The 53,188-nt window shown below is 67.6% G+C and carries 64 protein-coding genes and 2 pseudogenes (2 of these 66 running past the window's edge); 32 read left to right on the top strand and 34 right to left on the bottom strand.

Annotated elements, in window-relative coordinates; genetic code table 11:
* Both EEB18_RS07095 and EEB18_RS07090 read left to right on the top strand, forming a co-directional pair.
* Positions 1-40, top strand: the 3' portion of a protein-coding gene (locus tag EEB18_RS07095) for a hypothetical protein (RefSeq protein WP_187142453.1). It extends 485 nt beyond the left edge of the window; the window shows 40 of its 525 coding nt (coding positions 486-525); its start codon lies off the left edge, out of view; the stop codon is at positions 38-40.
* An 80-nt stretch (positions 41-120) separates the two neighbouring features.
* Positions 121-1,263 carry a phage major capsid protein gene (locus tag EEB18_RS07090; protein ID WP_187142452.1) on the top strand — a complete coding sequence of 381 codons (1,143 nt, stop codon included), beginning with the start codon at positions 121-123 and terminating at the stop codon, positions 1,261-1,263.
* Positions 1,264-1,322: 59 nt separating this feature from the next.
* Here EEB18_RS07090 and EEB18_RS07085 read toward each other — a convergent pair whose 3' ends face one another.
* A complete protein-coding gene (locus EEB18_RS07085; RefSeq protein WP_187142451.1) occupies positions 1,323-1,943 on the bottom strand; it encodes a hypothetical protein in 621 nt (206 codons plus the stop codon).
* Between the two features lie 86 nt (positions 1,944-2,029).
* On the opposite strand from EEB18_RS07085, the gene EEB18_RS07080 reads away from it, so the two are divergent.
* The 5 genes from EEB18_RS07080 (at position 2,030) to EEB18_RS07060 (ending at position 5,021) form a co-directional block, all read left to right on the top strand.
* Positions 2,030-3,397 (top strand): tail fiber domain-containing protein, encoded by a 1,368-nt coding sequence (locus EEB18_RS07080; protein WP_187142450.1) that lies wholly within the window; start codon positions 2,030-2,032, stop codon positions 3,395-3,397.
* Complete coding sequence (locus EEB18_RS07075; protein WP_187669091.1) at positions 3,394-3,561, top strand: hypothetical protein; 168 nt, start codon at positions 3,394-3,396, stop codon at positions 3,559-3,561. The genes EEB18_RS07080 and EEB18_RS07075 overlap by 4 nt, the downstream gene beginning before the upstream one ends.
* Positions 3,562-3,763: 202 nt before the next feature.
* A complete protein-coding gene (locus tag EEB18_RS07070) occupies positions 3,764-4,042 on the top strand; it encodes a hypothetical protein (RefSeq protein WP_187142485.1) in 279 nt (92 codons plus the stop codon).
* A complete protein-coding gene (locus tag EEB18_RS07065; protein WP_187142486.1) occupies positions 4,042-4,590 on the top strand; it encodes a hypothetical protein in 549 nt (182 codons plus the stop codon). The genes EEB18_RS07070 and EEB18_RS07065 overlap by 1 nt, the downstream gene beginning before the upstream one ends.
* On the top strand, positions 4,587-5,021 hold the full coding sequence (locus tag EEB18_RS07060; protein WP_262408226.1) for a DUF3168 domain-containing protein: 435 nt from the start codon (positions 4,587-4,589) through the stop codon (positions 5,019-5,021). Before EEB18_RS07065 ends, EEB18_RS07060 begins: the two co-directional genes overlap by 4 nt.
* 81 nt (positions 5,022-5,102) lie before the next feature.
* Here the strand turns inward: EEB18_RS07060 and EEB18_RS07055 are convergent, their stop codons facing one another.
* On the bottom strand, positions 5,103-5,441 hold the full coding sequence (locus tag EEB18_RS07055) for a hypothetical protein (RefSeq protein WP_187142484.1): 339 nt from the start codon (positions 5,439-5,441) through the stop codon (positions 5,103-5,105).
* Between the two features lie 48 nt (positions 5,442-5,489).
* Between EEB18_RS07055 and EEB18_RS07050 the strand changes: the two genes are divergently transcribed.
* From EEB18_RS07050 to EEB18_RS07000, 11 genes and pseudogenes are all read left to right on the top strand, one after another.
* The gene (locus tag EEB18_RS07050) at positions 5,490-5,897 is read left to right on the top strand and encodes a phage tail tube protein (RefSeq protein ID WP_187142483.1); all 408 of its coding nucleotides are present in this window, start codon (positions 5,490-5,492) and stop codon (positions 5,895-5,897) included.
* Positions 5,894-6,211 (top strand): gene transfer agent family protein, encoded by a 318-nt coding sequence (locus EEB18_RS07045; protein ID WP_187142482.1) that lies wholly within the window; start codon positions 5,894-5,896, stop codon positions 6,209-6,211. Before EEB18_RS07050 ends, EEB18_RS07045 begins: the two co-directional genes overlap by 4 nt.
* Positions 6,208-6,411, top strand: a complete 204-nt coding sequence (locus tag EEB18_RS07040) for a phage tail assembly chaperone (protein ID WP_187142481.1) — start codon at positions 6,208-6,210, stop codon at positions 6,409-6,411. The genes EEB18_RS07045 and EEB18_RS07040 overlap by 4 nt, the downstream gene beginning before the upstream one ends.
* A pseudogene (locus EEB18_RS07035) lies at positions 6,404-6,975 on the top strand (tail tape measure protein). Before EEB18_RS07040 ends, EEB18_RS07035 begins: the two are co-directional and overlap by 8 nt.
* Positions 6,975-9,308: pseudogene (locus EEB18_RS07030) on the top strand (DUF2460 domain-containing protein). Before EEB18_RS07035 ends, EEB18_RS07030 begins: the two co-directional pseudogenes overlap by 1 nt.
* On the top strand, positions 9,305-10,132 hold the full coding sequence (locus EEB18_RS07025; RefSeq protein ID WP_187142474.1) for a DUF2163 domain-containing protein: 828 nt from the start codon (positions 9,305-9,307) through the stop codon (positions 10,130-10,132). Before EEB18_RS07030 ends, EEB18_RS07025 begins: the two are co-directional and overlap by 4 nt.
* Positions 10,125-10,418 carry a hypothetical protein gene (locus EEB18_RS07020; protein ID WP_316248986.1) on the top strand — a complete coding sequence of 98 codons (294 nt, stop codon included), beginning with the start codon at positions 10,125-10,127 and terminating at the stop codon, positions 10,416-10,418. Before EEB18_RS07025 ends, EEB18_RS07020 begins: the two co-directional genes overlap by 8 nt.
* 269 nt (positions 10,419-10,687) lie before the next feature.
* Complete coding sequence (locus tag EEB18_RS07015) at positions 10,688-12,958, top strand: phage tail protein (RefSeq protein ID WP_262408225.1); 2,271 nt, start codon at positions 10,688-10,690, stop codon at positions 12,956-12,958.
* 12 nt (positions 12,959-12,970) lie between these two features.
* A complete protein-coding gene (locus EEB18_RS07010) occupies positions 12,971-13,417 on the top strand; it encodes a DUF2793 domain-containing protein (RefSeq protein ID WP_187142468.1) in 447 nt (148 codons plus the stop codon).
* A 135-nt stretch (positions 13,418-13,552) separates the two neighbouring features.
* Positions 13,553-14,674 carry an OmpA family protein gene (locus EEB18_RS07005; protein ID WP_187669089.1) on the top strand — a complete coding sequence of 374 codons (1,122 nt, stop codon included), beginning with the start codon at positions 13,553-13,555 and terminating at the stop codon, positions 14,672-14,674.
* A gap of 254 nt (positions 14,675-14,928) precedes the next feature.
* Positions 14,929-15,354: an ExbD/TolR family protein gene (locus EEB18_RS07000; RefSeq protein ID WP_187141128.1), complete on the top strand. Its 426-nt coding sequence runs from the start codon at positions 14,929-14,931 to the stop codon at positions 15,352-15,354.
* 23 nt (positions 15,355-15,377) lie between these two features.
* On the opposite strand, the gene EEB18_RS06995 is transcribed toward EEB18_RS07000, so the two are convergent.
* From EEB18_RS06995 to EEB18_RS06985, 3 genes are all read right to left on the bottom strand, one after another.
* Positions 15,378-15,914 carry a DUF1993 family protein gene (locus tag EEB18_RS06995; RefSeq protein WP_187141127.1) on the bottom strand — a complete coding sequence of 179 codons (537 nt, stop codon included), beginning with the start codon at positions 15,912-15,914 and terminating at the stop codon, positions 15,378-15,380.
* Positions 15,915-15,943: 29 nt separating this feature from the next.
* Positions 15,944-17,764, bottom strand: coding sequence for an ABC transporter transmembrane domain-containing protein (locus EEB18_RS06990; protein WP_187141126.1), 1,821 nt, complete (start codon positions 17,762-17,764; stop codon positions 15,944-15,946).
* 269 nt (positions 17,765-18,033) lie between these two features.
* A complete protein-coding gene (locus EEB18_RS06985) occupies positions 18,034-18,291 on the bottom strand; it encodes a YjhX family toxin (RefSeq protein WP_187141125.1) in 258 nt (85 codons plus the stop codon).
* Positions 18,292-18,561: 270 nt separating this feature from the next.
* On the opposite strand from EEB18_RS06985, the gene EEB18_RS06980 reads away from it, so the two are divergent.
* A complete protein-coding gene (locus EEB18_RS06980) occupies positions 18,562-19,782 on the top strand; it encodes a polyhydroxyalkanoate depolymerase (RefSeq protein WP_187141124.1) in 1,221 nt (406 codons plus the stop codon).
* Between the two features lie 152 nt (positions 19,783-19,934).
* Here EEB18_RS06980 and EEB18_RS06975 read toward each other — a convergent pair whose 3' ends face one another.
* From EEB18_RS06975 to EEB18_RS06965, 3 genes are all read right to left on the bottom strand, one after another.
* Positions 19,935-20,330: a YkvA family protein gene (locus tag EEB18_RS06975; RefSeq protein ID WP_187141123.1), complete on the bottom strand. Its 396-nt coding sequence runs from the start codon at positions 20,328-20,330 to the stop codon at positions 19,935-19,937.
* Between the two features lie 224 nt (positions 20,331-20,554).
* Entirely contained in the window at positions 20,555-21,019 is a 465-nt protein-coding gene (locus tag EEB18_RS06970; protein WP_187141122.1) for a pyridoxamine 5'-phosphate oxidase family protein, read from the bottom strand.
* 64 nt (positions 21,020-21,083) lie between these two features.
* The gene (locus tag EEB18_RS06965; RefSeq protein ID WP_056343756.1) at positions 21,084-21,479 is read right to left on the bottom strand and encodes a VOC family protein; all 396 of its coding nucleotides are present in this window, start codon (positions 21,477-21,479) and stop codon (positions 21,084-21,086) included.
* Positions 21,480-21,675: 196 nt separating this feature from the next.
* Between EEB18_RS06965 and soxR the strand changes: the two genes are divergently transcribed.
* Positions 21,676-22,143, top strand: a complete 468-nt coding sequence (soxR, locus tag EEB18_RS06960) for a redox-sensitive transcriptional activator SoxR (protein ID WP_187141121.1) — start codon at positions 21,676-21,678, stop codon at positions 22,141-22,143.
* A gap of 193 nt (positions 22,144-22,336) precedes the next feature.
* On the opposite strand, the gene EEB18_RS06955 is transcribed toward soxR, so the two are convergent.
* The 9 genes from EEB18_RS06955 to EEB18_RS06915 form a co-directional block, all read right to left on the bottom strand.
* The gene (locus EEB18_RS06955; RefSeq protein ID WP_187141120.1) at positions 22,337-22,792 is read right to left on the bottom strand and encodes a DUF3617 domain-containing protein; all 456 of its coding nucleotides are present in this window, start codon (positions 22,790-22,792) and stop codon (positions 22,337-22,339) included.
* A gap of 4 nt (positions 22,793-22,796) precedes the next feature.
* On the bottom strand, positions 22,797-23,087 hold the full coding sequence (locus EEB18_RS06950) for a putative quinol monooxygenase (RefSeq protein ID WP_056343749.1): 291 nt from the start codon (positions 23,085-23,087) through the stop codon (positions 22,797-22,799).
* 16 nt (positions 23,088-23,103) lie between these two features.
* A complete protein-coding gene (locus EEB18_RS06945) occupies positions 23,104-23,688 on the bottom strand; it encodes a carboxymuconolactone decarboxylase family protein (protein WP_187141119.1) in 585 nt (194 codons plus the stop codon).
* Between the two features lies 1 nt (position 23,689).
* The gene (locus tag EEB18_RS06940; RefSeq protein ID WP_056343742.1) at positions 23,690-24,871 is read right to left on the bottom strand and encodes an acetyl-CoA C-acyltransferase; all 1,182 of its coding nucleotides are present in this window, start codon (positions 24,869-24,871) and stop codon (positions 23,690-23,692) included.
* Between the two features lie 71 nt (positions 24,872-24,942).
* The gene (locus EEB18_RS06935; protein WP_056343740.1) at positions 24,943-25,401 is read right to left on the bottom strand and encodes a MaoC family dehydratase; all 459 of its coding nucleotides are present in this window, start codon (positions 25,399-25,401) and stop codon (positions 24,943-24,945) included.
* A gap of 94 nt (positions 25,402-25,495) precedes the next feature.
* Positions 25,496-26,692, bottom strand: coding sequence for a mechanosensitive ion channel family protein (locus EEB18_RS06930; RefSeq protein WP_187141118.1), 1,197 nt, complete (start codon positions 26,690-26,692; stop codon positions 25,496-25,498).
* Between the two features lie 31 nt (positions 26,693-26,723).
* Positions 26,724-27,731, bottom strand: a complete 1,008-nt coding sequence (locus EEB18_RS06925) for a DNA topoisomerase IB (protein WP_187141117.1) — start codon at positions 27,729-27,731, stop codon at positions 26,724-26,726.
* Between the two features lie 83 nt (positions 27,732-27,814).
* Positions 27,815-29,197 carry a putative O-glycosylation ligase, exosortase A system-associated gene (locus EEB18_RS06920; protein ID WP_187141116.1) on the bottom strand — a complete coding sequence of 461 codons (1,383 nt, stop codon included), beginning with the start codon at positions 29,195-29,197 and terminating at the stop codon, positions 27,815-27,817.
* Positions 29,190-29,339 carry a hypothetical protein gene (locus EEB18_RS06915; RefSeq protein WP_187141115.1) on the bottom strand — a complete coding sequence of 50 codons (150 nt, stop codon included), beginning with the start codon at positions 29,337-29,339 and terminating at the stop codon, positions 29,190-29,192. Before EEB18_RS06915 ends, EEB18_RS06920 begins: the two co-directional genes overlap by 8 nt.
* A gap of 65 nt (positions 29,340-29,404) precedes the next feature.
* On the opposite strand from EEB18_RS06915, the gene EEB18_RS06910 reads away from it, so the two are divergent.
* Entirely contained in the window at positions 29,405-30,628 is a 1,224-nt protein-coding gene (locus tag EEB18_RS06910; RefSeq protein ID WP_187141114.1) for a TIGR04063 family PEP-CTERM/XrtA system glycosyltransferase, read from the top strand.
* Positions 30,629-30,648: 20 nt separating this feature from the next.
* Positions 30,649-31,476, top strand: coding sequence for a hypothetical protein (locus tag EEB18_RS06905; RefSeq protein ID WP_187141113.1), 828 nt, complete (start codon positions 30,649-30,651; stop codon positions 31,474-31,476).
* Here the strand turns inward: EEB18_RS06905 and EEB18_RS06900 are convergent.
* Together EEB18_RS06900 and EEB18_RS06895 are read right to left on the bottom strand one after the other, a co-directional pair.
* Positions 31,473-31,799 (bottom strand): hypothetical protein, encoded by a 327-nt coding sequence (locus EEB18_RS06900; RefSeq protein ID WP_187141112.1) that lies wholly within the window; start codon positions 31,797-31,799, stop codon positions 31,473-31,475. The genes EEB18_RS06905 and EEB18_RS06900 overlap by 4 nt on opposite strands.
* Positions 31,796-32,053: a hypothetical protein gene (locus EEB18_RS06895; protein WP_187141132.1), complete on the bottom strand. Its 258-nt coding sequence runs from the start codon at positions 32,051-32,053 to the stop codon at positions 31,796-31,798. Before EEB18_RS06895 ends, EEB18_RS06900 begins: the two co-directional genes overlap by 4 nt.
* 126 nt (positions 32,054-32,179) lie before the next feature.
* Here EEB18_RS06895 and EEB18_RS06890 point away from each other — a divergent pair, with 126 nt between their 5' ends.
* Positions 32,180-32,848, top strand: coding sequence for a helix-turn-helix transcriptional regulator (locus EEB18_RS06890; RefSeq protein ID WP_187141111.1), 669 nt, complete (start codon positions 32,180-32,182; stop codon positions 32,846-32,848).
* Positions 32,849-32,876: 28 nt separating this feature from the next.
* On the opposite strand, the gene EEB18_RS06885 is transcribed toward EEB18_RS06890, so the two are convergent.
* Entirely contained in the window at positions 32,877-33,182 is a 306-nt protein-coding gene (locus EEB18_RS06885) for a hypothetical protein (protein ID WP_156377561.1), read from the bottom strand.
* 181 nt (positions 33,183-33,363) lie between these two features.
* On the opposite strand from EEB18_RS06885, the gene EEB18_RS06880 reads away from it, so the two are divergent.
* Both EEB18_RS06880 and aqpZ read left to right on the top strand, forming a co-directional pair.
* Positions 33,364-34,650: a methyl-accepting chemotaxis protein gene (locus EEB18_RS06880; protein ID WP_187141110.1), complete on the top strand. Its 1,287-nt coding sequence runs from the start codon at positions 33,364-33,366 to the stop codon at positions 34,648-34,650.
* Positions 34,651-34,748: 98 nt separating this feature from the next.
* The gene (gene aqpZ, locus EEB18_RS06875) at positions 34,749-35,474 is read left to right on the top strand and encodes an aquaporin Z (protein WP_187141109.1); all 726 of its coding nucleotides are present in this window, start codon (positions 34,749-34,751) and stop codon (positions 35,472-35,474) included.
* A 37-nt stretch (positions 35,475-35,511) separates the two neighbouring features.
* Here the strand turns inward: aqpZ and galU are convergent, their stop codons facing one another.
* From galU to EEB18_RS06845, 6 genes are all read right to left on the bottom strand, one after another.
* The gene (gene galU / locus EEB18_RS06870) at positions 35,512-36,375 is read right to left on the bottom strand and encodes a UTP--glucose-1-phosphate uridylyltransferase GalU (RefSeq protein ID WP_056343707.1); all 864 of its coding nucleotides are present in this window, start codon (positions 36,373-36,375) and stop codon (positions 35,512-35,514) included.
* Positions 36,376-36,418: 43 nt separating this feature from the next.
* On the bottom strand, positions 36,419-36,937 hold the full coding sequence (locus EEB18_RS06865) for an OmpA family protein (protein ID WP_187141108.1): 519 nt from the start codon (positions 36,935-36,937) through the stop codon (positions 36,419-36,421).
* Positions 36,938-36,944: 7 nt separating this feature from the next.
* Positions 36,945-38,150 (bottom strand): diguanylate cyclase domain-containing protein, encoded by a 1,206-nt coding sequence (locus tag EEB18_RS06860; RefSeq protein ID WP_187141107.1) that lies wholly within the window; start codon positions 38,148-38,150, stop codon positions 36,945-36,947.
* Complete coding sequence (locus EEB18_RS06855) at positions 38,147-38,692, bottom strand: YfiR family protein (protein ID WP_187141106.1); 546 nt, start codon at positions 38,690-38,692, stop codon at positions 38,147-38,149. Before EEB18_RS06855 ends, EEB18_RS06860 begins: the two co-directional genes overlap by 4 nt.
* 137 nt (positions 38,693-38,829) lie before the next feature.
* A complete protein-coding gene (gene msrA / locus EEB18_RS06850; protein ID WP_187141105.1) occupies positions 38,830-39,366 on the bottom strand; it encodes a peptide-methionine (S)-S-oxide reductase MsrA in 537 nt (178 codons plus the stop codon).
* A gap of 32 nt (positions 39,367-39,398) precedes the next feature.
* A complete protein-coding gene (locus EEB18_RS06845; protein ID WP_187141104.1) occupies positions 39,399-40,322 on the bottom strand; it encodes a M48 family metalloprotease in 924 nt (307 codons plus the stop codon).
* Between the two features lie 87 nt (positions 40,323-40,409).
* On the opposite strand from EEB18_RS06845, the gene EEB18_RS06840 reads away from it, so the two are divergent.
* From EEB18_RS06840 to EEB18_RS06820, 5 genes are all read left to right on the top strand, one after another.
* Complete coding sequence (locus EEB18_RS06840) at positions 40,410-41,453, top strand: COX15/CtaA family protein (RefSeq protein WP_187141103.1); 1,044 nt, start codon at positions 40,410-40,412, stop codon at positions 41,451-41,453.
* Entirely contained in the window at positions 41,450-42,256 is an 807-nt protein-coding gene (locus EEB18_RS06835; RefSeq protein ID WP_187141102.1) for a hypothetical protein, read from the top strand. Before EEB18_RS06840 ends, EEB18_RS06835 begins: the two co-directional genes overlap by 4 nt.
* Before the next feature lie 178 nt (positions 42,257-42,434).
* Positions 42,435-42,914, top strand: a complete 480-nt coding sequence (gene rplM, locus EEB18_RS06830; RefSeq protein ID WP_056346996.1) for a 50S ribosomal protein L13 — start codon at positions 42,435-42,437, stop codon at positions 42,912-42,914.
* Positions 42,914-43,411: a 30S ribosomal protein S9 gene (rpsI, locus tag EEB18_RS06825; RefSeq protein ID WP_056343681.1), complete on the top strand. Its 498-nt coding sequence runs from the start codon at positions 42,914-42,916 to the stop codon at positions 43,409-43,411. Before rplM ends, rpsI begins: the two co-directional genes overlap by 1 nt.
* A gap of 216 nt (positions 43,412-43,627) precedes the next feature.
* Positions 43,628-44,182, top strand: coding sequence for a PepSY domain-containing protein (locus tag EEB18_RS06820; RefSeq protein WP_187141101.1), 555 nt, complete (start codon positions 43,628-43,630; stop codon positions 44,180-44,182).
* Here EEB18_RS06820 and EEB18_RS06815 read toward each other — a convergent pair.
* From EEB18_RS06815 to EEB18_RS06795, 5 genes are all read right to left on the bottom strand, one after another.
* On the bottom strand, positions 44,175-45,188 hold the full coding sequence (locus EEB18_RS06815; protein ID WP_187141100.1) for a sterol desaturase family protein: 1,014 nt from the start codon (positions 45,186-45,188) through the stop codon (positions 44,175-44,177). The two genes, EEB18_RS06820 and EEB18_RS06815, sit on opposite strands and share 8 nt — an antisense overlap.
* 54 nt (positions 45,189-45,242) lie before the next feature.
* Complete coding sequence (locus EEB18_RS06810) at positions 45,243-46,286, bottom strand: phosphotransferase family protein (protein WP_187141099.1); 1,044 nt, start codon at positions 46,284-46,286, stop codon at positions 45,243-45,245.
* Positions 46,283-47,374 (bottom strand): hypothetical protein, encoded by a 1,092-nt coding sequence (locus EEB18_RS06805; protein ID WP_187141098.1) that lies wholly within the window; start codon positions 47,372-47,374, stop codon positions 46,283-46,285. The genes EEB18_RS06810 and EEB18_RS06805 overlap by 4 nt, the downstream gene beginning before the upstream one ends.
* 476 nt (positions 47,375-47,850) lie before the next feature.
* The gene (locus EEB18_RS06800; protein ID WP_187141097.1) at positions 47,851-48,699 is read right to left on the bottom strand and encodes a metallophosphoesterase family protein; all 849 of its coding nucleotides are present in this window, start codon (positions 48,697-48,699) and stop codon (positions 47,851-47,853) included.
* A complete protein-coding gene (locus tag EEB18_RS06795) occupies positions 48,696-49,526 on the bottom strand; it encodes a diacylglycerol/lipid kinase family protein (protein ID WP_187141096.1) in 831 nt (276 codons plus the stop codon). The genes EEB18_RS06800 and EEB18_RS06795 overlap by 4 nt, the downstream gene beginning before the upstream one ends.
* A gap of 151 nt (positions 49,527-49,677) precedes the next feature.
* Between EEB18_RS06795 and EEB18_RS06790 the strand changes: the two genes are divergently transcribed.
* Positions 49,678-50,592 (top strand): alpha/beta hydrolase, encoded by a 915-nt coding sequence (locus EEB18_RS06790; protein WP_262408150.1) that lies wholly within the window; start codon positions 49,678-49,680, stop codon positions 50,590-50,592.
* Positions 50,589-51,359, top strand: coding sequence for a nucleotidyltransferase family protein (locus EEB18_RS06785; protein ID WP_187141094.1), 771 nt, complete (start codon positions 50,589-50,591; stop codon positions 51,357-51,359). The genes EEB18_RS06790 and EEB18_RS06785 overlap by 4 nt, the downstream gene beginning before the upstream one ends.
* A gap of 116 nt (positions 51,360-51,475) precedes the next feature.
* On the opposite strand, the gene EEB18_RS06780 is transcribed toward EEB18_RS06785, so the two are convergent.
* The 3 genes from EEB18_RS06780 to EEB18_RS06770 all read right to left on the bottom strand — a co-directional run.
* Positions 51,476-52,165: a hypothetical protein gene (locus tag EEB18_RS06780; protein WP_187141093.1), complete on the bottom strand. Its 690-nt coding sequence runs from the start codon at positions 52,163-52,165 to the stop codon at positions 51,476-51,478.
* Between the two features lie 4 nt (positions 52,166-52,169).
* On the bottom strand, positions 52,170-52,910 hold the full coding sequence (locus tag EEB18_RS06775) for a methyltransferase family protein (protein ID WP_187141092.1): 741 nt from the start codon (positions 52,908-52,910) through the stop codon (positions 52,170-52,172).
* 90 nt (positions 52,911-53,000) lie between these two features.
* Positions 53,001-53,188, bottom strand: partial view of a lipopolysaccharide biosynthesis protein gene (locus EEB18_RS06770; protein ID WP_187141091.1) — the 3' portion only. The gene runs 1,342 nt beyond the window's last position; only the last 188 of its 1,530 coding nucleotides appear in the window; its start codon lies beyond the right edge, outside the window — the gene reads right to left on this strand; the stop codon is at positions 53,001-53,003.

The following is a 53,188-nucleotide window of genomic DNA, read 5'->3' as shown; positions in this document are numbered from 1 at the left end:
TTTCGTCTTTTCGGACCTGGAGTGGAAATCGGCGCCGTAAGTTCGGCGTCTTTCGCGAAGGCTGCGGGCCGTTCCCATCCGGGAGCGGCCCTTTTTTTATGCGGTGAAGGAGTGACGGGCATGGAGTTGGATATCGAAGTGAAGGCTGATGCGCTCGATAGGGCGTTCGATGCGGTGTTGGCGGCGGAGGCGGTCGATGATTTGCGGGCGTCGGTGTCGGCGCTGAAGGCGCAGGTCGATGCGCAGGCTGTCGCGGCGGCGCGGCTGCCGCTCGATGGGGCGAAGGCGGCCGATCCGGCGCGCGACGCCTTTGTCGAGCGATACCTGCGGCGCGGCATCGACGCGGGGGTGGAGATGAAGAGCCTGTCGGGGGCGTCGGGCGGTGAGGGCGGCTATGCGGTGCCGCGCGAGATCGACGGGACGATCGCGGCGACGCTGAAATCGCTGTCGCCGATCCGTAGCATCGCGACCGTCGTGCAGACGGGGACGAGCGGCTATCGCAAGCTGGTCGCGACCGGGGCGACGGGGGCGGGATGGGTCGGCGAGACCGCGGCGCGGCCCGAGACCGGAACGCGCAGCTTTGCCGAGATCGCGCCGCCGTCGGGCGAGCTTTACGCCAATCCGGCGGCGAGCCAGGCGATGCTCGACGATGCGATGTTCGATGTCGAAAGGTGGCTGGCCGACGAGATCGCGCGCGAATTCGCGGTCGCCGAAGGCGCGGCTTTTGTGAGCGGCAACGGGACGAACCGGCCCAAGGGCTTCCTTGATGCGGCGACGACCAACGAGGTCGATGGCGCGCGGGCGTTCGGGACGCTGCAATATCTGGCGTCGGGCGCGGCGGGGGCGTTCGCGGCGTCGAACCCGCAGGACAAGCTCGTCGAGCTGGTCCATGCGCTGCGCGCGCCGTACCGGCAGGGCGCGGCGTGGGTGATGAACAGCGATACGCTGGCGCGGATCCGCAAGTTCAAGACGAGCGACGGCGCGTTTTTGTGGCAGCCGGGGCTGGTCGAAGGGCAGGCGGCGACGCTGCTCGGCTATCCGGTGGTCGAGGCCGAGGATATGCCGGCGGTGGGGGCGAACAGCCTGTCGATCGCCTTCGGCAATTTCCGCGCCGGCTATTTGATCGCCGACCGCGGCGAGACGCGCATCCTGCGCGATCCGTTCAGCAACAAGCCCTTTGTGCATTTTTATGCAACCAAGCGGGTGGGCGGTGCGATCATCAATTCGGAAGCGATCAAGCTGATGAAATTCGCCGCCAGCTGATCTGGCGTGCGATGGGGCGCCCGGCCCCGGTCCTTTCCCTTTCGGTAGGGGCCGGACGCTTATTTTTTGCCGGATGCTTCGCGTCTGGCCTGTTCGGCTCTCGCTTCGGCTATCTGCCGGTCGATATCATCGCCGCCGCCGGTGAATTTGTCGGCGGTGATCCGGCTGCTTGCATGAATCTGGCGGGCGGTGGTGAAATGCGCAATCGTGCTTTCGAGATTGCCCTGTGCCCCGTCGATCATGGCGAGCGCCATATGGGCGATCATCAGCGGCACGTCCTGCGCCGGGTAGAGGCGCGGCGACGCCTGCGCGATCACATGTTCGGCAGCCGCGACTGCAGTCCGGCTTTCGGGGCCTGCGACCGTCTGGCCGGCGGGCGGTAGCTGTATCCAGGCGTCGATCTCGGCGACCAGCGGCGCGTTGGCACGGTAGGTTTCGAGCACGGGCCAGCAGCTTTGGATCGCTTGTAGCACGCCCAGCGCCGTGGTGCCCTCGCAGCCCGAAAGATCGGCGCGCCGATCGGGCGCGATATCGATCCCTTGCGGCCCGTGCGCGACGATGTTGCGGATTTCGGCGTCGACCGGATCGGGCGGTGGCAGCGCATCGACGTCGATCTGCGCCAAGGCGGGCGACGACAGCAGGGCGAGCGGGGCGAGCAGTAGTCGGAGGCGTGATTTCATGATGATGCGTGCCTCCGGTGGTGGCGCGCCTTTGTCAAGCCGGTCGGTGGTCGGCGGGATTCGCGACGCGCATAAGGAGAGTTTTCATGCCGACGATATTTTTTGCCGACCTGGTGCGCGAGACGAGCACCGGGACGGGTAGCGGTGCGCTCATGCTGGGCGGTGCGGTGGCGGGGCATCGGCGGTTTGCCGATGTCGTGCCGGGCGGCGCGAGCTTTCACTACAGCATTGCAGGGGTGCGCCATGCCGACGAATGGGAGGTCGGGACCGGCGGGCTCGATGCCGAGGGGCGGTTGCGGCGCGATGTTGTCGCGGCGTCGTCGAACGGCGGGGCGCCGGTGGTGTTTTCGGCGGGGATCAAGACGGTCGCGCTGACGGTGGGCGCGGGGTGGCTGACGGCGACCGATGGCGCGCTGGCGGCAGCGACCGCCGGGGTTGCCACCAACGGCGCGGCGCTGACGGCGACGGGGGTGACGATCGCGGCGCAGGGCGCCGCGATCGGGGCGGCGCAGGCGGCGATTGCCGCTCATGATAGTGCGCTTGCGGGCAAGCAGCCGATCTCGACCGGGCATGCCGCGGCGACCTTTGTCGAGGCGGCCGACAGCGTCACGGTGCGGCGCGGCAGCGGCTGGGTGAATGTGCCGGCGACCACGCTGGTCCATCAGCGCAGCGGTGGCGGGTTCGTGTGCGCGGGCAATCTGGGGGTCGGCGACGACGCGCCGGGGCAGCGGCTGGTGATCAAGGGCAGTTCGGCGGTCGACGGCAGCGCGCCGGTGGTGGCCGAGATTGCCGATACGCAGGCGGGAGCCGCAGGCTGGACGGCGAACGCGGTCTTCGCGGCGCTCAATTTTCGCAGCGCCGACGGGTCGGTGACGGGCGCCGGGGTGCGCGCGCAGATTGCGGCGACGATGCCGGTCGCGCATGGCGGGCAGACCGACCTGAAGCTGAGCGCGTCGGGGGTCACCCTGCTCGACCGCGCGGTCGTGCTCGAAAGTTCGGGGCGGTTCCGGCCCGGCACCGACAATAGCCAGCAGCTCGGCGGCGCGAGCCAGCGCTGGTCGACGGTCTATGCGGCGACGGGGACGATCAACACGTCCGATGCGCGCGAGAAGCATTGGCAGGGCGCGGCGAGCGCCGCCGAGATACGCGCGGCGCGGCGGATATCGGGCGAGCTGGGTTTTTTCCAGTGGACCGACGCGATCGCGGCGAAGGGCGCCGATGCGGCGCGGCGGCATTTCGGGGTGCGGGCGCAGGCGGTGTGGGACATCATGGCCAACGAGGGGCTGGTCGATCCGGTCGGCGACGAGGGTCGGCCGGGGCGGACCCCCTATGCCTTTCTGTGTTTCGACCGGTGGCAGGATGGCGCGGGCGTCTGGCACGACCGGTTCGGGGTGCGCGGCGACCAGCTGGCGCTGTTCCTGATCGCCGGGCTGGCGAGCGAGATCGCGGCATGATCGGGGCGCGGGCGCTGGGCGCCGGCGCGATCGGCGATGCGGGTTCGCGCGACCTGGCGAGCGAATTTCCGGGGCCGCGGGTCGGCGCGGCGCGCGGCGACGGGCGCGGGCGGACGGCGGGGTCGCAGGCGGGGGAGCGGGTGGTGCGGGTGCGGCGGGGTTGAGTTCACCGATCCTCCCTGTGGCGAAGCCATGGGGAGGTGGCAGCGGCGAAGCCGCTGACGGAGGGGCCGACGCCGGCAGGCGGCGGTGCAAGGCCGCGGCCCCTCCACCACCGCTTCGCGGCGGTCCCCCTCCCCATCGCTTCGCGACAGGGAGGATCATTGGTCGGCCTGGCGCGCCGCTTTTCGGGACGGGAGAAAACAGATGCTGATGATCAAGGACCCGGGGGCGCGGGTCGATTATGCGTTCGATTGGGGCGATGCCTATGTCGACGGGCAGGTGATCGTCGCGGCGAGCTGGGCGGTCGAACCCGCGCTTGCCGGCGGCGTCGCGGTGTCGGGGGCGAGCCATGATTTGCTGCGCTGCGCGGCGACGTTGGACGGCGGCGAGGCGGGCGGCGTCTATCGGGTGACCAACCGGGTGACGCTGAGCGACGGGCAGATCGACCAGCGGTCGCTGACGCTGCGGGTGGAGGAACGCTGATGATATCGCAGATCGAGAAAGGCGCGGCGCCGGTCGGCGTCGCCGAGGCGAAGGCGTGGCTGCGGCTGGGCGCCGGACAGGACGACGCGGTGGTCGCGGGTCTGATCCGCAGCGCCGCCGACCTTTGCGAGGCGTTCACCGGCCAGATGCTGATCGTGCGGACGGTGCGCGAGGAGATGGTGGTGAAGCGTGGCTGGACGCGGCTGTGCAAGCGGCCGGTTGTCGCAGTCGACGCGGTGACCGGGCTGGTCGGCGAGGAGGAGATCGTGCTGGCGGACGAAGCCTGGCGCGCCGAAATCGACCGCGATGGCGGCGCGCGGCTGGCGATCGATGCGCCGGGCGAGGCGACGCGGGTGCGCGTGACCTATCGCGCCGGGCTGGCGGCCGACGCGAACGGGGTGCCCGAGGCGATCCGCCAGGGGCTGATCCGGATGATCCAGCATCTGCACGAGGCGCGCGACGATGGCGCGCGCGAGGTGCCGGCGATCATCGCGGCGCTGTGGCAGCCCTGGCGCCCGATGGGTCTGGGAGCAGGCGCGTGGCGATGAACGCCGAACAGGCGGTGCGCGCGCGGGCGCTGGCGCTGCTGGCGGACGACGCGGCGCTGGCGGGGCTGGTGCACGGGGTGTTCGACGGGGTGCCGGCGCGGGCGAGCGCGCCCTATGTCAGCGTCGGCGCGGCCGAGGGGAGCGATTGGGGGACCAAGGATGTCGCGGGACGCGAGGTGCGGCTGACGCTGGCGCTGGTCGGGGTTGGCGCGGCATCGGGCGATGACGCGGCGGGGCGGATCGAGGCGCTGGTGCCGGGGCTGCGGGGGACGGGCGATGGCTGGAATATTGTCGGCGCGCGGGTGGTGCGGACGCGGTTCGGCTTTGCGAAGGATGGGGGTGGCGGCACGAGATCGTCGTGCGGTGCCGGTGTTTGGTGGGGTGAGGTGATACGTCGCCCCCGCGACGGCGGGGGCCGCTGGAGATGTTAGGCAAGGCCGATTGCGGCCCCCGCCTTCGCGAGGGCGACGGTAGTTTTTGCTGCACTTTTTGCTGCGGCCTTGCCGCGGCGCTTATTCGCCGCCGGGCAGGGTGTTGGTCGAGCTGTAATCCTTGAACTTGTCGGTGAAGTTCGCGTGATAATCCTCGATCTGCATGTCGGCGTCGTCGGTGGCGTTCTTTTCGCTGTCGCCGGCGGCGCGGCCGAAGGCGATCACCGCGGCGCGGAAGGCGTCGCGCTCGGACGAGCAGGTCGATTTCAGCGCCATTTCATATTCGGCGTCGCCCATCTTGGCCTCGAGCGACTTCTTCATGTCGTCGCGCAGGCATTTGGTGAAGGCGGCGCGCGTCGTGTCGACGCTGGCGGTCGACGCCGGCGCCATGGTGGCCAGAAGTATCGTTGCAATCAGCATCCTGCGACTCCCCGTTTACGCATGATTTTATGTTGAGGAGATTAGACGATGGCAATCGAAAATGGGAGCGCCTTTTTGCTCAAGATCGGCGACGGCGGCGTGCCGCCCGCGTACCAGACGGTCGCGGGTTTGCGGACGACGCAAATGTCGGTGAACGGCGAGGCGGTCAACGTCACGACCAAGGACAGCGGTGGCTGGCGCGAGCTGTTGTCGGGCGCCGGGGTGCGCTCGGTTTCGGTGAGCGCGGCGGGGATTTTTACCGGCTCGGATGCCGAGGTGCGGCTGCGCGGCCATGCCTTGTCGGGGGCGATCGACGCCTATGAACTGGCGTTCGAAAGCGGCGAGCGAATGCAGGCGCGGTTCCTGGTGACGCGGCTCGACTATGCCGGCGATTATAACGGTGAGCGGCAATATACGCTGAACCTCGAGAGCAGCGGTCCGGTGGTGAGCCTGTGACCGGGGTGGCGGCGAACAGGCTGCGCGGCGAGGCCGAGCTGCGGGTCGGCGAGGCGGCGTTCGTGCTGCGGCCGAGCTTTGCAGCATTGGTCGCGGCGGAGGACGAGCTGGGGCCGCTGTTCGCCCTGGTCGAGCGCGCGGCCGACGGCCGGCTGGGGCTGGGCGAACTGGCGGCGCTGTTCTGGCATTGCGTCGAGGGGCGGCCCGAAGCGCTGACTCGCGCGGCGGTGGGTGAGGCGGTGGTGGCGCAGGGGCTGGTCGCGGTGACGCCGGCGCTGCGCGTGCTGCTCGGCCAGATATTGCAGGGACGATGAGCGACGCGTTCGGGCCGGGCGCGGTGCGGCTGGCCGGGGTGATGGCGCGCGTCGCGGGGTGGCTGCCCGGACAGTTCTGGGCGGCGACCCCCGCCGATGCGGCGGCGGTGCTAGCGGCGTGGGCCGACGAGGATGGCGCGGCGACACCGGTGGGGCGCGATGTGCTGGGCGCGATGATGGAGGCTTTTCCCGATGGGTGACGAGATCGACGAGATGCTGGTGACGGTGCGTGCCGACACGAGCGTCTTCCAGCGCGACGTCGCGGCGATGCGCGCGACGCTGGAGGGGCCGCTGATCGCGGGCGCCGATGCGGCGGGGCGCGGGATCGAACGCGCGCTGAGCCGCGCGATCCTGACCGGCAAGCTGGGGTTCGAGGATCTGAAGCGGGTGGCGCTGTCGGTGATGGCCGACATCGCGCGCGCGTCGATTTCGAACGCGCTGGGGGCGGGCAGCCGGGCGGCGGCGGGGGCGGCAGCGGATTGCTGGCGCTGGCGACGTCGATCGTGCAGGCGCTGTTCGGGGCGCCGGGGCGCGCGACGGGCGGGCCGGTGAGCGCCGGACGCGCCTACCGCGTCGGCGAGCGCGGGCCCGAGCTGTTCGTGCCGACCGCGAGCGGGCGGATCGAGCCGGCGACGGGCGGGGCGGTGCGCAACATCGCGATCACGGTGAATGTGCGCGGCGAGGGCGGCAGCGAGCCGGCGCGGCTGGCGCAGACCGGACGGCAACTGGCGCGCGCGGTGCGGCGCGCGATGGAGCAGGACTGATGGGCTGGGCGCTGGTCGCGGCCGAGCCGCATCACAGGAAGGGGTGGATCAAGCGCTTCGATCCGCGGTTCTGGACGGTCGATTTTGCGCGGCCGATGATGGCGAGCGTCACGACGATCGGGGCGCGGTCGCTGCGGGCTGAGACGGTCTTTTATCAAAAGCAGGACCTGGCGGGGCTGATCTGGGCGGCGGAGGATCGCTGGGATCATCCGTTGCTCGCCTATGCGACCAGCCGCGATTTTCGGCATTGCCAGCTGAGCTTTCGCTGGCGGTCGGGTGGGGTCAAGCCGCTCGACGCGCTGCACGGCCCGACGCTGACGATCGAGGGGCGCGATGCGGACGGGGAGGCGCGGGCCTGGTATGTAAGGCTGTGGAACTATGCCGTGGGGACGGGCGAGAATGCGCTCGTCACCCTCGATTTCGATGCGCTCGACGGCGGCTATCTGTTGCCCGGCGAGGCCGATCGGGTGTGGGCGGGCGACATCGACCGGATGTTCGTGTCGCTGGTGCCGCCCGGCTATGACGGAAGCGAGGGCGTGCTGATGGCGCCGGTCGCGGGCTGGGCCGAGATGAGCGACATCGCCTGTTCGGGGTCGGGATCGGTGCTGGCGATCGGCGATGCGATGCTGCCCGAACATGGGCTGGGGATGACGAACGGCTATGACGATATCTATCACCTGACCCCGGCGCGGGTGGTGCGGCAGATTGTCGCGCTCGGTTATCGCGGCGATGTCGTCCATTATGTCGGGATGAGCCATTATATGCGGCTCGAGGCGTCGGGCGGGGGCTTTTACGCGAGCCTGGCCGGCGGGACGATCAACGCGCCGTGCGCGCTGTAGCATGCGGGCTTTGCCGGCGTATGCGCAGAGGCGGGGCTGGGGGTGATCTGGTCGCTGTCCTATGAATATTTCGACGAATATTGCTGGAACGACTGGAAGCAGCGTGACGCCGAGGGCGCGCCGGCGCTGACCGGATGGGTGCCGCCGTCGACTTTGCTGTCGCCCGCCAATGCGGTGGCGATGGGCTATCTGCAGCTGGTCGCGCGGGCTTTCGTGGCGATCGCGGTGGCGGCGGAGCTGCCGGTGAAGTTCCAGGTCGGCGAGCCCTGGTGGTGGGTCAATCCGGCCGGCAAGATTTGCGGTTACGATGCCGCGACGACGGCGGCGCTCGGCGGGACGAGTGTCGCAATCCCCGACCTGCGCGCGGCGCTCGACGGCGGACAGCGAGCGATGCTCGATGCATTGGGGGCGTTGCTCGCGGCATCGACTGCGGCGCTGGTCGCGGCGGCGCGTGACGAGGCGGGGGGCGCTGGGCTGGCGAGCCATTTGCTGGTGTTCCTGCCGACGGTGCTTGATCCCGCGGCGCCCGAGGTGCGGCGGGCGAATGTGCCGGTCGGATGGGCGGCGCCGGCGTTCGATGTGCTCCAGTTGGAGGACTATGACTGGGTGACCGGCGGGCGTGGGGCCGAGACCGGACCGGCACGCGCGGCGATGGTCGATCGACTGGGCTATCCGATTGACGAACAGCATTATTTTTCGGGGTTCGTGCTGCGGGCGGAGGATCGCGACCAATGGGCGGCGATCGCCGAGGCGGCCGGGGCGAGCGTGCGCGCGGGGGTGGCCCGCACGTTCGTCTGGGCGCTGCCGCAGGTCGCGCGCGACGGGTTCGTCTGGTTCGACGGGGAGGATGACGTGCAGGCATTTGATGCGGTGGATTTCCCGCTGGCGATCGGGCGCGAGGCGCTCAGCGTGACCGAATTTTCGACCCAGATCGTGAGTTCGCCGTCGGGGCACGAGCAGCGCGCGAGCGAATGGGCCGAGGCGCGGATGCGCTACGATGCGGGGCCGGGGGTGCGGTCGGAGGGTGACGTGCGGGCGCTGGCCGCCTTCTTCCGCGCGCGGCGCGGTACGGCGCGGGCGTTCCGGTTTCGCGATCCGTTCGACCATGGGTCGGCGGCGGATGGCGGGTTGCCGACGGCGTCCGACCAGTGGCTGGGGATCGGTGATGGGAGCCGACGGCAGTTTGCGTTGGTGAAGCGTTATGGCGCGGGCGAGGCGGTGCAGGAGCGGGCGATCCGCCTGCCGGTCGCGGGCAGCGTCAGGGTGTCGGTCGACGGGGTCGAGACGGCGGCGTTTGTCATCACCGGCGATGGCGAGGTGCTGCTCGATGTCGCGCCTGCCGTCGGGATCGCGGTGCGCGCGGGGTTTCGCTTCGATGTGCCGGTGCGTTTCGCCGAGGATCGGCTGGAGGTGAGCCGCGCGACCTTTCTGGCGGGCGAGATGGCGAATGTGCCGCTGGTCGAGGTGCGGGCGCCGCAAGGGATTTCGGCGTGACGCTGACCGCCGCGCCCGACTGGCTGCGCGAGGAGCTGGTGACGCTCGCCTGGTGCTGGCGGCTGGCGCGGCGCGACGGGGTGGTCGTTGGGCTGACCTCGCACGACCGCGACCTGATGCTGGGCGGCACATTGTATCGCGCGGCGCCGGGGATGAAGCCGTCGGCGCTCGAGACGAGCGACAACCTCGATGTCGAGACGATGGACCTGGAGGGCGCGGTGTCGAGCGCGGCGATCGCCGCCGCCGACCTCGACGCGGGGCGCTGGGACGGCGCGCAGCTGGCGCTGATGGTGGCCGACTGGAGCACGCCCGACGCGGCGCCGGTGGTCGTGGCGCGCGGCGAACTGGGCGCGGTCGAGCGACGGGGATCGGCCTTCGCCGTGGAATTGCAGGGCGTGATGCGGTCGCTCGACGGGCCGGCCTGCCCGGCGACGTCGCCGTCGTGCCGCGCGGCGTTGGGCGACCGGGCGTGCCGGGTCGACCTGGCGCCCCTGACGCATATGCGACGGGTGGTCGCGGTCGACGGGCGCGCGGTGACGCTCGACGCGCCGGTCGCGGCGGGGACGATGGCGTTCGGCGAATTGCTGTGGATCGAGGGCGCGGCGTGCGGGCTGGCATCTCCGGTGATCGCCGACGACGGGGCGGTGCTGGTGCTGGCCGAGGTTCCGGGGGTTCTGCCCGCATTGCCGGCGCGGGTGCGGCTGACCGAGGGGTGCGACCGGCAATTGGCGACGTGCGGCGCACGCTTTGCCAATGCGGTGAATTTTCGTGGCGAGGCGCATCTGCCGGGCAATGACCTGCTGACGCGCTATCCGGGTGGATGAGCTTGGTTGCCGTGCCTTTGCGGCGGCGCGGGCGATGGTCGGGGTGCGGTTCCGGTTGCAGGGAAGCGATCCGGCGACGGGGCTAGACTGCGTGGGGCTGGTGTGGGCGGCCTATGCCGTGGCGGGGAAACGGCTGGTGCGGCCGGGCGATTATCCGCTGCGCGGGTGGGCGCAGGGGCGGGTCGAGGCGGGGCTCGCTGATGCCGGGTTCGGGCCGGTGGCGGATAGGCGCGTCGGCGATGTCGCGTTGTTCGCGTTGGCGGCGGGCAGTTTCATCTGGGGCTGATCGGACCCGCGAGCCTGGTGCATGGGCATGCCGGGCTGCGGCGGGTGGTCGAGACGCCTTTGGGTGATGAGCTTTGGGAGGCGGAGCGGTGGCGGTTTCGGAGTAGGGCGGACATAAGATCCTCCCTGTGGCGAAGCCATGGGGAGGGGACCGCGCCCGTAGGGCGTGGTGGAGGGGCCGAAAGCTTGCACCGCCGCCTGACGGCGTCGGCCCCTCCGTCAGCGCTTCGCGCTGCCACCCCCCATGGCTTCGCCACAGGGAGGAATCATATGCCCGCTACCGCGCGAAATCGGTCATCGCGCGGCGGCCCGCACCCCTCATTTTTCGAGGAGCATAGTCATGGCAACCTTGGTGCTGTCGGTCGTCGGTCAGGTGATCGGCGGGCGATCGGGTCGGCGATCGGCGCCTTTATCGGGCAGCAGATCGACGCCGAAATCTTCAAGCCCAAGGGGCGCGAAGGGCCGCGGCTGGCCGATCTGAAGGTGCAGGCGTCGACCTATGGCCAGCCCATCCCGCAATTGTTCGGGACGATGCGCGTCGCCGGCAGCGTGATCTGGGCGACCGACCTGATCGAGCGGCGTGAGAAGCATGGCGGGGGCAAGGGGCGGCCGTCGACGACCGAGTATAGCTATGCGGTGTCGCTGGCGGTGGCGCTGTCGTCGCGGCCGGTGCGTGCGATCCGGCGCATCTGGGCCGACGGCGACCTGCTGCGCGGGACGAGCGGGACGTTCCGCGAGCGCTGCGCCTTTCGCTGGTACGACGGGAGCGAGGACCAGCCGGTCGATCCGCTGATCGCCTCGGCGGTCGGCATCGGGTCGGCGAGCGCGTTTCGCGGGCTGAGCTATGCGGTGTTCGAGGAACTGGAGCTGGCGAGTTTCGGCAACCGCATTCCGGCGCTGAATTTCGAGGTCGAGGCCGATGCGGGGCCGATCGATGCGGGGCTGGTCGGCGATGCGCTGCTCGGCGAGGCGGGGCGCTGCGCCGGACGCACCGCTTTTTCGGGCTATGCGGCGTCGGGCGACCGGGTGCGCGAGGCGCTGGCGCCGCTGTTCGAGGCCGACGGAGTGCGGCTGGTCGGGGCGACGGACGGTTGGACGCTGGCGCCGACGGGACTGGCCGGCGATCCGGTGGCGCTGGGCGATTTCAGCGAGGCGCGGCGGATATCATCGGCGCGCGACGGGGCAGAAGTGCGCCGGGCGCCGCTGTCGGCGCTGCCCGGGGCGATCCGGTTGCGGCATTACGAACCCGAGCGCGACTATCAACTCGGCCAGCAGAGCGCGCTGGTCGCCGGCGGCGGGCGGCGCGAGGACCGGATCGACCTGCCGGCGGTGCTGCCGGCGGGCGGTGCCCGGGCCCTGGCGCGGCAAATCGCCGCGGCGGCAACCGATGGCCGCGAGACACGGGTGTGGCGCGGCGACCTGGCGGCGCTGGCGTTGCCGGTCGGCGGAGTGGTAACGTTGAACGATTTGGGGGGCGATTCCGGGGGCGATGCGAGCGCGTGGCGCGTGGCGTCGCGGACGGTGAAGGATGACGAGGTCAGGATCGAGCTGCTGCGTCACCAGCCGGTGACGATCGCGGCCGGGGAGGCCGATCCGGGGGTGTCGGTGCCCGCGCCCGACTGGCCCGACAGCGAAGGCGTGGTGCGGCTGTTCGACCTGCCCAACCTCGGCGGCGGCAGCGCGACCGCGCCGCGGATCCTGGTCGCGGCGGCAGGAGGCAATGACGGGTGGCGCGGGGCCGAGACCTGGCTGGTTCCGGCGCCGGGCGCCGAGCCGATCCCGGTCGGGACGATCCGCCCCGCCGCAGCGCTGGGAGCGCTGGCGGCGGCGCTGGACCCCGGCGACGCGACGCTGTTCGACATGGAACACAAAATATTGGTTTCGCTGACGAATCCGTCGATGGTTCTGATGTCGGTCGACGATGCGGCGCTGCTGGGCGGCGCCAATCGCGCCATGATCGGCGACGAGTTGATCCAGTTCGGCGTCGCCGAAGCGCTGGGCGAAACGAGCTGGCGGCTGTCGCGCCTGCTCCGCGGGCGCTCCGGGACGGAGAGGGCTGTGGTGCATGCCGCCGATACGCCCTTTGTCCTGCTCGACGATGCGGCGCCGGTCGTGCTTCCCGATACGCTGGCGCGTTGGGCAGACGGCGGCATGGCGTCACTGCAATGGACGGTGCGCGGCGGCGCCGAACTGACCGAGGTGGCGGTGCCCGATACCGCGGCGGCGTTGCGCCCGCTGGCGCCGGTGCATGGCGCCGTCGCCGGCGATGGCGCGGGCGGGATGCTGGTCGCATGGGTGCGGCGGAGCCGGACCGATACCGGCTGGCGCGACGGGATCGACCTGCCGCTCGGCGAAGGACGCGAGGTCTGGCGGGTGATGGCAGAGCCTCCGGTGGCGGGCAGCGGTCCGTGGGAATGCCCCGCCGCATCGCTGCACCTCGGCGCGGCGGAGATCGCGGCGCTGCCGCCGGGCACGAGCCTCGCGGTCCGCCAGGTCGGCGATTTCGCGCTGTCGCCGCCGCTCATTCTTCCCCTCGATTGAAAGGATTAGGTGATGACCGACCTGCCGAGCACGGCGCGTTTCGCGCTGCCCCTGTTGGCGATGGCGCAGGCGCAGAAGGAGGTTACGCACAATGAGGCGCTGACCCTGCTCGATGCGCTGGTGCAGCCGGTGGTCGAGGACGGGCCGCAGACCGTCCCGCCCTCCGCACCGGTCGCCGGGCAGGGCTGGATCGTCGGTGCGGGGGCCAGCGGCGCGTGGGCCGGCAGGGATGGCGGGCTGGCCTTGTGGACCAGCGGTGGATGGCGCTTCGTCGCACCGCGGCCGGGCATGCGGACACACCGGCTAAGCGACGGAGGCTGGCTGCGATTCGATGGCGTGGCATGGGTCGAGCCCGGCCCGATCGCGAGTCCGGCGGGGGGCGCGACGGTCGACTCCGAAGCGCGTGCGGCGATCGCCGCGTTGATTCTAGTGCTTGTCGGCCATGGTCTTCTGATTTAAGGCTGAATTTACCTATTATCGCCCGGCAAGTGCGGCTTTTTGGCAACAGATTGGCAATTTGTTCGCTTGCGTGGAACCAAAGGCGGGGGTAGGACGTCTGCGAGACGTAAATCTCAATTGAAAGGGGAATCTACTATGAGGAAGCTTGCCGCCGCCGTGGCGTTGGCCTCCACCGCCCTTGCGACGCCTGCTCTGGCGCGCGACGACTCCTGGTACGTGGGAGTTGGGGGTGGTGTCATGATCGTCGAAGATCTCGATCTCGACATCGGCACCTTCAACAATGCAGGTACGCTCGACCACAAGAAGGGTTACGACTTCGAAGGCGTCGTCGGCTATGATTTCGGCGGTTTCCGCGCTGAAGTCGAAGTCGGCTACCGCGAAGCCGACATCAAGGCCGGCCGTTTCAACACTCCGGGCATCCCGGGTTCGGCCAATGGCACGGGTAACCTGGTTACCGGCAGCTATGCCATGAACGGCGATTCGAACGCGCTGAGCTTCATGGTCAACGGCATGCTCGACTTCGGCGACGATGACGGCCTTCAGGGCTTCGTCGGCGGCGGCGCCGGTGTGGCTCGCGTCGATGTCGCTCCGGTCTTCGCCGGTCCGTTCCTCGACGATTCGGACACCGGCTTCGCATGGCAGGCCATCGCGGGCGTTCGCGCTCCGCTGACCCGCAACATCGATGTCGGCCTGAAGTATCGCTTCTTCAACGCCAGCAACCTCGACCTGGTCGATCAGCGTGGCCGCGACGTTTCGACGCGCTTCCGTTCGCACTCGATCCTCGGCACGCTGACGTTCAACTTCGGTGGTGCGGAACCGGTGGCACCGACGGCACCTCCGCCGCCCCCGCCGCCTCCGCCGCCCCCGCCTCCGCCTCCGCCGCCCCCGCCGCCGCCGCCGGTTTGCGAGCCTGGCCCGTACATCGTCTACTTCGACTGGGATCAGTCGAACATCACGCCCGAAGCGGCGTCGACGCTGGACAACGCCATCAGCGCTTACAACCGTGGCTGCTCGGGTACGCAGGTTTGGCTCGCCGGTCACGCTGACCGTTCGGGTTCGGCCAAGTACAACGTCGGTCTGTCGGAACGCCGCAACACCGCGGTTCGCAGCTATCTCACCGCTCGCGGTATCTCGGATGGCTCGATCAGCGCAGAAGCGTTCGGCGAAAGCCGCCCGGCCGTTGCGACCGCCGACGGCGTCCGCAACGACCAGAACCGCCGCGTGGAAATCAAGTACGGCCCGGGTTCGGGCAACTAAGATTTCCCGCCCGGTTGGGTTGGAACCAAAAGAGGGGCGGTACCGAAAGGTGCCGCCCTTTCTTTATGCGCGCGGCGGGTCGGGCGTTGTCCGGTCCGGCGCGCTTTTTGTTTGCGCCGTCCCTATAATGTTATACCATAACAAAAGATCGGTGACCGCTTGCGAGCGGCGCAAGGGGGCCGATCGATAGCGGGACCCGGCTGCGACGGCCGACAATGTCGCGCCGATGTCGCGCTTCGACAGGGAGAGAGACGATGCGCCGACGTCGCAGCATTTTCCGGAGCGATCCCAACGCCAGTCCGGTGATCAACACCACCCCGCTGATCGACGTGATGCTGGTGATGCTGGTGATGTTCATCATCACCATCCCGTCGCCGACGCACATGGTCGACATCACGTTGCCGGGCGAAATCGACGGGCCGACCGACGTGCGGGACGAGAACCGCATTACCGTCGATACGGCGGACACGATCCGCTGGAACGGCGAGGCGGTCGACCTCGCGCAACTGGGCAAGCTGGTGAAGCTCGCGTCAGATCGTACCGAGCCCGCGACGCTGATGTTTGAACCCGAGGCGCGGGCGCGCTATTTGCGGGTCGACCAGGCGATCGGCGCGATCCGCCGCAACGGCGGCAGCAAGCTCGCCTTTCCGGGGATCCACCAATATGGCGGGTTGATCTGACGCGCCGCGGCGCCTGCTGCCGGTCAGGCGGCGGGCGCCGTCCCGGGCCGCAGATAGGCCAGCATATAATTCACATAATCGACCTTGCCGAGCGGCACGCCCATGTGGCGGAGCACGGCGTAGGCGGCGACGAGGTGGAAATAATATTGCGGCTGCGCCCAGTCGCGGACGTAAGTCGACGCGGTCATGTCGAACGCCATGCCGTTGGGCAGGTCGAAGCCCACGGGGCGGCCGGGATCGCTGTCGATGGTCGCGGAGTCGACGCTGTCGAGCCAGGCCAGCGTCGCGCCGAGCTGCGCCTGGAGGCCGGCGAAGTCGGCGGCGTCCTCGGCGAATTGCGGGGCACCGGCGGCGCCGAGGCGGGTGAGCGCCTGGATCGCCTGCTGGCACGAGAAGCGCACCTGCGACGCGAGCGGGAACATGTCGGGGGCGAGCCGCGCGGCGATGAACTGCAGCTCGCCGACGCCGTTTTCGGCACCCCAGCCGAGCGCCTTGTCGAGCTGCGCCGACAGCGCGCGGAGGCCGTTGCGATAGGCGGGTACCGTGAAGTCGTAGAGCATCGTCTTGTCCTTCGAAGGGGTGACAGGCGTCAGGCGGCGTGTTTGTCCTGGAACTGGAGCCGCGCGAGGCGGGCGTAGAGGCCGTCGGCGGCGACGAGCGCGTCATGCTTGCCCTCCTCGACGATGCGGCCGTCGTCCATCACGATGATGCGGTCGGCGGCGCGCACGGTGGCGAGGCGGTGCGCGATGACGATCGTCGTGCGGTCGTGCATCAGCGCCTCGAGCGCGTCCTGCACCAGCTTTTCGGATTCGGCGTCGAGCGCCGAGGTTGCTTCGTCGAGCAGCAGCAAAGGGGCGCGGCGGAGCAGCGCGCGGGCGATGGCGACGCGCTGGCGCTGGCCGCCCGAGAGACGGGCGCCGCCCTCACCCATGAAGGTGTCGAGCCCCTGCGGCAGTTTGGCGAGGAACTCCTCGGCATTGGCGGCGCGCGCCGCATCCCACAATTGCTCGTCGGTGGCGTCCCAGTTGCCGTAGCGCAGGTTATCGCGCGCCGAGGCGGCGAATATCACCGTTTCCTGCGGCACCATCGCGATGCGCGCGCGGATGTCGGCGGGGTCGGCGTCGGTGAGCGGAATGCCGTCGAGCAGGATGCTGCCGCCCTGCGGATCGTAGAAACGCTCGGCGAGCTGGAAGAGGGTCGACTTGCCGGCGCCCGAAGGGCCGACGATCGCGACGGTCTCGCGCGGGGCGATCGCGAGGCTGAAGTCGTGGAGAGCGGGCGCGTCGGGGCGGGTCGGGTAGCGGAACTCGACATGGCGGAACTCTAGCGTGCCGAGCGGCGGGTCGGGGAAGCGGCGCGCGTTGGCGGGCGGCGCGATGCTGGGTTCGGCGTTGAGCAGCTCGGACAGGCGTTCGGCAGCGCCGGCGGCGCGCAGCAGGTCGCCATAGACTTCGGTGAGGGCGCCGAAGGCGCCCGCGACGAGGCCGCCGGTGAGCACGAAGGCGGCGATCGTGCCGCCGGTGATCGTCCCCGCGGCGACACCCGCGGCGCCGTACCAGAGCAGGGTGGTGATCGCGCCGAAGAGCAGACCGATGACGATCGCGGTCATGATCGCGCGCAGGCGAATGCGGCGCTTCGCGGTGGCGAAATTATTCTCGACCGCCAGGGTGAAGCGGTCGGCCTCGCGGCTTTCCTGTCCGAACGCCTGGACGATCTTCATCGCACCCAATTGTTCGGCGGTGGTTGCGCCGATGTCAGCGACGCGGTCCTGGCTCGAACGCGAAACATTCTGCAGGCGGCGGCCGAGCAGCACGATCGGCATGATGATCACCGGGATGCCGAGCAGGATGCCGCCGGTGAGTTTCGGCGAGAGCGAGAAGAGATAGATGATGCCGCCGATGCCCATCACGGTGTTGCGCAGCGCGACCGAGACGGTGGTGCCGACAACCTGTTCGATGACGGTGGTGTCCGACGTCATCCGCGAGGCGATTTCCGACGGGCGGTTTTCTTCGAAAAAGCCGGGGGCTAGGCGGAGCAGATTCTTCTGCACCGCCTGGCGGATGTCGGCGACGGTGCGCTCGCCGAGCCAGCTGACGAAATAGAAGCGCAGCGCGGTCGCGACCGCGAGCAGCAGCACGATAACGTAGAACAGGCGGAAATGCGGCGCAACGTCGCCGCCGCCGGCGACGAAGCCGCTGTCGATCATTTCCTTGAACTGCCAGGGGATGGCAAGCGTCGCGAGCGCCGCGACGCCGAGCGCGACCGCAGCGATCAGCAATTGCAGCGGGTAGCGGCTGGCGTGCTGCCAGATCATCCGCAAGCTGCCGAGTTTGCGCGGACGCTTGTCTGGCACGCCGGACGATTCGAGAGCGGGGGAGGGAGAGGCCGGTTCGTCTGATCTTGTCGCCATGGCCCGGCCCTAGCAGCGGCGATGCCGCCGCTCAACGCCGCAGAATGGTGCGGGGCTTCATGGGTTGTGAAGTGGGGGTGGAGGATGCTTCCTACCGGCGATCGCGGAGAGGGGGCGGAATCGGGGTGCCGGGATATCGGTCCGCCAACCCTCACCCTTCCCACCGGCTTTGCCGGCGGGCCCCTTCCCTCTCCCGGCGGGAGAGGGAGGGAGGCGCGAAGCGCCGGAAGGGTGAGGGTCAACAGCCGCTTATCAATCTACTGTTTGCTTTAACGGTTATCCAGCTGCGCCCTGACCGCGCGCAGCCCCGCTGGCGTGATGCGGTACGGCGCGCCGCCTAGCGAGCCGATGAAGCCGCGATGGCGCAGCCGCCTGAACAGCGCCAAACCCGCGCTGGCCAGCACATGGCCGTCGCGGGTGAAGCAGATCGCCTCGACCAGACGGCCGTTTTCATCGCGCCGATGGCGAATCATGCCGCCCTGCGCCAGCACGTGGAGCACGCGCTGTTCCGATTTCGAGATATTCATGAGATAGTGTCCGAGATTGGCAACAACAAAAGCGCGCCGACGCCAGGGTCGGCACGTGCCATTCATCCTGTTTCGCCAGGATGTTAGCGGTTGCCCGCAATCTCGGTCATAATCACTCCGGCAACGCCCGGACGGCGTCGCGGCGCAGGATATGGGCAAATATCCTGCGCCGCAATGTTTATGATGCATTGCACAATGGAACGGAACGCCTAGACTGCGAAGCAACACAGGCGCCGACAGAGCGCCGCGCAACGCAAGGAAACGTCGCATATGCTGTATCACGCCTTTGACATGCAGAAGAGCTGGCTCGCGGGGGCGAGCGCGCTCGCGACCGCGGGGGCGCAGGTGATGCAGCACCCGGCGAACCCGCTCGGCTATTTCGGTGGCAGCCCGCAGTTCGCATCGGCGCTGGAGGTGTTCGCGCACGCCGCGGCACCGCGCGGCAAGCCGGGGTTCGAACTGTATGAGACGGTCGTCGACGGCGAAACGGTGCGGGTGAGCGAGAAGGTCGAGGCGCGCAAGCCGTTCGGCCAGCTCAAGCATTTCACCCACAAGGGGTCGGAGGACGCCCCCAAGCTGTTGATCGTCGCGCCGATGTCGGGCCATTATGCGACGCTGTTGCGCGGCACGGTCGAGCGCATGCTGCCCGGCCATGATGTGTGGATCACCGACTGGCGTGACGCGCGCAATGCACCGCTGTCGGCGGGCAAGTTCGATCTCGACGATTATATCGACTATCTGATTTCGTGGCTCGAGCATATCGGTCCCGGCGCGCATGTGCTGGCGGTGTGCCAGCCGTCGGTGCCGAGCCTCGCCGCCGCGGCGATCATGGCGGCGAACAAGCACAAGTGCCGCCCCGCGACGCTGACGATGATGGGCGGGCCGATCGACACGCGCAAGGCGCCGACCGCGGTCAACCAGCATGCGATGACGCGCCCGCACGCCTGGTTCCAGGAAAATGTCATCGTCACCGTTCCCGCCTGGTATCCGGGCGCCGGGCGCCGCGTCTATCCGGGCTTCCTGCAGCTCGCGGGCTTCATGTCGATGAACCTTGGCAACCACATGATGAGCCATTGGTCGATGTTCAAACATCTGGTCGACGGCGACGGCGAGGAAGCCGACAAGACCAAGGAATTTTACGACGAATATCGGTCGGTGTGCGACATGACCGCCGAATTCTATCTGCAGACCGTCGACCTGGTGTTCCAGCGCCATGCCCTGCCCAAGGGAGAGATGCTGCATCGCGGGCAGGTGGTCGACCTGAATGCGATCGAGGATATCGCGATCCTGGCGATCGAGGGCGAGCGCGACGATATTTCGGGGATCGGCCAGACCAAGGCGGCGCTGACGCTGACCAAGGCGCTGCCCGCGGAGAAGAAGAAATATCTGATGGCCAAGACCGTCGGCCATTACGGCATTTTCAATGGCCGCAAATGGCGCGAGGATATCGCGCCGGTGGTCGAGGCGTGGATCCGCAGCAACGGGGGGTGATGCCGCCGCCCCTTAGCTGACCATTCTCCAACCCCGTTTGTGTCGAGCGAAGTCGAGACACCCTGAAGTCATGCGTTTCTGATGGGTGTCTCGACTTCGCTCGACACGAACGGGAAAGGAGGAAGCCGGACGGATGAACGCTTCCAGATTCTTCAATGCCAGGGCGAGGTCCGCACGCTCCAGTAGACGATATAGAGCAATCCCGCCCAGAGTAGCAGGATGAAGGCCATGCCCGCACGGCTCGACGGGCGGTCGGCGGCGGCTTCGGCGGCGGCGTGGAGTTCGGCCCATAGCGGATCGGGGATCAGGCGGCGGACCAGCCACAAGCCGAGCGGCACGATGAGCAGGTCGTCGAGCCAGCCGAGCACGGGTATGAAATCGGGGATCAGGTCGATCGGCGACAGGGCATAGGCGGCGACCGCGACCGCGAGGATGCGTGCGGGCCAGGGCACGCGGCTGTCGCGCGCGGCGAGCCAAGCGGTATGCGCCTCGACCGCGAGACGGTGGCCGAGGTCGCCGATGCGTTCGGAAAGGGATTTGCCGGTCATTGCGACCGACCTTAGCCGGTCGGCTTGGTCGTCCAAGCGAAAAGCATCCCTAGGGCGCGGTCAGTCGTGCGGTAGTGCGATCACCGAGGGCCTGCTGCGCAATCAATCTTCTATAAAGCCGAATCCCAAATCCCGTTCGTGTCGAGCGAAGTCGAGACACCCGAAGGGCCGCGCTACGTTGCCGGGTGTCTCGACTTCGCTCGACACAAACGGGGAGGGGAAGGTTACAGCGCGACTTCGGCGTGCTGGCCGAGTTCGCCTTCCTTCATCGTCATGCCGGTGGCCATCTTGAACAGTCCCTTGATGCTCGCGTCGGCGGTCCAGATTTCGGCATTGTCGAGATCGAAGCGCAAGAGGACGAGCTTGGGGTCGCTCTTGCCGCCTTCGTACCAGGCCGCGATGCTGTTGTTCCACAGCTTGTCGAGTACCGCGCGGTCGGTTTCGGGGCGCAGCGTTCCTGCGATGCAGGCGAACAGGTCGTGGCCCTTCGACGCGAATTGCGCCATCGCCGGGCCGCCAGCCGACAGGCGGTTGTCGGTCGCGGTGAAGAACCAGAAGGCGCTGCTGGCGTCCTTGTCGAGCTGCGCGTTCATCGGGATATGATGATCGCGCTCGCCGGCCAGCCCGACCATCACATAGGGACTGGCGTCGAGCGCCTTCCAGAAGGTCTTCTTGATATCCTCGCTCATGGGGAAACTCCTTTTTCCCCCTCGATACAGCGACAACGCGGCAAGGGCTTGGATGTTGCCCGGTTCAGCGCGGGCGTGGCTCGTTGTAGCTGACGACTTCATATTCGATGCCGTCGGGGTCGAGGAAATAGAAGCGGCGGCCGGGTTCGTAATCGCCGTGGTTGAAGGGGGTGAGGCCGACCGCCTTCACGCGCATCTCGATGGTGTCGAGGTCGTCGACCTGGACGCCGAGATGGTTGAGCGGTTCACCCTTGGCATAGCGCGCATCGGCATGCTCGCCGTCGGGGCCGGTGTAGAGCGCGACATAGGCGCTGTCGGTGCCGAGGTGGATCGTCCGGCCGCCGTCGCGTGCGGGGCCGCGCCAGCGTTCGTGCCAGCCGAAGATCGCCGAGAGAATGCCGGCGCTGCGGTCGGGGTCGCTGACGGTCAGGTTCACATGTTCGATGAAGGGGTGCGTCATGGTTCGTCTTTCGTGATTCGGGTTGACGCAGCGGGTTATGAAAGCTCAAGTGAGGTTTAGATCAAGAGGAAATGCGGTACCGGCTTATGGCTCGTCATTGCGAGCGGAGCGAAGCAATCCGGAGCGGTTACCGCACACTCTGGATTGCCGCGTCCCCCGGATCAAGTCCGGGGTCCTCGCAATGACGGAGGTTGGGATGCACCGGACAGACTTGATCGCGATCGGCGACCTGGCAGCGCGTACCGGGGTCGCGGTGTCGGCGATCCGTTTCTACGAAGCGAAGGGACTGGTTGCCGCGCTGCGCACGCGCGGCGGGCAGCGGCGCTTCCTGCGTGCCGACATCCGGCGCGTGTCGTTCATCCTGATCGCGCAGCAACTGGGGCTGAGTCTCGAGGAGATTGCCGGCGAGCTGGCGCGGCTGCCCGCCGAGCGCACGCCGAATGCCGCCGACTGGGCGCGGATCAGCGGGGGTCTTCAGGCGCGGATCGCCGAGCAGATCGCGGCGCTCGAGCGGACGCAGGAATTGCTCGGCGCGTGCATCGGTTGCGGCTGTCTGAGCCTCAAGAAATGCGGGCTGTATAATCGCGAGGACAAGGCGGCGCAGCGCGGGGCGGGGCCGCGATACCTGCTCGGGGACCGGTCGGGCGAGATTACCGAGGTTTGAGGCTGACTCCTTCTCCCCTTGAGGGAGAAGGATACGAAGCCTTGCGCCACAGGCGCTAGGCGCAGTTGGATGAGGGGTTGCGAGCCTTTGGCTCGCGCGGTCGCAAGCGACCGCAACCCCTCACCCAGCTTCGACTAGCGAACAAGTTCGCAAGTCTGCGCAACCCTCTCCCTCAAGGGGAGAGGGGGCTAGCCTAACGGCACGCCGCCCCCAGCCATCGTCCGCTCGTCGCGGTGACGACCTTCAGCGGGCGGCCGTTCCGGGCGCCGGTGGTCACGCTGCGCGTGACATAGCCCTTCGCGCTATACGTGCCGGTGGTGATCGTGCGCACCGGGGTGTCCAGTTCCTTGACCCGGCACACCGACTGGCCGCGGATTTTGCCCGCGGCCAGTGTGTAGCTGCGCGACGAACAGGTCGCGCCCGGCGCATGGAGCAGGACCTGCGGCGTGGCGGCGGCCTGCTGCGCGGTCAGGCAGGTGGTGCGCGGCTCGCGCTTGTCGGCGGCGCGGACCAGCGTTTCGGGCACGCCGGGAATGTCGGCGCTGACCAGTTGGGTCACATGCGTCCATTTTCCCGCCTGCGGCCCCGGCACGGTCACCGCCGCCGCGCCCGCGAAGGCGAGCGGGATCAGGAGGACCGCGCCGTGCACCGGGTCAGACCGCCGCGAGCCGTTCGATCTCGGGCGCGCCGGCGAGGCACGGGCCGAGCCTCGCGCCGAGGGTGCGGAAATGGTCCGACGCGCGGTGCGCTTCGACCGCCGCGGCGTCGTCATAACATTCGAGCACCTTGTAGACGCCCGCCTCTTCGGTGCGGAACAGCTTGTAATAGCTGTTGCCGGGCTCGTTCGCGGCGACCGCGGGGGCGAGTTCGGCGAAGACGCCTTCGAACTCTTCTTCCTTGCCGGGCAGGACGCGCAGGATCGCGACGACGCCGATTTCACTCATATCTCTCTCCTCTGTTTCAGGCCTTGAGGTCGGGGTCGACCGTCCAGCCTTCTTCGACCTGGATGCCGAAGCTGTTCAGCATCATCGATACCTGGGTATATTGGCCGACGGTCATCACAAGGTCCATACGGCCCTTGTCGCCGAGCGGTGCGAGCGCGGCCCAGCTGGTGTCGGAAACGAAATGATTGCCGATAAGCTCGTCGGTGGCGCGGAGCATCGCGCGGTCGAGGTCGCTCCAGCCTTCGGCGTCGGGACCTGCCTTGATGCGGGTGATCTCGGCCTCGGTCAGCCCGCAGTCGAGCCCGATGCGCTTGTGCTGGGTCCATTCATAACCCGATCGGCAATTATAGCCGGTGCGCAGGATGACGAGTTCGCGGTCCCGCGGGCTGAGCGCGCTGCGCTTCGACAGGATATAATTGCCCCAGCCGAGGAAGGCGGTCATCGCCTTGGGCGCATGCGCGAGGGTGCGGAAGATATTGAGGATGCGGCCGCCGCCCACCCGCCCGCCGTCGGTGGCGAAAAAGGGTTCGAGCGCGGCGCGCTGGTCGGCATCGAGCCGGTCGAGATCGACCGGCTCGATGCGCGGAGCATTCAGGCGCAAATCAGAAGACCTCGAACAGGCCCGCTGCGCCCTGGCCGCCACCGATGCACATGGTGACGACGGCATATTTCACGCCGCGGCGCTTGCCTTCGATCAGTGCGTGGCCGACGCAGCGCGCGCCGGTCATGCCGAAGGGGTGGCCGATCGAGATCGAGCCGCCGTTGACGTTGAGCAGCTCGTTCGGGATGCCGAGCTTGTCGCGGCAATAGAGGACCTGCACGGCAAAGGCTTCGTTGAGTTCCCACAGGCCGATGTCGTCCATCTTGAGCTCGAAGCGTTCGAGCAGCTTGGGGATCGCGAAGACCGGGCCGATGCCCATTTCGTCGGGCTCGGTACCCGCGACCGCCATGCCGACATAACGGCCGAGCGGCTGGAGACCGCGCTTTTCGGCGACCTTGGCTTCCATCACGACGCAGGCCGACGAGCCGTCGGCGAGCTGGCTGGCGTTGCCCGCGGTAATCGTGTGGCCTTCGCCCATCACCGGCTTGAGGCTGGCGAGCCCTTCGAGCGTGGTGTCGGCGCGGTTGCATTCGTCCTTGCTGGCGACGACGTCCTGGAAGGTGACTTCCTTGGTTTCCTTGTTCACCACCGCCATGGTCGCGTTGCAGGCGACGATCTCGTCGTCATATTTGCCCGCGGCCTGCGCGGCTGCGGTGCGCTGCTGCGACTGGAGCGAATATTCGTCCTGCACTTCGCGGCTGATGTTGTAGCGCTTCGCGACGACCTCGGCGGTGCCGATCATCGGCATATAGGTGTCCTTGTGCATCGCGATCAGTTCGGGATCGACCTCGATGAACGCCTTGCCGCTGCCGCTGACTTTCGAGATGCTCTCGAGGCCGCCGGCGACCGCGATGTCCTGGCGGTCGACGATGATCTGTTTGGCGGCGGTCGCGATCGTCATCAGGCCCGACGAGCACTGGCGGTCGATCGACATGCCGGGGACGGTGACGGGCAGGCCCGAGCGCAGCGCGATCAGGCGCGCGACGTTCATCGTCTGCGATCCCTGCTGCATCGCGGCGCCGAAGACGACGTCGTCGATCTCGCCGCCTTCGAGTCCGGCGCGTTCGATCGCGGCCTTGACCGAATAAGCGCCCAGCGTCGGGGCGAGAGTGTTGTTGAACGAGCCGCGTCCCGCCTTGGTCAGCGGGGTGCGGGCGGTGGAAACGATGACGGCGTCACGCATGATAGGGGTCCTTCTGCTAGGTTCCGGTTGTCTTTTCGGGGGAGGTCGGCCGGGTCAAACCTGGGTGCGGGTCACACGAAAAACTGCGTGATCCATTCGGCGATCAAGGCGGGCTTGTCTTCACCCTCGATCTCGACCGTGATCTCGTTGGTCTGCTGCCACTGGCCGGGGCGCTTTTCGTCGAGTTCGAGCAGCTTCACATGGCTGCGCACGCGCTTGCCCGAACGGACGGGGGCGAGGAAGCGGACTTTGTTGCCGCCGTAATTGACGCCCATCTTGATGCCGTCGATCTTGGGCGAGTCGGTTTTCGCGCCGAGCATCGGGATCAGCGAGAGCGTGAGGAAGCCGTGCGCGATCGTACCGCCGAAGGGCGTCAGCTTCGCCTTTTCCTCGTCGATATGGATGAACTGATGGTCGCCGGTGGCGTCGGCGAACTTGTTGATCATGTCCTGATCGACGAGCACCCATTCGGACGTCCCGATGGTCTCACCGACCCTGGTCTGCAATTCCTGCGGCGTGATCGTGGCCATATGCCATCCCCTCTATTGCTGGTTCGGGGCGCGTTCTAGGCCTGTCATGCGGCATTGCACAAGGGCCAAGCCCCACGTCCGCGCCGCCGTAGCGTCAGCCCGGTTTGGCCGCCTTGGCTACCCCCGCCCTCGGTTTCGGAGACTCGGCATAGGGCAGGATCATCGTTCCGTCAGGGGCGGCCGTGAAGGTCGTTTGCGTCGGATAGGCGAATTCATAGCCCGCGGCGGCGAGCGCTTCGAACAGGCGGATGCCGACATCGGTCCTTGCCGCGACCACTTCCTCGAACTGTTCGGTGAAGACGTCGAACAGCAATTCGAAATCGAGGCTCGACGGGCCGAAGGTCAGGAAGCTCGATCGGATGAATTCATGGCCCGCCGCCTTGACCTGTTCCTCGAGCAGTGCGGGCAGGTCGCGCAGCATCGCCGGGGTCGTCTGGTAGATGACGCTGATCGTGAAGGTCACGCGGCGCCGGTGGAGGTGCGCGAAATTGGTGATCTCCTTGCCGAGGAGGTTGGTGTTGGAGATGACGAGCAGTTCGCCGTTGACCGAGCGCAGCCGGGTGCTTTTCAATCCGATACGTTCGACCGTCGCGGTGCTGGTGTCATATCTGATCGTTTCGCCGACGCGGAACGGGCGGTCGAAGATGATCGAGAGCGAGGCGAAAAGATCGGAAAAAATGCCCTGTGCGGCGAGGCCGATGGCGATGCCGCCGATGCCGAGGCCGGCGATCAGGCCGGTGACATTCACACCCATATTGTCGAGGATGACGATCGCGGCGATGGCGAAGAGCGCGATGCTGATCAGCAGGCGGATGATGCCCATCGCATTCGACAGCGTTTCGTTATGCCCTTCGGCGGCGCGGCGCTGGATGAGGCCGAGTATGATTTCGCGTCCCCAGATCGCGGCCTGCAGCACCACGGCGATGGTGAAGACTGTCTGGATGGTGCCGAGGATCAGCGCCGGCGGCTGGGCGTAGCCCGCGACCATGCGGACCGCGATGATCGCGAGCACGATCGATTTGGTCTTGTGGATCACCCGGCCGACGATGTCGGTCAGGGTGAATTCGCCCGGCGCCGATTGGGCGCGCTTCAGCGCGAAGGTGCGGATCATCGACAGCAGGAAATAGATGACGAGCCCGACGCCGATCGCGATGCCGATTTGCAGCCAGTGGCTGTTCACCCACGCGATGCTGGCGTCCCACCAGTAACGCAGATCGTCGAGCGGGTTGTTGGCAGGCGCGGCGGGTTTCGCGGCAGCTGTCGTCGCGGCGGCAAGAATGGAGAAGGTCATGGCGGGCCGTTGGGGTCCTCTTGGTCGGTGGTCAGGCGGAGCGGAGCAGCGCCGCCGCATCGGGTGCGCGCTCCAGATAGGTCAAAAAGCCTCGTTCGACACGCGAAAGATATCGGGTCGCGCGGGGGAGGGGGCCGACCGCCGCGGCGAAGTCGTCGCGTTCCAGCGCCGCGGCGAGCATCGCCGGGTGGACATAGGCCTTGCGCGCGACGGCGGGGGTGTTGCCGAGATGGTCAGCGACATGCTGCAAAAGCTGTTTGAGCGTCGGGGGTTCGGCGGCGGCATGGAGATAGGCGAAGGCCTCGACGCTCGCCGACCAGGTGCGGAAATGCTTGGCGCTGAAGGCGTCGCCCATCACATCCTGGATATAGGCGTTGACGTCTTCGGAGGCGACCGCGCAAAGGTCGCCGTCATCCTCATATTGAAAGAGATGCTGCCCCGGCAGGTCCTGTAGCCGGCGGACCAGCGTCGTCAGGCTGCGGTCGCTGACGACGACGTCGCGCTTTGCGCCGCCCTTGGCGCGGTAGCGGAGGCGAAGGGTCTTGCCGGTCAGTTTTGCGTGGCGCTGGCGCAGCGTAGTGGCGCCGAAGCTGTTGTTGGCGGCGGCATATTGTTCGTTGCCGACGCGCAGCGCGGCAAGGTCGAGCAGGCGGACGACGGCGCCGACGACGCGCTCGGGGCACAGGGTGCGGCGCGCCAGATCCTGCTCGAGCCGCGCACGCAGCAGCGGCAGGGCATGGCCGAAGGCGGCGCAGCGGTCATATTTGTCGGCGTCCTGCGCGCGGCGGAAATCGGGATGGTAGCGATATTGCTTGCGCCCGCGCGCATCATAGCCGGTCGCGAGGATATGGCCGTTGGCGGCGGGACAGAACCACGCATCCTCATAGGCGGGAGGGAGCGCGATGGCGTTCAGCCTTTTGATTTCGGCGGCGTTGCGGATGATCCTGCCTTTGGCGTCGCGGTAGCGCCAGCCGTCGGCGAGGCGTTCGCGGCCGATGCCGGGCAGGCTGTCGTCGACATGGATCAGGCGCGCGGACATGGGGGGATAGCGCGTTGGCACGCGCGATGGTTCCCATGCCCGTCATCCCGGCCTTCGCCGGAATGACGATATAAGTGAGGCGCCTAGTTTGCTTGCGCCACCGGATGCCGGGTCGGGACCTGTGCCGGGCGGGCGGTCAGCGGGCGCCAGCCGGCCTCGCGTTCGCGGCGGCGCACATAGGTCGACAGGCCCATCTGCAGCGCGAGCATCATGTAGATGAAGGGCTGGAAGGCGATGCCGACGAACAGCGACCCGATGAGATAGGTGATATGGCCGTGCTGGAGCGCGGTGGCGAGCGGCGCGATCCATTGCTCCTCGCCGCGGCGCGTCTTGAGATAGCGCCGCCGCAGCCGTTCCATCTGGATCAGGCCGGTAAGGTGGAGGAGGAGCCAGAGGGTCAAGCCCGGATAGCCCTGTTCGCCGAGCATTTCGAAGTAGCTCGAATGATAGGCGCGACCCTTTTCCTCATAGACCGTAGGTTCGGCCTCCTGCGGCTTGAGCGGATCATAGGCGCTCGCCGCCTTTTCGACCCGGACATGGTTCTGCATATAGGCCTCGAACCCGCCGCCGAAGGGATTGTCCTTGGCATATTCCCATGTCCACGCCCACACCGCGACGCGGGTCGAGGCCGACTGATCGGACTTGTGGTTCTGGATCGTTTCCATCCGCTCGGTGAAGCTTTGCGGCAGGAAGGGAATGGCGGCGAGCGCGAGCAGCCCGGCGCCCGCGACATAGAGGAAGCGGTGCTTGACCGCGCGCAGCGACAGGCCCGCGAGGATGACGAGGCAGACGAGTCCGGTGCGCGCCTGCGTCCCGATCGGCAGCAGCACGCACGCGAAGACGAGGGCGAAGCAGAAGAGATTGACGCGCCAGTCGGGCGGGAAAATCGTGCCGTGCCTGCGGTACCACAGGATCAGCGGGATGATCGAAATGCCGACCGCCGACATGATCGAGCCTTCGTAGAGGCCGTAATTTTCGTTGAGCAGCAGCTGGAGCGTGCCATAGCCGCCGCCGCCCGCCGCGGTCTTGATACCGCCGGCGATCGCGATCGCCGCCGCCGAGAGCAGCATGACGAGGGTCAGCGCTTCGATCCGCAGCTTGGTGCGCAGCGTGAGCGGCAGGAAGATCGCCCAGACGAGTGCCTTCCACACCCAGCTCCATTTTTCCTGCGCCTCGACCGGGAAATCGGCCTGGATCGTCGTCATCCAGCAATAGAGGAGCAGCGCTAGCAGCAGGAATTGTCGCCCCGACCACCTGGTATCGCGCTTGTCGTCGACCGCGAGCCAGCCGACGATTGCGAGCCCGAAGACGATCAGCGAGATCGGGATCGAGTTGATCAGGAAATAGCTGAGACGCTGCGGCGCGACGATGTCGATGTAGCAGAAGCACAGCACGAACAGGAACGGCTTGCGAAATCCGAGTCCGATGAAGGCGAACAGAAAGGCGACGAAAGCGATGTCACGCATCGCCGCGCTCTTCCGCGTCCTTGCGGCGCTGCCACAGCATGCGCGGGCTGACTTCGCGGTCGAGGTCGTCGCGGTACAGCAGGCGCCACAGCGCGATTCCCAGCAGGACGTGCGTCAGACCGATGGAGAAATTGTCGACCATGGGCGCACGCCTACGCGATCTGGGTTGACGGCGCGTTAAGGCTTGTATGCCATTGAACGCGGGTCATGACCCGTATCCTCCACGTCCTCGACCACAGCCTGCCCGCGCACAGCGGCTATACCTTCCGCACCCGCGCGCTGATGAAGGCGCAGGTGGCGAAGGGGTGGGAGGTCGCCGGTGTCACCGGGGTGCGCCATCCCGAACCCGGGCCGGACGGCGAGACCGTCGATGGCCTGACCTTCTATCGCACCGCCCCGATCGCGCCGGCGCGCTCGCCGATCCGCGAATGGCGCGAGATCGGGGCGCTCGCGGCGCGGATCGAGGCGCTGGTCGACGAATGGCGGCCCGATCTGCTGCACGCCCATTCGCCGGTGCTCGACGCGATGGCGGCGCTGCGTGTCGGCAAAAGGCGCAGCATTCCGGTGTTGTACGAGATCCGCGCCTTCTGGGAGGATGCGGCGGTCGGCAACGGCACCGGGCGCGAGGGCAGCGCCAAATATTTCCTGACCCGCCAGCTTGAGACGCATGCGGTGAAATCGGCCGATGCGGTCGCGGTGATCTGCGACGGGCTGCGCGGCGATTTGATCGCGCGCGGAGTCGATGCCGGCAAGATCGTCGTGTCGCCCAATGGCGTCGACCTCGAGCTGTTCGGCGACCCGCCGCCGCGCGATGCGGCGCTGGCCGCCACGCTGGGGCTGGGCGACGGCGATGCGGTGATCGGTTTCATCGGCAGTTTCTATGATTACGAAGGCATCGACGACCTGATCGCCGCGATGCCGGCGCTGATCGCGGCGCAGCCGGGCGCCCAATTGCTGCTCGTCGGCGGTGGTCCGATGGAGACGGCGCTGAAGGAACAGGCGGCGGCCTCGCCCGTCGCGAGCCGGATCCACTTCGTCGGCCGGGTGCCGCACGACCAGGTCGAACGTTATTATTCGCTGATCGATATCCTCGCCTATCCGCGCAAGAAGATGCGGCTGACCGACCTCGTCACCCCGCTGAAGCCGCTCGAGGCGATGGCGCAGGGCAAACTGGTCGCGGCGTCGGATGTCGGTGGGCACCGCGAGCTGATCGAGGATGGGGTAACCGGGACGCTGTTCGCGCCCGACGACCCGGCGGCGATCGCATCGGCGCTGGCCGGATTGCTCGCATCGCGGGAGAGCTGGGCCGAGCAGCGCCGCGTCGCGCGCGTCTTCGTCGAAAAGCATCGTAACTGGTCGTCAAACATTTTACGTTACGAACCCGTTTACCAGCGACTGCTGCGACGCGATTCCGCATCGCTTGCGGCCTGACGCGGACAGGTTGGGACGATATGGACGACGAACAGGAAAAGTCCGGACACGAAACGCTCGCGGCGCTGTGGCGCGGTGTGCGCCCGGCTGTGCCGGCGGTGATCGGCGCCGGGGCGCTGACCTTTTTGTTCGCGGCGGTCATGCCGCTCGCCTGGGTCGCCGGGATCAGCTGGAACCTTTATCTCGATCGCCTGTCGGATTTCTTCCTGCCGCCCGTCGGCAACGCCGGACGCCTTGCGCTGGCGGTCGGCATGGCGACGATCGCCGCGTTGTTCGCGGGACTGGTCGCGCTTCTGATCGCCAAGCCCTCGGTGCGCGGCAACGACCTGCTCAATCGCCGCGTCTCGGCGCGCGCGAAACGGCAGGCGAAGGTCGAGGCCGAAGCGGCGCTGCCGCGCCGCCGTGCCGACATGCACCCCGACGATGCGCCGCGCCCGCCGATCCGTGCCGGCCGCGACCTGCCCGTGGGTGGGCTGGGGCCGCTGGTCGCGCCCGCGGTCGATGATGGCGACGACGATTTCGACCTGATGCTGACCGATGTCGCGGAGGCCGAGGACGAACTGGTGCTCGCCGACCTCGCGCCGGTCGATTATGACGCCGACGACGCCGATGCGCCCTGGCTGCAACCCGCCGAAATGACGCGTCCGCCGATGCCCGAAACCAGCGACAACAGCCTCGGCGCGATGGTCGCACGGTTCGAGGCGGGGCTCGCGCAGCGTCGAAAAGCGGCCGCGGCGACGCCGGTAGCGCCAGCGTCCGCCGCCAACGAGGATGTCGAGCAACCCGACTTCGCGCTCGAAGCGGCGCTCAGCACGCTGCAGCGCATGACTCGCCGCGCGGTCGGCTAATCCTCCACCGTCAGCACTTCGATCCGCAGATCCGCTCCGTCGTCGGCCATCTCGACGACCAGATCGGCGACGATATGTCCCGGTAGGCGCCATTCGATCGTTTCGAGCCGGGCCTGCAGTAGCGGGCGCAGCACCGCCGCGTCCTCGTCGCCGACCAGGCAGGGAAACAGGTGCCGCGCGCCGACGAAATTGGCGCTCGCCCATGGCCGCAGCGTCGAGGCAGCGAGCGACAGCCCGTGCGGTAGTTCGCGCTCGAGCAGACGGCGAAGGCGGCGGTGCGGGCATCCAGGGCGCGGCGGCCGTGCGGGCGACCAGCGCATCATGGCTTTTCTCCCGGATGACGCACCGCGTAGAGGCGCAGGTCCCCGCACGGCGCGACGCGCCCGGCGCGATGGTCGGCCCGCCATTTGTTCATGAAATGTTCCACACGGCAGATGATGCGAAGTCCGGCGACGCGGCCTTCGCGCAGATCGGCGACGAGGCGCGGGTCGCGCACCGCCTCGCGGCCGAAGACGCTCGGCGGCATCGCCGATTCGGCTAGAAACGCCTCGATCCGCTGCAACAGGTTTCGCGCCATAAATCCTCCCTGATCGCTCCAACCGTCGGGCGACTCACCCGATAGGATAATTCCTATCTGATGGGTATTTTCCTACTTGTCTAGGATAAATCCTATTGATAGATACGAAATAGGAAGGAACCGCTCATGGCCAATTTCGGGGATGATCCGCGCGCCGCGCTCGACCGGCTGTTGCGGGAACGGGGCGTCGATTATGCGCGGCTGTCGGAAAAGATCGGACGCAATCCTGCCTATATCCAACAATATATCAAGCGCGGTTCACCGCGGCGGCTCGCCGAAGAGGACCGGGCGCGGATCGCCGCCTTTCTGGGGGTGCCCGAAGCGATGCTGGGTGGACCGGTGCATCGCGTCGCGGCGCCGGCACGGGCGCGCGGGGCCGATATGGTGCTGGTGCCCAAGCTGGCGATCGGCGCTTCGGCGGGGGCGGGGGCGAGCATCGACGGCGAGCCCGTCGAGGGCGAGGTCGCCTTCGATCCCAAATGGCTGCGCGACCTGGGGGCCGATCCGCGCGCGCTCAGCATCATCCGCGTGGAGGGCGATTCGATGGCGCCGACGCTGAACGACGGCGACGACATATTGGTCGACGGCGGCGACGCGGCTGCGCGGCTGCGCGACGGCATCTATGTGCTGCGCATGGACGATGTGCTGATGGTCAAGCGCATCTCACGCGCACCGGGGCCGGGGCGGATTTCGGTGATCAGCGACAATGTCCAGTATCGCAGCTGGGATGACCTGCCGATGGCGGCGGTGCAACTGGTCGGCCGGGTGGTGTGGACCGGGCGGCGGGTGCGTTAGGTCCCCCTCCTTTGCTGGGAGGAGAGTTTCAGTTCGGCGCCGCCATTTCGGCTTCGATCTCATGCTCGAGCACCTCGGCGCGCTGGCATTGCTCTTCCTTGCCGTCGCGGCATTTTTCGGCGGCCTTGTCGCGCTGGCGGGTCAGGCTGCCAAGCCGTTCCTCGCGTTTGCGCAGTTCGCGGCCGCGGTTGCGGTCGGCTTCGTCCTGGCTGGTGGTCGACCAGTCGGCGACCTGGCCGACCGCCTTGAACGGGGCGGTGACGATCGTTTTGGCCGTACTGACGCAGCCGCCGAGCAGCGGAGCGGCCAGCAGGAGGAGGAACATCGCACGCATATCGGCATCCTTTCGAACGAGCGGCAGCAATCGCATATCGCGCCGCGGCTGAACAGGGGATTGCGGCGGAAGGAGCACCCGCCAGGTGCTGCTGTCATATCATTGAAACAAATGGTTAAAACTGTCTTTACTATCGCGGGTTAGGTCTGCCGGGCCTCCTCCTCCAGCGTAAAGTCCATCCATGAACCCCGTCGATCTCGCGCTTGCCCCCACCCCCGGCCATTCGGCCGCGATCCGCACCGACGCCCATTTGTCCGAGGTGATCGACCTGTTCCGGCACGAGCCGCAACTGCGCGTCCTCGCGGTGCTCGATGCGCGCGGCCACCCGGTCGGGATCATCCGCGAGCAGCGGGTGCGCGAACTGCTGTTCTGTCCCTACTGGTTCTCGCTGATGCAGAATCCGACGATCGGCGGGTCGATCGCGACGATGACCGAACCCTGCCTGACCGCCGACGTCGCCGAATCGACCGCGACCCTGCTCGCCATCGTCTCGCGCGCGGCCGGCGCCGAGGGGCTGGTGCTGGTGCGCGACGGCCGTTTCGTCGAAACGCTCGACAGCGGCCAGCTTGCCAAACTGGCGATGTTGCGCGAGGTCGAACTGGCGCAGGAACGCAGCGCGCGCGCCGCGCGGGTCGATGCGGCGGGGGACCGGTTCCACGAAGATATCGCCGCGCTCACCGCCGCGCTGTCGCACACCGCACGCCAGGTCGAGGAGGTGGCACGCGACCTTGCCGAACGCGCGCAGCAGACCGGCCGCGATGCGGTGTCGGTCGCGGGGGCGACCGCGCAGACGCTGACCGGGCTCGGCGAACTCGGTGACCGCGGCCACGCGCTCGCCGCCTCGATGCGGCGGATCGTCGACGACGGCACCCACGCCCGCACCGTCCGCAGCGACGCGCACCGCAAGGTCAAGGCGGCGAGCGAGCGCGCCGCGGCGCTCAAGGCGGCGAGCCTGTCGATCGAACAGATGCTGGCGCTGATCATCGACATGGCGAGCCGTACCAACATGCTGGCGCTCAACGCAGGGATCGAGGCGGCGCACGCCGGCGATGCCGGGCGCGGCTTTGCCGTGGTCGCGTCGGAGGTCAAGACGCTGGCGAAGCAGACGCGCAGCGCGGCGGGCGACATCACCCACTATATCGACCGCATCCGCGACATCGTCGGCCAGGTCACCGAGGGGTTCGACGAGGTCGAAAAGGCGATCGTCGCAAACAACGGCTTTTCCGACGCGGTCGACAAGGCGGTCGACGGGCAGAGCGCGACGACGCTGATGATCGCGAGCTATGTCGAGCAGGCGGTCGCGGCGGGGCGCGAGATCGACACGCGCGTCCAGCACATCGGCCGCGGCGCGACCGCGGTCGGCGACGGTGCGCAGTCGCTCGGCAAATTGTCGGCGGGGCTGACGCAAGCAGCGCAATCGCTGCACCAGCGCGCACGGCACTTCGTCGAGGCGGTCGCCGCCGCCTGATCCGCGCCGGCTCAAGGGCTTGTCGTCGCCGATGGCGATGCTAGGCTGTTTTCTGCGCCAGCCGCGCTCATCGCCGTCGGCGCTGAGGGGAGGGTCATATGAGTAACATGCAAAAGGGCTTGGCCGAATTTATCGGCACCTTCTGGCTTGTATTCGGCGGGTGCGGGAGCGCCGTGCTCGCTGCCGCATTTCCCGACGTCGGCATCGGGCTGCTCGGCGTCTCGCTGGCATTCGGCCTGACCGTGGTCACCATGGCCTATGCGATCGGCCATATTTCGGGCTGCCATCTCAATCCCGCGGTGACCGTGGGCCTGTGGGCGGGCGGCCGGTTCGCGGCGCGCGACATTCCGCTCTATGTGGTGGCGCAGGTGCTCGGCGCGATCGTCGCGGCGTTTCTGCTCTGGCATGTCGCGGAGGGCAATCCGGCCTTCGACCTTGCGACTAAGGGGCTCGCGGCGAATGGCTATGACGCCGGATCGCCCGGTGGCTTTGATCGTACCTCGGCTTTGATCATCGAGATCCTGCTCACGGCCTTTTTCCTGTGGATCATCATGGGATCGACGGACGGGCGCGCGCCCGCGGGGTTCGCGCCGCTCGCGATCGGGCTGGGGCTGACGCTGATCCACCTGATTTCGATCCCGGTGACCAACACGTCGGTCAATCCGGCGCGGAGCACCGGGCCGGCGCTGGTCGTCGGCGGCCTCGCGCTGCAGCAACTGTGGCTGTTCTGGGTCGCGCCGCTGATCGGCGGCGCGCTCGGCGGATGGCTTTATCGCACCATCGGTGCCGACAGCTTCCCGAAGCCGAATATCGAAGGCAATTGAGGATCGGGCCGGCGGCGGCGTTTCGCTGCCGCCGGTTCTATTTCAAAAGGTCGATCGCAAAGGCGCGGACCTCGTCGGCGATGTCGGGGCGTTCGAGCGCGACCGCGAGATTGGCCTGGATGTAGCCGGCCTTCGACCCGCAGTCGTAGCGCGCACCGTCGAAGGTCACGGCGTGGAACGGCTGTTTGCCGATCATCGTCGCCATTGCATCGGTGAGCTGGATTTCGCCGCCCGCGCCCTTTTCCTGCGCCGCGAGGACTTTCATCACTTCGGGCTGGAGGATGTAGCGGCCCGAGATGATCAGGTTCGACGGCGCGTCGGCGATCGCGGGCTTTTCGACGAGACCCAGCACTTCGGTCATCGCGCCGTCCTGCGTCCCTGGCGCGATCACGCCATAGCTCGACACCTGTTCGTGCGGCACTTCGAGCACCGAGAGCAGGTTGCCGCCGACGCGGTGGTAGGCGTCGACCATCTGCTTCATGCAGCCCGGCGTGCCGTGCATGAATTCGTCGGGCAGGAAGATGGCGAAAGGTTCGTCGCCGACGATGTCGCGCGCGCACCAGATCGCATGGCCGAGGCCCAGCGGTTCCTGTTGGCGGACATAGGCGCAATTGCCGGGGCCTAGCCTCGTCGGTTCGAGCACCGACAGATCCTTGCCGCGTTCGGACATCGTCTTTTCGAGTTCGAAGGCGATGTCGAAATGATCTTCGATCGCGCTCTTGCCGCGCCCGGTGACGAAGATCATCTGCTCGATCCCCGCCTCGCGCGCTTCGTCGACCGCGTACTGGATCAGCGGTCGGTCGACGACGGGGAGCATTTCCTTGGGGATCGCCTTGGTCGCCGGCAGGAAGCGGGTGCCGAGGCCGGCGACGGGGAAGACGGCTTTGCGGATCGGTTTCATGGGCGCGGGCTTAGCGGCGAAGCTTGACCAAGGAAAGCGGGGCCTATTGCGGCCAGACGATCACGACGACGCGGCGGTTGTCCTGCCGGCCTTCGGCGGTGGCATTGCTCGACAGGGGCAGCGCCTCGCCGCGGCCGATGACCTGGTCGGGAGCCAGCGACATGCCATTCGCCTGCATCGGCGCGGCCACCGCCTGTGCGCGGGCCTGCGACAGCTTGAGATTATAAGCGCTGCTGCCGACCGAATCGGTGTGGCCCTCGACGCGTGCGGAGGTGATCCCCACTGCCGAGAGGCGTGCGGCGATCTTTGAAATGGTTTCGATCTGATCGGGCTTCAGATTGCTTTCGTCGGTCGCGAACAACAGCCGCTCGGGCAGGGTCAGCGTCCAGCCGGCATCGGTCTCGACGAAACCTTCGGCTTTGAGTGCGGCGACCTGCGCGGCGTTGAAGCCGGTCGGCGGCGGAACGCTCTGACAGGCGGCGAGTGCCGCGGCGATGAACAGGAATGACAGCGCGCGTAAGGGACGGCGAAGGGCATGGATCACGGCATCAACTCGCTTCATTGGGGGGTCAAGGGCGGGTTCGGTTGGATAGTTTGTCGGCGTACATGGCGGCGTCGGCAACGGTGAGGAGCGCGGCGGCATCGGTTGCTTCGTCGGGAAAGACCGCGACGCCGACACTCGCCGTCGGGCGATAAAGGGCGTTGCCCGGCAGCGTCACCGGCTGCGAGATACTGGTGCGAATCCGCTCGGCGAGCGCCGATGGCTCCATCGCGGCATCGAGCGGATCGACGAGGACAACAAATTCGTCGCCGCCGATCCGCGCCGCGAAGTCGCCGTCGCGCAACGTCGCGCCGATCCGGTTCGACAGCGCGACAAGTACGGCGTCGCCCGCCGCGTGGCCGAAGCGGTCGTTGGCGGCCTTGAAATTGTCGGCGTCGATGAAGAGCAGGGCAAGGCGGCTGCCTTGTTGCTGCGCCTTCCCGATGCGCTGCGCCAGTTGTTCGTCGAAGGCGGCGCGATTGGGCAGTTCGGTCAGCGCGTCGTGCGAGGCGCGGTGTGCAAGCATCGCGCGTTCGCTTTCCATGCTGCCCTGCCAGCCCTGCAGTTCGTCGAGCAGCGCGTTGATGTCGCCGCCCAGCCGGTCGAGTTCGGTGATGCCGAGTGACTGAACGCGTTTGTCGAACCGGCGATGGAGGCGCACGTCGTGGGCGACCGTGGCGATTTCGTTCAGCGGCTTGACCAGTTCATACTCGAAGCGCCGCGCCATGGCGATCGTGCCGAGCGCGGTGACGATCAGGCAGGCGAGCCCGGCGAGCAGCCCGATGCGGACATAGTCGATCAGCGTCGAGGAATCGCCCCACACCTGGATTGTGCCGATGGCCGAGCCGTTCCGGCGGATCGTCACGGCAAAGGGTTCGGGGAAGAAGACGCGGGTCAGCAGCGGCGCCGGGTCCTCCGACGGCGACACCCATTCGGTGAGTGGCCGACCGCGGTCGTCGAGCACCCGCAGCCTGGCGATGCCGGGAATTTGCATCAGGGGCGCGAGCCCTTCGCGCGCCGCCGCGGCGTCATTGAACACCAGCGCGGGTTCGACGCCATAGGCGCCGAGTTGCGCCGCGAGTTCGATATTGCGATCGGCATAGCCGCGCATCGCGGTGATGCCCGACAGCAGGATCGTCAGCCCCGACAGCGCGACCGCGAACAAGGTGACGCCGAAATGGAAGCGCGACAGCAGTTTTTGCAAGCCGGTACGAACGAGCGGGCGGCGCGTCATGGCGTGCCTCCGTCGGCGTGGCCGATCTTGAGCACGCGCGGATCGACGCGCAAGGGGCCGCGGCCGATCGAATCGAGATTGACCGAGAAGCTCAGTCCCGCCGGTTTTTCGGCGAGGCAGAACATCGCGCCATAGAGGCAGGCGGGGTCGTCGTCGCTGATCGTCAACACCGGGCGGCCTCGCACCCAGCCGATCAGGCGCTGGCGGTCGGCGATCGGCAATCGTCCGAGGAACAGGATGTCGCAATCGCCGTTGCTGATCACCGCGCCGGGGGTGGTGCGGCGGACCGTGATTCGCGGGCCGTTGCCGGGCAGGTCGGGGGCGACCCGGGCTGTCAGTTGCGGGGTGCCGACGAGGCAAAAGGTGCGGTGGCTCTCGGCCGGTCCCGGCCAGCGCGCATAGGTGATGATGCCGCCGGTCATCCGGTTGACCGCATTGGTCATTCCGTCGATGCCGTCTTCGACGATCGTCTGGCTGGCGGCCTGAACCGACATCTGCGGCGTCGACCAGATCGCGCCGATCAGGAACAATGATGCCAGCACGCTTTTTTGCGACCCCCAACGCGCACGAGCCAACCTGCCCGAATGTGGCCGCGTCCGCTAGCCGAAACGGCAGGCAAGTCAATGACAAGTCACGTCATGCGGCCATTATGCAACACCCGCAGCACCGGCTATTCTGCCTAGTCGGTGCGCAGCCGGTCGGCGAAGCCCTTGCGCAGCTTGGCGAGCTTGGGCGGGATCACCGCCATGCAATAGGGGTTGCGCTGGCCTTCGCTGTCCCAGTAATTCTGGTGATAGTCCTCGGCCGGGTACCAGGTCGCGGGCGGTTCGATCGTGGTCACGATCGGCGCCATCTGGTCGCTTTGGGCGCGGTCGATCGCAGCGCGCGCGGAATCGCCCTGCGCCGCGTCGAGCGGGAACAGCGCGCTGCGATATTGGGTGCCGATGTCGTTGCCCTGGCGGTTGAGCGTCGTCGGATCGTGCGTCGCAAAATGGACGTCGAGCAGGTCGCCATAGGAGATGACGGCGGGGTCGAAGGTGATGCGGATCGCTTCGGCATGGCCGGTGTCGCCGCCACACACCTGCTTGTAGGTGGGATCGACGACATGGCCGCCGATATAGCCGCTTTCGACCTTGTCGACGCCCGCAAGGCCCTGAAACACCGCTTCGGTGCACCAGAAGCAGCCTCCGGCAAAAATCGCGGTTTCGTGGGTCATGGCGGTAATCCTTGTCGGGAGCGGGGATGGCCTCAAAATAGGAATGCGCCGCGCAATTCCAAGGGCCGCGCAGCGGGGTCGGCGGCGCGCGCGGTTCGCATGGCCGCAATTTCCGCGTCGATCGCGGCGATCCGTTCCTTGCGCGGCGGGTGGCTGGCGGCGCGGACCAGCGGCTTTTTGTGCCGGTTCCAGAAACGGATCGCGGCGGCGGGATCATAGCCCGCATCGGCCATAAGCCACACCGACAGCCGGTCGGCTTCCAGTTCGGTCTGGCGTACGCGGTCGATCGACCGGTCGTCCGCCAGCCGTTCGCGATGGCGCAGGATATTATGCGCCAGTTCGTGCGCGACCACCGCCGCCATTTCCTGATCGTCGGCGATCGAGCGCGCGAGGCCGAGCGTCAGGCGGACGAGCTTGCCGTTCGCGGCAGCCTGCGGCCCGGACCGCTCGATCCGGAAACTGCTTGCGCAACCGGCGGTGGGGTCGATCGGATGCACGGCCCCGGCGCCATCGGTGACGGTCATCGCGGCGGTGGGTTCGAGCGCGTCGAGCATCACGACGATCGCATCGATCCGCATCGTCGGCCCGGTGCCGAGTGTCGGTACCGGCTGGCCGTTGATCGCGGCGATCGTCGCGCCGCGTACAAGTCCGGCGCGGGCGGCGGGCGTATCGGGGGCGAGCGCGGCGATGAACGGGCCGTCGCCGGTGGTGCCATAGGTGGCCGCGGCGGACGCCCGGTCGCGCTGGTCGAACCGCCGCGCGTCGCTGAGCAACCAGCCCGGCTGCGGCACGGTGTCGGGGCACCAGTGCGCGCTGCCCGTGGTCAGCCGATAGGCGATTGCCGCCAGTCGCGCTTCCTGCGCGGCGAGCGCGGCGGAATCCGTCGACGCGCCGCGCGCCGCGCCGGGCGCGAGCATCGCCGCGGCGGCGAGCAGGGACAGGGCGGGGGAGCGCATCGCCGTCTGATACCGACCGGTTGGCCCGCCGGCCATGATTTTCGTCGCCCCCTTGCCTAAGTCGGGGCGAGCGACGATAGGGCGGCGATGGCGAATAATCCTGTTTCGACCGCCGCCCCCGGCCCCCGGCCCGCCGCGCTCGCGCGTTGGCTCTGGGGCGTGGCACTGCTGGTCATCCTAGTCGTGGCCGTCGGCGGTATTACCCGCCTGACCGAATCGGGCCTGTCGATCACCGAATGGAAGCCGGTGTCGGGCGTGCTGCCGCCGCTGAACGAAGCGGGCTGGCAGGAAGAGTTCCACAAATATCAGCAGATCCCCGAATATAAGGAGATCAATGTCGGTATGTCGCTCGCGGCGTTCAAGGCGATCTTCTTCTGGGAATGGCTGCACCGCGTCCTCGGTCGGCTCGTTGGCGGCGCGATGCTCGTCCCGCTGATCTGGTTCGCGGCGCGGCGCGCGATCCCGGCCGGTTATGGCTGGCGCCTGTTCGCCTTGACCTCGCTGGTCGGGCTGCAGGGTGCGATCGGGTGGTGGATGGTTGCTTCGGGCCTCGAATATCGCACCGACGTCAGCCATTTCCGCCTCGCGACCCATTTGCTCACCGCGCTGTTCCTGCTGGCGGGTCTGGTATGGACTGCGCGCGATTTGACGGCACTGGCGCGTGATCCGGCCGCCCGGCCGGCGCGGTTGACCGGCGCGGCGATCGCGGTGATCGCGATCCTTTTCGTCCAGTTGCTGCTTGGCGCCTGGGTTGCCGGGCTCAACGCCGGGCAGGTGGCGAACACCTGGCCGGCGATGAACGATCATTTCGTCCCCGAGGGCATCGACTGGTCGGACGGCGCGTGGATGGCGCTGACCAACGATCCCTTCCTGCTCCATTTCCTCCACCGCTGGTGGTCGTGGGTCGCGGCGCTGGCGCTGCTCTGGCTTGCTCGCACGCTCGCGCGGCGTGGCGCGACGGGCGTGGCGACGATGCTGGTCGCGGTGGTCGCCGCGCAGATGATGCTCGGCATCCTGACCGTGCTGACCGGCGTGTCGCTGTGGATCGCGGTGCTGCACCAGGTGACCGGCGCGATCCTGGTCGCGACGGCGGCGGCCGGGCTTCACCGGCTGGGCCGCGCCGCCGCATGATCGGCGCGGGCGTCTGGGCGGGGGCGTTGCTGTTGCTCGCCGCGCCCGAGACCGCAACCGCAACCTTGGAGCAGCCCGCACCGATGGCGGTGCGCGAACAGCGCTTCGCGCCGCCAGTCGGACAGCCGATGGCGTATCGCGTCACGACGCGGCGGATCAGCCGCAACGGAACGCTGATCAGCTTTTCGCTCGTTTATGCGCTCGAATGGCAAAGCGCGGGGCGCGGCTACCGGCTCGACGCGGTGCTGCGGCGGATCGAATCCGACGCGCGGCCCGAACTCGTCCGGGCGCTGACCGGGCTGGTCGAGCCGCTGGTCGGCGAGACGCTGACCTATCTGGTCGATGCCGATGGGCGCAAGGTCGCGCTCGCCGATCCCGATAGTTTGTGGGCGCGCGTTGCCGGGCGGACGCAGGGACTGGCGGCGGGCGCCGAGGCACCCGAGGCGCAGCAGGTGGCGGCCCTGCTTGCCTCGCTGCCCGAAACCGAGCGTGAGAAGCTGGTCACCGCCGACGTCCGCGCGCTGATCGCACCCGCCAATGCAGCGATCCCGACCACCGATAATGGCGATGCGTCGGTATCGATCCAGCAAGACGACGCGCGGCTTATTGTCGCCAAGGTCGAAAAGGGCGAGGTGACGGCTGGCGCCGCGCCGCTCGACATCGGCACATTATGGACGGTCGATACGGACACCGGGCTCATCCTGCGCGAACAGCGGCAGAGCTGGGTCGGCGAGCCTGGAAGCGCCGCGCGGACTCTCGTCGAAGAGCGGATTCGCGCGCTGACACCGGGCGATCCGGGGTAGCGCTGACTAGAAGGGTATTATTTTACCCGTCAGCAAAGCCGCTCCTTGCTTGACTTTCGGCGCCGTTATCGCCATTGGCCCGCTCCGAAGCGCCGCGATGTCCCGCTCGGGACGTGCGGCGCGGTTTGTTTCGGGCGGGTCCTCTCGCCCTCGTCCATGTCTTAAGGAGGTCGCCATGATGAAGGCGCTGACCAAGACGACCGTATCGGCGAACGCCGCAACGGTCGAAAAGAAATGGGTGCTGATCGACGCCGACGGCCTGGTTGTGGGCCGCGTCGCATCGATCATCGCCAATATCCTGCGCGGCAAGCACAAGCCGAGCTTTACCCCGCACGTCGATTGCGGTGACAATGTCATCGTCATCAACGCCGAGAAGGTGAAGTTCACCGGCAAGAAGTTGCAAGACAAGCGCTATTACAAGCACACCGGCTATGCCGGCGGCATCAAGGAAACCAGCCCCGCCAAGATCCTGGAAGGCCGTTTTCCCGAGCGCGTGCTCGAAAAGGCGATCGAACGCATGATCCCGCGCGGCCCGCTCGGCCGCCAGCAGATGCGCAACCTGCGCGTCTTCGCCGGCACCGACCATCCGCATGCCGGGCAGAACCCCGAAGTGATCGACGTCGCTTCGATGAACCGCAAGAACAAGGTGGGTGCATAATGGCCGACGAACAGACCATGACCGATCTCAAGGATCTCGGCGGCGCCGTTGAAGGCACCGTTGCCGCCCCGACCAGCAATGCGCCGCTGCGCGAAAAGCAGGTCGACAAGCAAGGCCGTTCCTACGCGACCGGCCGCCGCAAGGACGCCGTCGCCCGCGTGTGGCTGAAGCCCGGCACTGGCAAGATCACGATCAACGGCCGCGACCAGGAAGTGTATTTCGCACGTCCGACGCTGCGCCTCGTCATCAACCAGCCGTTCGGCCTCGCCGATCGCATCGGCAGCTATGACATCGTCGCTACCGTCAAGGGTGGCGGTCTGTCGGGCCAGGCGGGCGCTGTGTTGCACGGCATCTCGCAGGCGCTGACCCGTTTCGAACCCGCGCTGCGCGGCATCGTGAAGTCCGCTGGCTTCCTGACCCGCGACAGCCGCACGGTCGAGCGCAAGAAGTACGGCAAGGCCAAGGCCCGCCGCAGCTTCCAGTTCTCGAAGCGCTAACGAATTTTCCGTCGACGGACGGAGAAGGGAAGGGCGGTCCGGCAACGGGCCGCCCTTTTTCTTTGGACGCGGGCACCGGGCGATCCAACAACGCATCGGTTGAGATAGGCGCACCGCCCGCGCACGCGGTTGTAAAATATTGTTGCATGCGCCGGCACCAGCTTGACTATGCGATATAATCCTGTCCGACCGGGCGCTTCCATCGGGAGAATTTTCATGCACCGTCTTTTGGTCCGCTGGCACATGCTGGTCGCCGCTTTCCTCTTTCCCGCCATTCTCCTCTACCTGCTGACGGGAGCGCTCTACACCTGGGGCGCAAAGGGCGATTATGTGACGAGCGAGCATGTGGTGGCACTGTCGGCACCGCTGATCGACGACAAGGCGGCGCTGCAGGCGATCGTCGTGAGGGAACTCGCCAAGCAGGACGTTGCGCCCCCGACCGGCGGGGCGACGGTCAAGCCGGTCGGCGACAGTTTCCAGCTCGACTGGACCGGCTCGCGGCGCGACGTGACGCTCGAGCCCGGCGAAACCGCGGCCACGGCCAAGCTGATCGTCAAGGAAACAAGCTGGCACCGCTTCTTCGTTCAGTTGCACAAGGCGAAGGGCGGGACGCCGTTCAAGATTTATGCCGCGATCCTGGCGCTCGGGCTGTTCTTTCTCGTGACCTCCGGGCTGATCGTGGCGCTCAAGGTGCCGAACATGCGGCGCGGCGCGGTGGTCGCTTCGGCAGTCGGATTGGCGGCATTCGCCGGGATCGCGGCGGTCAGTTAGCGTTCTCGCGCAGCGACTGAAGCGGGTGGTCTGGCGACGGGCCGCCCTCTTTCTTGGTCTCGATGCTCGTGGCGATCCGTCGCGCGGCATCGGCGAAAGGCATTAGTACCGCGCCGGTGGGGCCGTGCGGATCATAGGCGATGCCATCGACGCCGAAGCGCAGCCTTTCGCGCTTCGCGGCGGGCAGGTGGAGCGTCCCGAAGATCCGGTCGAAGATCGCAAGCGTCGATCCGAAATTGCGGTCGTGATGCCGTTCCTCGACCGAATGGTGGATCTGGTGGTGCGCCGGGCTGAGCAGCCAGCGGCCCGCGCCACCGGGCAGGCTGATCCACAGGTGTGAATGCTGAAGATAGGTGAAGATTATGGTGGCGAGGAAGGTGAGGGCATTGGCGCCGTGGATGAGGAATCCGCCGCCGACGCGCCCGAAGGCGAAATGAACGAGTGCCATGGCGATGCCCGCGGATGCGGCGGCCATGTTGAAGAAGAGGATCGTGTCGACCGGATGGACCCGGAAATTGGTAAGCGGGGTCAGCGATTCGGCGGTGTGATGCACCTTGTGGAATTCCCACATCCAGCCAACGCGGTGGCTGAGGCTGTGGTTGAGCCAATATGCGAATTCATAGGCCGTGAAGAGCATCAGGGTCATGACGGTGCCGGCGACCCACGCCGGCGCGGCGATCGGCGCGGGCGATCCGAACAGCATATGGAGGCCACGCAGCATATGGCCCGCGAACCATTCGCCGGACCAGAGCGCCCAACCCAGAGCACTTGCCGAGAACAGCACGCCGAAGAGGAACCAGGCAATATCGGCGCGGCCCGATGGACTGCGCACGATCCGCGCGGGCAGGAGGGCGCGCAACAGGACCTTGGTGCGTACCGGGCGCGACCGGCCGCGCGGGATCGCGAAACGGAGCATCAGCGCGAGCGCGAGCAGGGCAGCCGCAAGCGTCAGTGCGTGGGGCGCCCATGACGACAGGGTCGCTGCGATGTCCGGTTGTTCGCCCATTGCCCCCGTCTTAGGGGGGGATGGTAAATGGCGACCTAACGGGGACTTTTCGCGTCAAAGCAGATCGAGACTGCCGAGCGCCAGCGCCTGCCGCGCCGGGCGTTCGGCCATCACCGCGAACATTTCGTCGCCGCGCGTCGTGCGCTCGACGCTCATCGACGCGAAGACTGCCATGAAATAACCGCTGAGCGCGCCGAGACGATAGTCGATCCATAGCGCACCCGCGTCGGGATCGACGCCTTCGGCTTTCAACGCCGCGATCCAATGGTCGAACGCCGGGCGGTCGGCGGCGGCACGCTCGAACGGGTCGGCGATGCTGGTGCCGACGAGGTAGGCGAGGTCGGTGGCGCCGCTGCCGCGGCCGAGCGTCTGCCAGTCGACGAGCCAGCAGGCGTCGCCGTCCGGACTGAAAAGGATGTTGTCGATCCGGAGGTCGCCATGGGCGAGGCTGCGCGCCGCGGGTTCGCGGGACAAATAGGCGTCGAGCCGGTCGACGATCCCCGCACCGAGATCGAGCACCTCGGGCGCCAGGCGTTCGGCATAACGCTCGCGAAAGCCGAGATAGAGCTGCGGGAACATCGCGCGAATCAGGCCGCTATTGTCGCGCGCGAGCCAGGACATGTCGGCGAGGCCAGGAGCGTTCCACAGATGGGCATGGAGCTTTGCCACCGCGTCGATGCAGGGCACCAGTCCCGCGAGGTCGCGGCCGGCGAGCTGGTCGCCCTGCGCCGCGGGGGCGAGGTCGGAGAGGAGCAGGACGAATTCGACCTCGTCATCCTCGATCGCGTGGAAATAGCAGGCCGGCGCTGGCACGCCGCTGGTCGCGGCGAGGTCGCGGTACCAGCTGACCTCCTTGATATAGGTGCCGGTCAGCTTGGCGATGTTGCGGCTCGCCTCGTCACGGCTCGGGCATTTGGCGATGATCGTTGCCGGCGCGTCGACGCCGTCGGCCCAGTCGAGCGTCAGGCGAAAGCTATCGCACATCTGCCCGGTGCCGACCTTGCTCGCGGTAAAGCCGCGCAGCGCGCCCGGGGCCTGCCCCAATTTCTCCGCGATCCATGCGGGCGACATCGCCTCCGGCGAAGTCGGGAAGCTCATGCGGCGGGATCCATCAGCCCGGCGAGGCCGGTCGGGGCGTGCGGGCCGACAAAGAGCTGTTCGAGGACACCGACCCCGCGATGCGCGGTGCTGCCGTCGACGAGTTCGGCGGTGACGAGCGCCTGGATATGCATCGCGAGCGGATTGCCCCAGCCGCGCTCGCCCTCCGCCATGCTGTCGTGCGCGACGGCAAGATCAGGGCCGTGGTCGAAGCCGTGACCCCAGACGGGATGGGTGTAGCCGAGGCCGCTCATCGCGAAGACCGGGCCGGTCGGGGCGAGGGTCAGTGAGCGACCGCCGCCGAGTTCGGTGCGCTGCGCGGCGACCCGGCGGCTGCCCGCCTGCCAGTCGAGCGCGAAGGCGGCGGCGTCGAAATGGGTCTCGCCGCCATTGTCGCCGACGATCACCGCGCGGCGGTTCCATGGGTTGCCTTCACCATCGTCATTGCTGTGGAAGAAGAGCGAGGCATGGTCGAAATTGCACGGCGTCCACAGCCAGAAGAACTGGTTGAAGTTGCCCTGCGGCGGCGGTTGCGGTTCGGACGCGCCGACCGGGCGGATACCCCAGCTGCGGTCGCGGGTGCCGGTCCAGCCGTCGTCGACGGAGACGCGCAGGCCATCGACCGACAGCCAGCCGGCCCAGCGGCCGTTCTGCGTCATGCGCGTATAGTCCATGAACAGGCGGGTGCCGTTGCGGCGGATGAAGCGCGGCTCCTCGATCGGGAAATGGCGGCCGGTAAAGGTCAGCTCGGCGGCGAGCGGGCCGTCATTGGGTGCGATGCTCAGCGTGACACGTTCGAGCGGGGCGTCGATCGAAATCGCGACCGGTCCGACCGAAAGATCGAGCCTTTCGCCCGACGACCGCCGGCTAGCACGGAGGTTGTGCTGGACGCCGTCGACGACGACGCAAAAGGCCGCATCGACGATGCCGAGCTGCGGATAGAAGCCCATGGCGGCGGCGAAAAAGACCGATCCGTCGGGGCTGTAGCCGTTGAAGAAATAGCGGTCGTAGAAATTGCGATCGGTGCCCGCGAAGGCCACCGGCTCGCATGTCTGGTGCAGCGGAAAATCATCGCCTTTGGTCAGCATGGTTCATCCTCATCCCGTTTTTTGTTGCAACCTATCGCGGCGCCTGCGGGATGGGAAGGGGCTGGTTTGGGTCTTAAGGACACAAAGGACACGGACGGACGCGTCCGAACTTTCTCCTTTGTCGCTTTAAGCCGGTAATATGGGCCGGGCTTGAAACCTGCATTCGACGAGGCAAGCGACATGGCCATCCCGAAGAATAGATCATGGCGATGTTTTTTAGGAAAGCGGTTTTTGCGGCATCGGGCGATGGCGGGTTTCGGGCGGGAAGCGGACATGAAATCCTCCCTGTGGCGAAGCCATGGGGAGGGGGACCGCGCCCGAAGGGCGTGGTGGAGGGACCGAAAGCTTGCGCGACGCCTGACGGCGTCGGCCCCTCCGTCAGCGGCTTCGCCGCTGCCACCTCCCCATCGCTGCGCGACAGGGAGGATTTAAGCAACGTCCGCTTCCCACCCAAAATCGACAGTCGGGGTCGCTCTTCAATGCACCGGGGGATCGACCGGCGGCACAGCGCCGACGGGGGCGACCGGTTCGGCCGGGTCGCGCGGTGGCAGGGCGTCGGGCGGGACGTCGTCGATCTGCATGTCGGGGGTGGGTATTTTTTCGAGGTTGCGCACGCGCACGCCGATGGTCCCGTCCGCGATGGTCAGCTCGTTGAAGCTCGGCGGGGTCGAACGGATGCGCTGCGACAGCGTTCCGGCGCCGATCATGCGGATCGGGCCGTCGGGGGTCTCGCGCACCAGGTCGAAGGCGTCGTGGACATGGCCGGTCAGCACCGCCGCGACGCCGCGCGAGGCGAGCGCACGGAGCGCGGTCTCGCCGCCGCGGGTCAGCGCGCGGCCGCGCGTCCCGGCCTCGACCAGCGGGTGATGCGCGGTGATGAAGACCGTCGTGCCGCGCGGCAGCGCGTCGATCGCCGCCATCGTCTTGTCGAGCGCGGCGCGCGTCACCCAGCCCTTCGACCAGTCGAGCCGCCATTGCGCGCGCGCGGTGGTCTTGAGCGGCACGACCGCGACGCCTTCAAGTTCGAGCTCGCGTTCGACAAGCCGTTCGATGCGCCGGATGCGGGCGTAGGGCCAGAAAAAGCGCGCGAAGGGATTGAAATAGGGCAGGTCGTGATTGCCGACTTCGACGGTCACCGGCACGTCGAGCCGTTCGATCCAGTCGCAGGCGGCGGCGAATTCGCGGGACCGTGCGCGCATCGTCAGATCGCCGGTGACCAGCACCGCATCGGGCCGTTCCGATTTCACGCAATCCGCGAACCAGGCGAGCGCGGCGCGATCCTCCAGTCCGAAATGCAGGTCGCTGATGTGAAACAAGCGGGTCATGCTGTGGTGAGGAAGTCGACCGCGCTCATCCCGAGCGCGAAGCGCGCGGGGGAGGGTATTTCGCTGAGCTCACCGTCATATTCGAGGCTGATCGGAGCTGCGCTTTCGAGCAGGATCGTCTCGGCGGTCGCGATCGGCTCGCTAGGGCCGTCGCGGAAATCGCCGCCGAGCCAGGCGAGTCCGTGACGCAGCACGTCTCCGGTGCCCTCGGTTAAGATGCCGTCGGCGGCGATGCCCTTTTCGGTCGGGGTCAGAATGACGGCCGGATAGGTCTTGGTGTGCCCCACGACGCCGACCCCGGGGGCGTTAAGCATCGTGTCGAGCGCGTCGGGCGCGGCGCGGCTGGCCTCGATCACGCCGTCCTGCCGCATCGTTTCGCGCACCGTGGCCCAGCGCGTCGCGGGTCCCGCGACGACGGTAATGAAAGCTTGCTTGGTCGCCGAGCGGATGATCGGGATCGGTCGCCGGCGCCCTTTCCCGCCGAGCGCGTCGATCAGGATGTCGGGTGCGGGGCGGTCGCCGTGCAATTGCTTCGAAAGCAGGTTCAGCGTGCCGCCGGGTAGCGGCAGGATCGCGCCGCGCCATCCCTCGACCTGCGCCGCGGCGGCGTTGATCGTGCCGTCGCCGGTCCACACGAGCAGCAGGTCGATATCTTGCGCGCGCAGCATCTGCGCATCGGGCAGCGAGGCATCGGGCAGCGCGAAGGTCGCGGCGAGCGGCGCGCCGGCGGCGCGGCAGGCCTCTTCGATCGCGACGCGCATTGTTTCGTCGTGGCTGCCGCTCCGGGTGTTGCAGACGAGGGCGGGGCGGGAGAAGGCTGTGGTCATCGGCCATCCTACGCACGAACGCGCAAAAGGTCGCGGCGGTGTTGGGCGCTTGTTCGGCGACGCCCGCCCTTGTAGGGCGCGGGACGGCCCGACGTGCGGCTTGGTGGAGAGCGGGCCTATGTCGGGTGAGCCAGTCAAGGGACAGCGGCGTTTGATCAAGATCCTGATAGTGGTGGGCCTGTTGATCCTGCTGTTCGGCGGCGGCACGCGGCTGATCGTTGGCGGCGGCGCCAAGTCGCTCAACCTCGGCGACCGGCTGCTCGGCGACGGTGATGGCGCGACCTTGCAGGTCGCGGGCCAGCCCTATGGCAGCGGTGAGCGTAACAAGCTCAACATCTGGGTGCCGACGGGAACGAAGAAGAGCGACCGGCTGCCGGTGATCGTCTGGCTCTATGGCGGCGGCTGGTACAGCGGCCAGCGCGACGATTATGGCTTTGCCGGGCGGGCGTTCGCGAAGCAGGGCTTCATCGTCGTCATTCCCGATTACCGGATCGTGCCCGAGGGGCATTGGCCCGACTTCCTGCAGGACAGTGCGGCGGCGGTGGCGTGGACCGAGAAGCATATCGGCGATTATGGCGGCGACGCGGGCCGGATCGCGCTGTCGGGGCATTCGGCGGGCGCCTATAATGCGGTGATGCTGGCGCTCGACCCGCAATGGATGAAGGCGGCGGGCAGCGACGCGTCGCATATTCGCGGCGTCGCGGCGCTCGCCGGACCCTATGATTTCCTCCCCTTCGAGAAGGGCGGTCGCGCCGATGTCGCGATGGGCGATATTCGCCCGGTCGCGCGCACCCAGCCGATCGCCTTCGTCCGCGCCGATGCGCCGCCCTTGTGGCTCGGCCATGGCACCGCCGATACCGTCGTGCGCGTGCGCAACAGCCAGCATCTGGCGGCGGCGATGGAGAAGGTCGGCGGATCGGTGGAGCTTCGGACCTATGACGGACTTAGCCACAACGACCTCGTCATGGCGCTCACCGGGCCGCTGTCGTACAAGGGGCCGATCCTGGCCGAGGCGACCGATTTCCTGCGCGGCGCGACCGCGCGGCGGGTGACGGCGGCGCAATGACCATCAAGATTCCGGCGATCGTGATGGCGGGCAGCCGGCCCGGCCCCGACCCGCTGCTCAGCGGCACGGGGGTGTCGACCAAGGCATTGCTGCGGATCGCGGGGCAGGCGATGCTGGTGCATGTCGTGCGGGCGCTGCGCGCGTCGCCGCTGGTCGGGCCGATCACCATCCTGGCGCAGAACAGCGCCGAACTCGCCGCCGAGCCGGGGCTGGCGGGGCTCGCCGACCTGCATTTTTCGGATTCGGGGCAGGGGATCAGCAGTTCGCTCGCCGCGGCGCTGCCACCGGGCGACGATCCGCTGCTGGTGACGACCGCCGACAATGTGTTGCTGACGCCCGCGATGATCGCCGAGTTCCTCGATGGCGCCGAAGGCAGCGACGTCGCGGTGGCGATGGTCGAGCGCGATGTGCTGCTCGCGCGCTATCCGCAGTCGCAGCGGACCTGGCTGAAATTTCGCGGCGGCTGGTGGTCGGGGGCGAACATGTTCCGGCTGCGCGGGCGGCGGGTCTTGCCGCTGCTCGACTTCTGGGGACGGATCGAGCGCGACCGCAAAAAGGGGTTGAGGATCATTGCTGCGTTCGGCCCGTGGTTGCTGATCGGCGCGCTGCTGCGGCTGTTCACGATCCAGCAGGGGGTGGCGCGTGCGGGGCTGCGCTTCGGGCTGAAGGCGACGGTGGTGCCGATGAGCGACCCCGAGGCGTGCATCGATGCCGACAAGCCGGTCGATATCGAGCTGATCGAGGCGATCATGGCGGGGCGAGTGTAAACGACCTGACGTTCCAACATCTCGTCATTGCGAGCGAAGCGAAGCAATCCAGGGCGGTTTACGCGGACTCTGGATTGCCGCGTCGCTTCGCTCCTCGCAATGACGAAGGGGGAGTTTCAGGCCTCGGCCAACGCCTTGTCCACCGCCGCAATCGCGATCGCCAGTTCCTCCGTATAAGGAATCGTCGCGTCGATATCGACAATCGGCGCGCCATTGAACGTCAGCAGCGGCACCGTTTCGACCTTGCGCGTGATCAGCGCGCGGTCGTGGTCGGGCTTGCGCAGCATCACCGTGTCGACATCGACGTGCAGGCGGACGACGAGGGTCGGCTTGTAGGCCGCCATCTCGGCATAAAGCGCGCGCTCCTCTGCCTGCATCGTGGCGAGGCGCGGCGTGGTCGCGCGGCCGGCGAGGATCGGGCCGTCGTGGAGGCCGGGGACTTCAAGCTGCGGATAGCGGTCGGTGACGATCACCTTGCCCGCGCGGCGCTGGTCGAGCAGCGCGTCGAATTTGGCGCGGCGTTTCTTCGACTTGTTCAGCGCATAGCGCGCGGCGAGATATCCGGGGATCGGCTCGCCGGGTTCGCGCAAGCGATCGGCGATGCCGTCGAGGAAGCGGTGCAGCGGCGGGCCGATGATCGGCCAGCGCCCGATGCGGCGGCCCTGCTCGCCCGAGCCTAGCCCGAGATAGCCCGACTCCGCCGCGCGGGTCTTTTGGATATGCGCGAGCAGGTCCGCCGACAGGGTCGACTTGCCCGACCCGTCGCTGCCGACGACTGCGATCAGGGGAGCGAGATCGCTCCCCATAAGATCAGCTCAGTTCCTTGAAGAAACCGATCATCTTGAGCCCGCCGATGATGAAGCGGACGACGACGAGCGCGCCGAAGGCATAGACCCAGGTCCACTGCTGAGCAGTCAGCGCGTCGAAGTTGAAGTCGAGCCGCGCGAACCAGGTCAGGAACACCGTCGTTGCGAGCAGGAACAATTTATTCTGTTCGCGCCAGATCATCCGCTTCCACCAGAAGGGGTATTTGGGCTTTATCCAGCCGTGAAAGCGCGGGAGCAATGCGGGAACGTCCTTCGCCCATTCGGCGTGCGCCGCGCCGAACTTCTCACGCAGATATTCTTCTTCGTAGATCGAGATGCGCTCGTAGATCAGGATGCCAAGCAGGAAGACGATCGCGCCGAACACCCAGCTGCCCGACAGCATCGCGATGCCGGTAAAGTTCAGGATGCGGCCGACATAAAGCGGGTTGCGCACGAGGCTGTAGGGGCCGGTGGTGTTGAGTTCGCTGGCTTCGGCGGCGACCTTGGCGCGGCCCGAGGTGCCGAGCGCGGCCCAGCCGCTGGTGAAGATGCGGACGATCGCGCCGGCGCTGGCGATACCGAGCGACAGCCAGAACCACGCGCAGTCGCCGAAGGCGGTCTGGAACGGACCCCAATCCTTGCTGCACCAGGCGATCAGCACCGAGATGGCGATGGTGATGTAGATATAGGTGCCGCGAATGAAGAAGAGGCGCTTGCCGCTGCGGGCGAGTTCTTGCTGGTACATTTGGATCCGCCTGTTGGCCGCACACGCGCGGCGTCAGAATAAGGTGGGACGTCTCTAGCGATTTTTGCGGCTAAAATAAGACCGAATATTTCAGACGAGGCGCAGCTTGCGCGCCGTCTTGCCGAGCGAGGCGCGGTCGGCGTGGGGCAGGGCGAAGCGCAGCGACAGCCAGATCGCTGCGACCGCGAGCAGCACGATCAGCGGCAGCGCGATCGCGTCGGGCAGGCGCCCGGCGAGCCAAGCGGCGGCGCCCGCGACGAGGGTGATCGCGATGCCGC

It is taken from the genome of Sphingopyxis sp. OPL5 (assembly GCF_003797775.2).
GTDB lineage: Bacteria > Pseudomonadota > Alphaproteobacteria > Sphingomonadales > Sphingomonadaceae > Sphingopyxis.
This window is presented reverse-complemented; position numbering and strand designations above follow the sequence as displayed.

Coding starts and splice junctions, on each gene's coding strand:
- EEB18_RS07090 (WP_187142452.1), top strand. CDS start 121: ATGGAGTTGGATATCGAAGTGAAGGCTGATGCGCTCGATAGGGCGTTC.
- EEB18_RS07085 (WP_187142451.1), bottom strand. CDS start 1,943: ATGAAATCACGCCTCCGACTACTGCTCGCCCCGCTCGCCCTGCTGTCG.
- EEB18_RS07080 (WP_187142450.1), top strand. CDS start 2,030: ATGCCGACGATATTTTTTGCCGACCTGGTGCGCGAGACGAGCACCGGG.
- EEB18_RS07075 (WP_187669091.1), top strand. CDS start 3,394: ATGATCGGGGCGCGGGCGCTGGGCGCCGGCGCGATCGGCGATGCGGGT.
- EEB18_RS07070 (WP_187142485.1), top strand. CDS start 3,764: ATGCTGATGATCAAGGACCCGGGGGCGCGGGTCGATTATGCGTTCGAT.
- EEB18_RS07065 (WP_187142486.1), top strand. CDS start 4,042: ATGATATCGCAGATCGAGAAAGGCGCGGCGCCGGTCGGCGTCGCCGAG.
- EEB18_RS07060 (WP_262408226.1), top strand. CDS start 4,587: ATGAACGCCGAACAGGCGGTGCGCGCGCGGGCGCTGGCGCTGCTGGCG.
- EEB18_RS07055 (WP_187142484.1), bottom strand. CDS start 5,441: ATGCTGATTGCAACGATACTTCTGGCCACCATGGCGCCGGCGTCGACC.
- EEB18_RS07050 (WP_187142483.1), top strand. CDS start 5,490: ATGGCAATCGAAAATGGGAGCGCCTTTTTGCTCAAGATCGGCGACGGC.
- EEB18_RS07040 (WP_187142481.1), top strand. CDS start 6,208: ATGAGCGACGCGTTCGGGCCGGGCGCGGTGCGGCTGGCCGGGGTGATG.
- EEB18_RS07015 (WP_262408225.1), top strand. CDS start 10,688: ATGCCCGCTACCGCGCGAAATCGGTCATCGCGCGGCGGCCCGCACCCC.
- EEB18_RS07010 (WP_187142468.1), top strand. CDS start 12,971: ATGACCGACCTGCCGAGCACGGCGCGTTTCGCGCTGCCCCTGTTGGCG.
- EEB18_RS07005 (WP_187669089.1), top strand. CDS start 13,553: ATGAGGAAGCTTGCCGCCGCCGTGGCGTTGGCCTCCACCGCCCTTGCG.
- EEB18_RS07000 (WP_187141128.1), top strand. CDS start 14,929: ATGCGCCGACGTCGCAGCATTTTCCGGAGCGATCCCAACGCCAGTCCG.
- EEB18_RS06995 (WP_187141127.1), bottom strand. CDS start 15,914: ATGCTCTACGACTTCACGGTACCCGCCTATCGCAACGGCCTCCGCGCG.
- EEB18_RS06990 (WP_187141126.1), bottom strand. CDS start 17,764: ATGGCGACAAGATCAGACGAACCGGCCTCTCCCTCCCCCGCTCTCGAA.
- EEB18_RS06985 (WP_187141125.1), bottom strand. CDS start 18,291: ATGAATATCTCGAAATCGGAACAGCGCGTGCTCCACGTGCTGGCGCAG.
- EEB18_RS06980 (WP_187141124.1), top strand. CDS start 18,562: ATGCTGTATCACGCCTTTGACATGCAGAAGAGCTGGCTCGCGGGGGCG.
- EEB18_RS06975 (WP_187141123.1), bottom strand. CDS start 20,330: ATGACCGGCAAATCCCTTTCCGAACGCATCGGCGACCTCGGCCACCGT.
- EEB18_RS06970 (WP_187141122.1), bottom strand. CDS start 21,019: ATGAGCGAGGATATCAAGAAGACCTTCTGGAAGGCGCTCGACGCCAGT.
- EEB18_RS06965 (WP_056343756.1), bottom strand. CDS start 21,479: ATGACGCACCCCTTCATCGAACATGTGAACCTGACCGTCAGCGACCCC.
- soxR (WP_187141121.1), top strand. CDS start 21,676: ATGCACCGGACAGACTTGATCGCGATCGGCGACCTGGCAGCGCGTACC.
- EEB18_RS06950 (WP_056343749.1), bottom strand. CDS start 23,087: ATGAGTGAAATCGGCGTCGTCGCGATCCTGCGCGTCCTGCCCGGCAAG.
- EEB18_RS06940 (WP_056343742.1), bottom strand. CDS start 24,871: ATGCGTGACGCCGTCATCGTTTCCACCGCCCGCACCCCGCTGACCAAG.
- EEB18_RS06935 (WP_056343740.1), bottom strand. CDS start 25,401: ATGGCCACGATCACGCCGCAGGAATTGCAGACCAGGGTCGGTGAGACC.
- EEB18_RS06930 (WP_187141118.1), bottom strand. CDS start 26,692: ATGACCTTCTCCATTCTTGCCGCCGCGACGACAGCTGCCGCGAAACCC.
- EEB18_RS06925 (WP_187141117.1), bottom strand. CDS start 27,731: ATGTCCGCGCGCCTGATCCATGTCGACGACAGCCTGCCCGGCATCGGC.
- EEB18_RS06920 (WP_187141116.1), bottom strand. CDS start 29,197: ATGCGTGACATCGCTTTCGTCGCCTTTCTGTTCGCCTTCATCGGACTC.
- EEB18_RS06915 (WP_187141115.1), bottom strand. CDS start 29,339: ATGGTCGACAATTTCTCCATCGGTCTGACGCACGTCCTGCTGGGAATC.
- EEB18_RS06910 (WP_187141114.1), top strand. CDS start 29,405: ATGACCCGTATCCTCCACGTCCTCGACCACAGCCTGCCCGCGCACAGC.
- EEB18_RS06905 (WP_187141113.1), top strand. CDS start 30,649: ATGGACGACGAACAGGAAAAGTCCGGACACGAAACGCTCGCGGCGCTG.
- EEB18_RS06900 (WP_187141112.1), bottom strand. CDS start 31,799: ATGATGCGCTGGTCGCCCGCACGGCCGCCGCGCCCTGGATGCCCGCAC.
- EEB18_RS06895 (WP_187141132.1), bottom strand. CDS start 32,053: ATGGCGCGAAACCTGTTGCAGCGGATCGAGGCGTTTCTAGCCGAATCG.
- EEB18_RS06890 (WP_187141111.1), top strand. CDS start 32,180: ATGGCCAATTTCGGGGATGATCCGCGCGCCGCGCTCGACCGGCTGTTG.
- EEB18_RS06885 (WP_156377561.1), bottom strand. CDS start 33,182: ATGCGTGCGATGTTCCTCCTCCTGCTGGCCGCTCCGCTGCTCGGCGGC.
- EEB18_RS06880 (WP_187141110.1), top strand. CDS start 33,364: ATGAACCCCGTCGATCTCGCGCTTGCCCCCACCCCCGGCCATTCGGCC.
- aqpZ (WP_187141109.1), top strand. CDS start 34,749: ATGAGTAACATGCAAAAGGGCTTGGCCGAATTTATCGGCACCTTCTGG.
- galU (WP_056343707.1), bottom strand. CDS start 36,375: ATGAAACCGATCCGCAAAGCCGTCTTCCCCGTCGCCGGCCTCGGCACC.
- EEB18_RS06865 (WP_187141108.1), bottom strand. CDS start 36,937: ATGAAGCGAGTTGATGCCGTGATCCATGCCCTTCGCCGTCCCTTACGC.
- EEB18_RS06860 (WP_187141107.1), bottom strand. CDS start 38,150: ATGACGCGCCGCCCGCTCGTTCGTACCGGCTTGCAAAAACTGCTGTCG.
- msrA (WP_187141105.1), bottom strand. CDS start 39,366: ATGACCCACGAAACCGCGATTTTTGCCGGAGGCTGCTTCTGGTGCACC.
- EEB18_RS06845 (WP_187141104.1), bottom strand. CDS start 40,322: ATGCGCTCCCCCGCCCTGTCCCTGCTCGCCGCCGCGGCGATGCTCGCG.
- EEB18_RS06840 (WP_187141103.1), top strand. CDS start 40,410: ATGGCGAATAATCCTGTTTCGACCGCCGCCCCCGGCCCCCGGCCCGCC.
- EEB18_RS06835 (WP_187141102.1), top strand. CDS start 41,450: ATGATCGGCGCGGGCGTCTGGGCGGGGGCGTTGCTGTTGCTCGCCGCG.
- rplM (WP_056346996.1), top strand. CDS start 42,435: ATGAAGGCGCTGACCAAGACGACCGTATCGGCGAACGCCGCAACGGTC.
- rpsI (WP_056343681.1), top strand. CDS start 42,914: ATGGCCGACGAACAGACCATGACCGATCTCAAGGATCTCGGCGGCGCC.
- EEB18_RS06820 (WP_187141101.1), top strand. CDS start 43,628: ATGCACCGTCTTTTGGTCCGCTGGCACATGCTGGTCGCCGCTTTCCTC.
- EEB18_RS06815 (WP_187141100.1), bottom strand. CDS start 45,188: ATGGGCGAACAACCGGACATCGCAGCGACCCTGTCGTCATGGGCGCCC.
- EEB18_RS06810 (WP_187141099.1), bottom strand. CDS start 46,286: ATGAGCTTCCCGACTTCGCCGGAGGCGATGTCGCCCGCATGGATCGCG.
- EEB18_RS06805 (WP_187141098.1), bottom strand. CDS start 47,374: ATGCTGACCAAAGGCGATGATTTTCCGCTGCACCAGACATGCGAGCCG.
- EEB18_RS06800 (WP_187141097.1), bottom strand. CDS start 48,699: ATGACCCGCTTGTTTCACATCAGCGACCTGCATTTCGGACTGGAGGAT.
- EEB18_RS06795 (WP_187141096.1), bottom strand. CDS start 49,526: ATGACCACAGCCTTCTCCCGCCCCGCCCTCGTCTGCAACACCCGGAGC.
- EEB18_RS06785 (WP_187141094.1), top strand. CDS start 50,589: ATGACCATCAAGATTCCGGCGATCGTGATGGCGGGCAGCCGGCCCGGC.
- EEB18_RS06780 (WP_187141093.1), bottom strand. CDS start 52,165: ATGGGGAGCGATCTCGCTCCCCTGATCGCAGTCGTCGGCAGCGACGGG.
- EEB18_RS06775 (WP_187141092.1), bottom strand. CDS start 52,910: ATGTACCAGCAAGAACTCGCCCGCAGCGGCAAGCGCCTCTTCTTCATT.